Source organism: Algoriphagus aquaeductus, assembly GCF_003253485.1.
GTDB classification, from domain to species: domain Bacteria; phylum Bacteroidota; class Bacteroidia; order Cytophagales; family Cyclobacteriaceae; genus Algoriphagus; species Algoriphagus aquaeductus.
In genome coordinates, this window is record NZ_QKTX01000001.1 from 346,028 (window position 1) to 403,698 (window position 57,671).

Annotated in this window: 51 protein-coding genes (2 of these 51 running past the window's edge); 19 read left to right on the forward strand and 32 right to left on the reverse strand. The window is 44.6% G+C overall.

Going from position 1 to position 57,671, the window contains the following annotated elements:
- Positions 1–488, reverse strand: partial view of a PorV/PorQ family protein gene (locus CLV31_RS01455; RefSeq protein WP_111391092.1) — the 5' portion only. It extends 325 nt beyond the left edge of the window; 488 of the gene's 813 nt are visible here — the first part of the coding sequence; it begins with the start codon at positions 486–488; its stop codon lies off the left edge, out of view.
- Positions 489–550: 62 nt separating this feature from the next.
- Positions 551–1,945 (reverse strand): BamA/TamA family outer membrane protein, encoded by a 1,395-nt coding sequence (locus CLV31_RS01460; protein ID WP_245943298.1) that lies wholly within the window; start codon positions 1,943–1,945, stop codon positions 551–553.
- A gap of 112 nt (positions 1,946–2,057) precedes the next feature.
- Here CLV31_RS01460 and yidD point away from each other — a divergent pair, with 112 nt between their 5' ends.
- Positions 2,058–2,282 (forward strand): membrane protein insertion efficiency factor YidD, encoded by a 225-nt coding sequence (gene yidD / locus CLV31_RS01465; RefSeq protein WP_111391094.1) that lies wholly within the window; start codon positions 2,058–2,060, stop codon positions 2,280–2,282.
- Here yidD and CLV31_RS01470 read toward each other — a convergent pair.
- From CLV31_RS01470 to CLV31_RS01490, 5 genes are all read right to left on the reverse strand, one after another.
- Positions 2,279–3,382: a prolipoprotein diacylglyceryl transferase gene (locus tag CLV31_RS01470; RefSeq protein ID WP_111391095.1), complete on the reverse strand. Its 1,104-nt coding sequence runs from the start codon at positions 3,380–3,382 to the stop codon at positions 2,279–2,281. The genes yidD and CLV31_RS01470 overlap by 4 nt on opposite strands.
- 5 nt (positions 3,383–3,387) lie before the next feature.
- A complete protein-coding gene (nadE, locus tag CLV31_RS01475) occupies positions 3,388–5,226 on the reverse strand; it encodes an NAD(+) synthase (protein ID WP_111391096.1) in 1,839 nt (612 codons plus the stop codon).
- Positions 5,227–5,254: 28 nt separating this feature from the next.
- Positions 5,255–5,917 carry a ribonuclease III gene (gene rnc / locus CLV31_RS01480; protein ID WP_111391097.1) on the reverse strand — a complete coding sequence of 221 codons (663 nt, stop codon included), beginning with the start codon at positions 5,915–5,917 and terminating at the stop codon, positions 5,255–5,257.
- Between the two features lie 83 nt (positions 5,918–6,000).
- The gene (gene fabF, locus CLV31_RS01485; RefSeq protein WP_111391098.1) at positions 6,001–7,251 is read right to left on the reverse strand and encodes a beta-ketoacyl-ACP synthase II; all 1,251 of its coding nucleotides are present in this window, start codon (positions 7,249–7,251) and stop codon (positions 6,001–6,003) included.
- 19 nt (positions 7,252–7,270) lie between these two features.
- Positions 7,271–7,507 carry an acyl carrier protein gene (locus CLV31_RS01490; protein WP_026950184.1) on the reverse strand — a complete coding sequence of 79 codons (237 nt, stop codon included), beginning with the start codon at positions 7,505–7,507 and terminating at the stop codon, positions 7,271–7,273.
- Positions 7,508–7,659: 152 nt separating this feature from the next.
- Between CLV31_RS01490 and CLV31_RS01495 the strand changes: the two genes are divergently transcribed.
- The 6 genes from CLV31_RS01495 (at position 7,660) to CLV31_RS01520 (ending at position 13,748) form a co-directional block, all read left to right on the forward strand.
- Positions 7,660–8,088, forward strand: a complete 429-nt coding sequence (locus CLV31_RS01495) for an IPExxxVDY family protein (protein WP_111391099.1) — start codon at positions 7,660–7,662, stop codon at positions 8,086–8,088.
- A gap of 6 nt (positions 8,089–8,094) precedes the next feature.
- Positions 8,095–9,525 carry a pyruvate kinase gene (pyk, locus tag CLV31_RS01500; protein ID WP_111391100.1) on the forward strand — a complete coding sequence of 477 codons (1,431 nt, stop codon included), beginning with the start codon at positions 8,095–8,097 and terminating at the stop codon, positions 9,523–9,525.
- Positions 9,526–9,654: 129 nt separating this feature from the next.
- Entirely contained in the window at positions 9,655–11,517 is a 1,863-nt protein-coding gene (locus CLV31_RS01505; protein ID WP_181452544.1) for a fasciclin domain-containing protein, read from the forward strand.
- A gap of 102 nt (positions 11,518–11,619) precedes the next feature.
- A complete protein-coding gene (locus tag CLV31_RS01510; protein ID WP_111391101.1) occupies positions 11,620–12,642 on the forward strand; it encodes a sensor histidine kinase in 1,023 nt (340 codons plus the stop codon).
- Positions 12,617–13,393, forward strand: coding sequence for a LytR/AlgR family response regulator transcription factor (locus CLV31_RS01515; protein ID WP_111391102.1), 777 nt, complete (start codon positions 12,617–12,619; stop codon positions 13,391–13,393). The genes CLV31_RS01510 and CLV31_RS01515 overlap by 26 nt, the downstream gene beginning before the upstream one ends.
- A 7-nt stretch (positions 13,394–13,400) precedes the next feature.
- Complete coding sequence (locus CLV31_RS01520) at positions 13,401–13,748, forward strand: hypothetical protein (protein WP_111391103.1); 348 nt, start codon at positions 13,401–13,403, stop codon at positions 13,746–13,748.
- Here the strand turns inward: CLV31_RS01520 and CLV31_RS01525 are convergent.
- The 5 genes from CLV31_RS01525 to CLV31_RS01545 are packed head-to-tail and all read right to left on the reverse strand — an operon-like array spanning position 13,745 to position 17,501.
- Complete coding sequence (locus tag CLV31_RS01525) at positions 13,745–15,331, reverse strand: NFACT RNA binding domain-containing protein (RefSeq protein ID WP_111391104.1); 1,587 nt, start codon at positions 15,329–15,331, stop codon at positions 13,745–13,747. The genes CLV31_RS01520 and CLV31_RS01525 overlap by 4 nt on opposite strands.
- Positions 15,331–16,095 carry an MBL fold metallo-hydrolase gene (locus tag CLV31_RS01530; protein ID WP_111391105.1) on the reverse strand — a complete coding sequence of 255 codons (765 nt, stop codon included), beginning with the start codon at positions 16,093–16,095 and terminating at the stop codon, positions 15,331–15,333. Before CLV31_RS01530 ends, CLV31_RS01525 begins: the two co-directional genes overlap by 1 nt.
- The gene (locus tag CLV31_RS01535) at positions 16,092–16,370 is read right to left on the reverse strand and encodes a hypothetical protein (protein WP_111391106.1); all 279 of its coding nucleotides are present in this window, start codon (positions 16,368–16,370) and stop codon (positions 16,092–16,094) included. Before CLV31_RS01535 ends, CLV31_RS01530 begins: the two co-directional genes overlap by 4 nt.
- Positions 16,371–16,374: 4 nt before the next feature.
- On the reverse strand, positions 16,375–16,752 hold the full coding sequence (locus tag CLV31_RS01540) for a response regulator (RefSeq protein WP_111391107.1): 378 nt from the start codon (positions 16,750–16,752) through the stop codon (positions 16,375–16,377).
- Positions 16,749–17,501: an Hpt domain-containing response regulator gene (locus CLV31_RS01545; protein WP_111391108.1), complete on the reverse strand. Its 753-nt coding sequence runs from the start codon at positions 17,499–17,501 to the stop codon at positions 16,749–16,751. Before CLV31_RS01545 ends, CLV31_RS01540 begins: the two co-directional genes overlap by 4 nt.
- Before the next feature lie 43 nt (positions 17,502–17,544).
- Here CLV31_RS01545 and miaA point away from each other — a divergent pair, with 43 nt between their 5' ends.
- Positions 17,545–18,453 (forward strand): tRNA (adenosine(37)-N6)-dimethylallyltransferase MiaA, encoded by a 909-nt coding sequence (gene miaA, locus CLV31_RS01550; RefSeq protein ID WP_111391109.1) that lies wholly within the window; start codon positions 17,545–17,547, stop codon positions 18,451–18,453.
- Here miaA and CLV31_RS01555 read toward each other — a convergent pair.
- Both CLV31_RS01555 and pfkA read right to left on the reverse strand, forming a co-directional pair.
- Entirely contained in the window at positions 18,441–18,776 is a 336-nt protein-coding gene (locus CLV31_RS01555) for a hypothetical protein (RefSeq protein ID WP_111391110.1), read from the reverse strand. The two genes, miaA and CLV31_RS01555, sit on opposite strands and share 13 nt — an antisense overlap.
- Position 18,777: 1 nt before the next feature.
- Positions 18,778–19,752 (reverse strand): 6-phosphofructokinase, encoded by a 975-nt coding sequence (pfkA, locus tag CLV31_RS01560; protein ID WP_111391111.1) that lies wholly within the window; start codon positions 19,750–19,752, stop codon positions 18,778–18,780.
- A 140-nt stretch (positions 19,753–19,892) separates the two neighbouring features.
- Between pfkA and CLV31_RS01570 the strand changes: the two genes are divergently transcribed.
- Positions 19,893–20,852: an aldo/keto reductase gene (locus CLV31_RS01570; protein ID WP_245943299.1), complete on the forward strand. Its 960-nt coding sequence runs from the start codon at positions 19,893–19,895 to the stop codon at positions 20,850–20,852.
- 518 nt (positions 20,853–21,370) lie between these two features.
- Positions 21,371–23,536 (forward strand): acylase, encoded by a 2,166-nt coding sequence (locus tag CLV31_RS01575; protein WP_111391114.1) that lies wholly within the window; start codon positions 21,371–21,373, stop codon positions 23,534–23,536.
- A 297-nt stretch (positions 23,537–23,833) separates the two neighbouring features.
- Here the strand turns inward: CLV31_RS01575 and CLV31_RS01580 are convergent, their stop codons facing one another.
- Complete coding sequence (locus CLV31_RS01580; protein ID WP_111391115.1) at positions 23,834–24,220, reverse strand: single-stranded DNA-binding protein; 387 nt, start codon at positions 24,218–24,220, stop codon at positions 23,834–23,836.
- 631 nt (positions 24,221–24,851) lie between these two features.
- Here CLV31_RS01580 and CLV31_RS01590 point away from each other — a divergent pair.
- From CLV31_RS01590 to CLV31_RS01620, 7 genes are all read left to right on the forward strand, one after another.
- Positions 24,852–27,263: a DEAD/DEAH box helicase family protein gene (locus CLV31_RS01590; protein WP_220084308.1), complete on the forward strand. Its 2,412-nt coding sequence runs from the start codon at positions 24,852–24,854 to the stop codon at positions 27,261–27,263.
- Positions 27,260–28,429 carry a restriction endonuclease subunit S gene (locus CLV31_RS01595; protein ID WP_146250849.1) on the forward strand — a complete coding sequence of 390 codons (1,170 nt, stop codon included), beginning with the start codon at positions 27,260–27,262 and terminating at the stop codon, positions 28,427–28,429. Before CLV31_RS01590 ends, CLV31_RS01595 begins: the two co-directional genes overlap by 4 nt.
- Positions 28,422–30,362 (forward strand): class I SAM-dependent DNA methyltransferase, encoded by a 1,941-nt coding sequence (locus CLV31_RS01600; protein WP_111391118.1) that lies wholly within the window; start codon positions 28,422–28,424, stop codon positions 30,360–30,362. Before CLV31_RS01595 ends, CLV31_RS01600 begins: the two co-directional genes overlap by 8 nt.
- A 281-nt stretch (positions 30,363–30,643) precedes the next feature.
- Positions 30,644–31,531 carry a sugar phosphate isomerase/epimerase family protein gene (locus CLV31_RS01605; RefSeq protein ID WP_111391119.1) on the forward strand — a complete coding sequence of 296 codons (888 nt, stop codon included), beginning with the start codon at positions 30,644–30,646 and terminating at the stop codon, positions 31,529–31,531.
- 148 nt (positions 31,532–31,679) lie between these two features.
- A complete protein-coding gene (locus CLV31_RS01610) occupies positions 31,680–33,041 on the forward strand; it encodes a Gfo/Idh/MocA family oxidoreductase (protein WP_111391120.1) in 1,362 nt (453 codons plus the stop codon).
- A 33-nt stretch (positions 33,042–33,074) separates the two neighbouring features.
- Positions 33,075–34,103 (forward strand): DUF6807 domain-containing protein, encoded by a 1,029-nt coding sequence (locus tag CLV31_RS01615; protein WP_181452545.1) that lies wholly within the window; start codon positions 33,075–33,077, stop codon positions 34,101–34,103.
- Positions 34,104–34,854: 751 nt separating this feature from the next.
- Positions 34,855–36,495, forward strand: a complete 1,641-nt coding sequence (locus CLV31_RS01620) for an FAD-dependent oxidoreductase (protein WP_111391121.1) — start codon at positions 34,855–34,857, stop codon at positions 36,493–36,495.
- A 2-nt stretch (positions 36,496–36,497) separates the two neighbouring features.
- Here CLV31_RS01620 and CLV31_RS01625 read toward each other — a convergent pair whose 3' ends face one another.
- Positions 36,498–37,127: a hypothetical protein gene (locus CLV31_RS01625; RefSeq protein WP_111391122.1), complete on the reverse strand. Its 630-nt coding sequence runs from the start codon at positions 37,125–37,127 to the stop codon at positions 36,498–36,500.
- A 126-nt stretch (positions 37,128–37,253) separates the two neighbouring features.
- On the opposite strand from CLV31_RS01625, the gene CLV31_RS01630 reads away from it, so the two are divergent.
- Positions 37,254–38,960 (forward strand): DMP19 family protein, encoded by a 1,707-nt coding sequence (locus CLV31_RS01630; RefSeq protein WP_181452546.1) that lies wholly within the window; start codon positions 37,254–37,256, stop codon positions 38,958–38,960.
- Here CLV31_RS01630 and CLV31_RS01635 read toward each other — a convergent pair.
- The 16 genes from CLV31_RS01635 to CLV31_RS01715 all read right to left on the reverse strand — a co-directional run bounded on the left by CLV31_RS01635 (position 38,950) and on the right by CLV31_RS01715 (position 57,318).
- Entirely contained in the window at positions 38,950–39,654 is a 705-nt protein-coding gene (locus CLV31_RS01635; RefSeq protein ID WP_111391124.1) for an HAD family hydrolase, read from the reverse strand. The two genes, CLV31_RS01630 and CLV31_RS01635, sit on opposite strands and share 11 nt — an antisense overlap.
- A gap of 481 nt (positions 39,655–40,135) precedes the next feature.
- Positions 40,136–41,053, reverse strand: coding sequence for an alpha/beta hydrolase (locus CLV31_RS01645; protein ID WP_111391126.1), 918 nt, complete (start codon positions 41,051–41,053; stop codon positions 40,136–40,138).
- A gap of 13 nt (positions 41,054–41,066) precedes the next feature.
- Positions 41,067–41,771 carry a DUF3307 domain-containing protein gene (locus CLV31_RS01650; protein WP_111391127.1) on the reverse strand — a complete coding sequence of 235 codons (705 nt, stop codon included), beginning with the start codon at positions 41,769–41,771 and terminating at the stop codon, positions 41,067–41,069.
- Positions 41,768–42,412 (reverse strand): hypothetical protein, encoded by a 645-nt coding sequence (locus CLV31_RS01655; RefSeq protein ID WP_111391128.1) that lies wholly within the window; start codon positions 42,410–42,412, stop codon positions 41,768–41,770. Before CLV31_RS01655 ends, CLV31_RS01650 begins: the two co-directional genes overlap by 4 nt.
- A 185-nt stretch (positions 42,413–42,597) precedes the next feature.
- The gene (locus tag CLV31_RS01660; RefSeq protein ID WP_111391129.1) at positions 42,598–42,936 is read right to left on the reverse strand and encodes an L-rhamnose mutarotase; all 339 of its coding nucleotides are present in this window, start codon (positions 42,934–42,936) and stop codon (positions 42,598–42,600) included.
- A 160-nt stretch (positions 42,937–43,096) separates the two neighbouring features.
- On the reverse strand, positions 43,097–44,407 hold the full coding sequence (fucP, locus tag CLV31_RS01665; RefSeq protein WP_111391130.1) for an L-fucose:H+ symporter permease: 1,311 nt from the start codon (positions 44,405–44,407) through the stop codon (positions 43,097–43,099).
- Entirely contained in the window at positions 44,404–45,174 is a 771-nt protein-coding gene (locus tag CLV31_RS01670) for an L-fucose dehydrogenase (RefSeq protein WP_111391131.1), read from the reverse strand. Before CLV31_RS01670 ends, fucP begins: the two co-directional genes overlap by 4 nt.
- A gap of 113 nt (positions 45,175–45,287) precedes the next feature.
- Entirely contained in the window at positions 45,288–46,112 is an 825-nt protein-coding gene (locus tag CLV31_RS01675) for an amidohydrolase family protein (protein WP_111391132.1), read from the reverse strand.
- On the reverse strand, positions 46,109–46,972 hold the full coding sequence (locus CLV31_RS01680) for a fumarylacetoacetate hydrolase family protein (RefSeq protein ID WP_111391133.1): 864 nt from the start codon (positions 46,970–46,972) through the stop codon (positions 46,109–46,111). The genes CLV31_RS01675 and CLV31_RS01680 overlap by 4 nt, the downstream gene beginning before the upstream one ends.
- A gap of 165 nt (positions 46,973–47,137) precedes the next feature.
- Positions 47,138–47,896, reverse strand: coding sequence for an SDR family NAD(P)-dependent oxidoreductase (locus CLV31_RS01685; RefSeq protein WP_111391134.1), 759 nt, complete (start codon positions 47,894–47,896; stop codon positions 47,138–47,140).
- 111 nt (positions 47,897–48,007) lie between these two features.
- On the reverse strand, positions 48,008–49,018 hold the full coding sequence (locus tag CLV31_RS01690; protein WP_111391135.1) for a PAS domain S-box protein: 1,011 nt from the start codon (positions 49,016–49,018) through the stop codon (positions 48,008–48,010).
- Between the two features lie 200 nt (positions 49,019–49,218).
- Positions 49,219–49,653, reverse strand: a complete 435-nt coding sequence (locus CLV31_RS01695) for a response regulator (protein WP_111391136.1) — start codon at positions 49,651–49,653, stop codon at positions 49,219–49,221.
- Positions 49,650–51,647 (reverse strand): PAS domain-containing protein, encoded by a 1,998-nt coding sequence (locus tag CLV31_RS01700; RefSeq protein ID WP_181452547.1) that lies wholly within the window; start codon positions 51,645–51,647, stop codon positions 49,650–49,652. The genes CLV31_RS01695 and CLV31_RS01700 overlap by 4 nt, the downstream gene beginning before the upstream one ends.
- The gene (locus CLV31_RS01705; protein ID WP_111391138.1) at positions 51,644–55,600 is read right to left on the reverse strand and encodes a PAS domain-containing protein; all 3,957 of its coding nucleotides are present in this window, start codon (positions 55,598–55,600) and stop codon (positions 51,644–51,646) included. Before CLV31_RS01705 ends, CLV31_RS01700 begins: the two co-directional genes overlap by 4 nt.
- A gap of 78 nt (positions 55,601–55,678) precedes the next feature.
- Positions 55,679–56,749: a Gfo/Idh/MocA family protein gene (locus tag CLV31_RS01710; RefSeq protein WP_111391139.1), complete on the reverse strand. Its 1,071-nt coding sequence runs from the start codon at positions 56,747–56,749 to the stop codon at positions 55,679–55,681.
- Positions 56,746–57,318: a peptidylprolyl isomerase gene (locus CLV31_RS01715; protein ID WP_111391140.1), complete on the reverse strand. Its 573-nt coding sequence runs from the start codon at positions 57,316–57,318 to the stop codon at positions 56,746–56,748. Before CLV31_RS01715 ends, CLV31_RS01710 begins: the two co-directional genes overlap by 4 nt.
- A 136-nt stretch (positions 57,319–57,454) precedes the next feature.
- Here CLV31_RS01715 and CLV31_RS01720 point away from each other — a divergent pair, with 136 nt between their 5' ends.
- On the forward strand, positions 57,455–57,671 hold the 5' portion of the coding sequence (locus CLV31_RS01720) for a sensor histidine kinase (protein ID WP_111391141.1). 1,043 nt of this gene lie beyond the right edge of the window; the window shows 217 of its 1,260 coding nt (coding positions 1–217); it begins with the start codon at positions 57,455–57,457; its stop codon lies beyond the right edge, outside the window.

A 57,671-nucleotide genomic window follows, 5' to 3' on the forward strand; every position in this document is an offset into this window, starting at 1 on the left:
GAAAAGTGTGCACCCAGAAAAATTTTAGGGCCAAGTTCAGCAACGCCTCCCAAGCAAAAGACCAAACCATGGCCAGAGCCAAATCCCTCTATCTGCGTCTGAAACCATTCAAGTTTGGTACCCAGACTTACAATTCCCAGCGTGTTGGAAAAGCCCATTCCCACGATCTGCTGATTGAACAGATCTCCTCCAAATCGGCTAATCCCAAATCCGTAAGTTCCATATTCTTTTCGCAAAGCGCCGCTTATTCCGAGTGTACTTAACTCTTTGAGTCCAAAGCGTTGGTCTACGGCAACACTGATTTGGGTATCACTCCAGCGGTCCAGAGCACCGATATTGTTGAAATAGGCCCAAGAGTCATCCGAGAAGAGCTTCACATTGCCCATGCCTTGACTGCGGGCCCCATGGGCCTGAGATTGTGGGTCGGTCTGTGCAAAAACTGGAATAGTGACCAAAACCCAGAAGCATGAAAAAAGAGCTCGCTTCATTAGATTCAGAAAAAGTCTGATCTAATTTAACTAAAAATCAGATAGTTGCTCTGTAATTGGGATTAAAAAGGCGCGCGTAGGTTGAAAAAGAAATTACCGGCACCTTGATTATTTATCGAATATTCGAATCTCAAAACGGTATCGTAAGAGCTGACAATATCAATCCCGGGACCATACCCGAAAAGAAATTTATTGGTCAGTTTCGCATTTTCTGGAATGTTGTTCCGGTCTGTGACTCTTCCGTGATCGAAATTTCCACTGAGATAAATTTTTAGTGGTAGTTCATTGAATTGGTCGGCTTGAAGGAAGCTGGAAATATCAAAGGTGACATCTACCAACTTCATTCTAAGGCTGTTTTTTTGCACATACAAATGCTGACCTTCAATGACATTCAATTCATATCCACGGATAAAATTGGGGTTATAGCCGATTCCTCTCACCAGAGTGTAGGGTTGCCTTTGACTCAAAAACCAGCTTCCAGTCAATCCCGCCGCAAAATGAAACCGATCATTGATGGGAATGTACCGATTGGCGGTCAAACTCAATTCCACTTCATTCAGGTCCTCGTTGGAAAACAAGCCATACTTCGTGGCTGTCAGTTGGAGCAGTTCACCGCTGGTGGCATAGGCTACATTATCCCTTTTATCATGTCGAAAGGAATATTGGAAGTAGAGATAGCGTAGATTGTTTTCTTCGTGCTGAAAATAATTCGGGTTCACTTGAAGCACTTCAGGGTTGATCCAAGTTCGCTGAAATCCGAGTGTGGCAAAATGAAAATTATAAAATGTCCTGCGAAAAGTATATCGGATAGCGGAGACAAAATTCTTCCTCAATACATCTTCACGTTCATTGGTGAAGAAAACCTGACGGTTGAATTCAGACTTGATGGGGATGGTTTTTTGATCTGAATAGGTGAGCTGAAAGGATAATCCGTGCTTTTGCTTGCGGTCAATGTAGGGCTTGGAATATAGGATGTCAAAGCTTTTGGTAAAACCCAATTGACCTGAAAATCTGAATTTCTCATTACGGCCTCCCACATTACTATGGTTGAGCCTTAGTCCATAATTGACGCGAGACCAATCTCTGTTTTGATTGGTCCACCATTCGGCAAAATTTCGATCTGCCAATTGGAAAATGACGGCAGGAAGAATATAGAGGCGTTCTTTGACAGAAATAAGGATTTCGACCTCTTCTGGACCAGTAAAGAGCGGTGTAATTTCTACCTGATTAAAGAGCCTGAGGTTGTAGATTTTTTGTTCATCTGCTTTGAGAATTCCCAGAAATGTTTCCAAATCGTAATAGTAGTCAGTGGTGAAATCCAACTCTCTGAGAATGATGTTCTTTTGCGTTTTTTGATTTCCAATAATATAGATATTGTTGACTTTTACTCTTTCCGGAGATACCGGTGTAATTGGTGCATAGGATGTGTCTTGACCGTTTGCGGTGAATTGCAGCAAATAAAAAAGGCCAAAAAGAAAAATTCGGAGAGCCGGTAATATTGAATCCAAGGGAATTCTCTTTACATATATTTGGTTCAATCCAAGCATGCCTGACTAAAAGGTACTGAAAATGTTTAAGACCTATTTAAGAAAGATAGCCATATTTCCCGTGTTGGTCTATCAATACGTTATTTCCCCATTATTTCCTGCCAGTTGCCGATTTACTCCGACTTGTAGTCAGTATATGAAAGAGGCGATTATCAAACATGGCGTAATCAAGGGAGGTTTATTGGGTTTTAAAAGAATCGGTCGGTGCCACCCTTGGGGAGGCCACGGACACGATCCCGTTCCCTAGTTTTTTTCTTCCTTAAAACCCTTCGTCATGGCCTTGACCACCAAGACTATCCCAATAGCAACTAATGGGATACTCAAAAGTTGTCCCATGTTGAATTGCATGGTTTGCTCAAAGTCCACTTGAACTTCTTTGAAAAACTCCCACACAAAGCGCATCCCGAACACCGAGATTAAGAACATTCCCAGAAGCAAGCCGTCTGGCAGTCTGGATTTGAATTTCACCCAAAGTCCAAGAAGGATAAGGAAAATGACAAAGTAAGACGCAGCCTCATAGATTTGCGTCGGATACTTGGCTCTGCCGAATGTTTTAACGGTGACCAAATAATCCCCGGGTCTTTCCAGGATCTCGAAATTCAAGGGAGTTTCTACAGGTTCTGCGAGGTATTCTTTGGAAGAATTAAAGCGAGTAAAGGCGTACTTGATATCCTGGGCAAGGATACCCTCTAGATCTTCTTTGGAGAAATTTCCTTTTGAGATCACCAGTTCAAAATTGACCGGAACAATACCATTTCCCTGAAGTTCAGCATCCCTGTCACTTGGTTTGTAGGCTTCAATCGATGCTATGGGGACTTTGAGTGATTCTAAGATTTCCTCAGCATCTCGGGCATAGACAATGCCGGAATCTGTGCCGGTGTCTTTTCCTCCGATTTCAGAATTCATGAGATTTCCGACACGAATCAAAGCTCCGGTCATCGCGGTGACAATCACGATTCGGTCCACCACCCAGAGGTAACTTTGTCCGGGCGTACGTTTAGCATAGAGCCAAAGAGCAAATAAAATGGCAATGGCCGCTCCATGGGATGCCAGTCCGCCCTCCCAAACTTTCAGGATATCGATGGGATTGCTCAGGTATTTTTCAGGCTCATAAAAGAGCACATGTCCCAGCCTTGCTCCCAGAATGGTCGCCAGGACCATGTAAATGGTCAACTTATCCACCAAGCGCTCGTCTTGTCCTTCTTTTTTGAAAAAGTAAACCATCACCTGCTGGGAAATGATAAATCCCAAAGCAAAAAGAAGACTATACCATCTCAATCGGTCAAATCCGCTGAAAACAGCAGGATTGGGATCCCAGACGATGTAGGTAAGAAAGAATGAAAGCATAAGCGTTAGATTTGATCTAATTGTTCAAGTTCCTCCTGGTATCCCCCCGAAAGGATCGGGAATCGGTACCAGGTTTTTGGATCAATGTTGAATTCATCCAAATGGAAAGAAGGAGCAAAACGCTCTCTTTTCCATTGATTCCTCGACCAAAGTCGGAAGAATTTTTTGATATACCCCTTCAAAATTTCTTCATCAATGGGCAGCTCTTCTCTTAAGAGATAAAAAACATCCAATGGCGAGCGCCTGTCACGGATGGCAAGACGCTCTATTTCTACAATTACCGGATACGGCATAAGGTCTTTTTCATCGGTCTGGGTTCGCTCAATTGGTCTCAACTCAGCGGTTGGAGTGAGTGCATTGACCGCAGCGAGTCCAGGTCTATCCAGGTTTTTTTCCGCCCAAAGGAGCCAATTCAAAATGAAATGCTTATCTACTGCTGCAATGGGGGAGATGCTGCCACTGGTATCCCCATCCATGGTGGCATAGCCTACATCACCTTCACTTCGGTTGGAGGTGGATAGCAGCAAGGCATTATTCAGATTGGCCAGCATCCAGATGATAGGAGATCTTGATCGGGCCTGAATGTTCTGCAGGGTAAGGTCATCCTGTTCCCAAGTCAGTTTTCGTCCGATGGCTTTTTCAATTTTTTCCGTGTAGGAGTCTACTTCCTCATCGATGGACCATGAATAAAATTTGGCCCCTAGACTTTTTGCAAGCGTTTGTGCCGAATGCAGCGTATCAAAGGAAGAGTTGCGGGTGCCTTGGTAGGCGGTGACTAATAATTGACCGACCAATTCTTTCTCCGGTTGATTGGACTGGACAGTCAGTGGGATTCCGGATTTTGATATAAATCCATCCAATCCCAATTCATCGATTCCTCTTTTGACCATTTCTGCAACCAAGATGGCGATGGTGGAAGAATCCGCTCCACCTGAAAGTGAAAGGACAAATCCTCTGCTTTTGCTTTTTCTCAGGTAATCAAAGAGACCAAGAGCAGATGCCTGGGCAAATTCCCATTCCTTGGGTTGAATAGGAGCGATTTCTTGCTTTTTATTTTCCAGGTAGAAGGAGCGTACCTGAAAGTCCTCAAAGGAGAGCAATTGATTTCTTGCCAAAAGTTCCCCGTTTTTGGCAAGTAGAATTTCCCCGTCAAAAATCATTCTTCCCGCTTCATTTCCAAGCAAATTGACATAGCAATAAAAACAGTCGAACAGGAGGGAGCTTTGTTCGATCAAGTCTTTTCGCTCCAGTGTCTTTTTCATTGCGAAATGAGAAGCGCTGGGATTGAAAATCAAATCTACTTTTCGCTGGCAAAGGCGATAACCCGGTCTGGATTTACCTCTCCAGGCATCTTCGCAGATTTCAAATCCATAGTGGATTCCTTTGTGATGAAAAGTCAAATCGCCAAAGGGGACTTCCTGACCCATGAAAGCAAATGAAATGATTTCATGGGCTAGCCAGGGTGTAAACCACCGGAATTCATAATGAACCCCATCAATGGCCATAAACTGCTTGGCAACAATACCTTTGAGTTCGGCATTTTCGATCAATGCCATGGTGTTGTAGACTTTGTCCTCAATCCTTATCGGAAGTCCCACTGCCACCGTGATTCCAGTGCAAAAGGGAACGAGGTTTTCGAGTTGGGCCAGGGCTCTTTGCGGAAACCAGTAACTGAGAAAAAGATCTTCCGCACCATATCCCGTGATGGCAAGCTCAGGAAAACAGAGGAGTTCGACTTCATCTGCTTTTGATTGTTCAATGGCTTTTTTGATCCGATCCAGATTCCCAGTCCAGTCCAAGGGAGTCTGGTTAAGTGTTGCTCCGGCGATTTTGATGGAGGCCATGATGATAGGATTGCAGGAATATGAAGAATTAAATGGTGATATGGAGCGTTTCGCAGGCATTTTTGGATGCTTCCTGCTCGGCCTTTTTCTTGGTAGGACCTTTTCCTTGAGCTACCGAATCTCCATTGACCGTCAGTTCTACAACAAACTCTTTATACCTTTGGTTACCGTTGATCTGAAGGACTTTGTACTCAATTTGTTTACTTTCTTTTTGAGACCATTCGATGATTTTGCTTTTGTAATTGGAAACCGTCGAAATCATCTCTTCCAAATCCATGTGGATCAGGATGCGTTGGGAAATTAGTTTTTTGGTAAAATGATAGCCACGATCCAGATAGACAGCCCCCAAAAAAGCCTCCAGGATATCCCCATATAGGGATTTGTTTCCGATAAACTGTCGGCTATCGATGACTTGTTCAAGCGTTTTTTTGAGTCCGATTTTGATTCCCACTTCGTTGAGTGTCTCTCGATTCACCAGCTTGGAGCGTGTTTCTGTCAGAAAGCCTTCATCCCGATATGGGAATTTTTTGAAAAGATACTCTGCAATGACTGTCCCCAATACTGCATCTCCCAAAAACTCCAATCGCTCATTGGAAATTCTGAAACCCTTGTGGGTTTCTTCACCCAATCCTGCGGGAGTCAGCGCAAGTCGGTATAGGGATAAATTTAAAGGCTTGCGACCCGTGATCATTTTGATCGAGGTTGCAAGCCTTTTGTCCTTTGTATTAAAGAATAGAGTGTGGAGTCCTAGTCTCTGAAAGAGTTTCACTCTGATCAGTTGTATTTTTTGAAAATGACAGAACAGTTGTGTCCGCCAAATCCGAAGGTATTACTCAGCGCATAGTTGATTTCTCTGGCTTGCGCTTGATTGAATGTCAGATTGAGTCCGGGATCAAACGATTCATCATCTGTGAAATGGTTGATCGTGGGTGGCACCAAGCTGTTGTTCATTGCCAAAATACAGGCGATGGCTTCAATGGCTCCAGCTGCACCCAGGAGGTGACCAGTCATAGATTTGGTACTGCTGATGTTCAGTTTGTAGGCATGCTCTCCAAAAATCTTTTGGATAGCCTTGGTTTCACTGACGTCTCCAAGAGGAGTGGAGGTACCGTGTACGTTAATGTAATCGATGTCTTCCGGCTTGAGCCCGGCATCTTCCAATGCGATCTGCATCACACTACTTGCACCAAGACCTTCAGGGTGAGGTGCTGTGATGTGATTGGCATCAGCTGTCATTCCGCCACCTACCAATTCCGCGTAGATTTTGGCACCCCTTGCCTTCGCGTGTTCCAATTCTTCAAGTATCAAAGCTCCCGCGCCTTCGCCCAATACAAAACCGTCACGGTCCTTGTCAAATGGCCTAGAGGCAGTCTCAGGTGATTCATTACGCTGCGACAAGGCTTTCATCGCATTAAATCCCCCGATTCCAGCCTCAGTTACCGCTGCTTCTGATCCACCGCTGATAAACAAGTCAGCTTTACCCAGTCGGATATAGTTGAACGCGTCAATCAAGGCATTGGTGGCAGAGGCACAGGCAGAGACTGTGACGAAATTTGGACCGCGGAATCCGTACTTGATGGAAATAAATCCAGCAGAGATATCTGCGATCATTTTGGGGATGAAGAATGGGTTGAATCTCGGGGTTCCGTCACCTTTTGCAAATTCGGTCACCTCTTCTTGGAAGGTTCGGAGACCTCCAATTCCGGAGCCCCAAATCACGCCTGCGCGGGATTTGTCGATAGTTTCCAAATCTAACCCAGCATCCACAATCGCCTCATCTGCTGTGACCATTGCATACTGGGTGAATGCATCCATTTTCCTTGCTTCTTTCTTGTCGATGAATTGTTCAACGTCAAAATTTTTGACTTCGCAAGCGAATTGGGTTTTGAAAAGTGAAGCGTCAAAACGAGTAATAGGCGCAGCGCCACTCACACCAGCAGCTAATCCTTTCCAGAATTCATCTTTGGTGTTTCCTATTGGTGTGAGGGCACCTATACCCGTTACAACAACTCTTTTTAAATTCATATAATGAATTTAGATGGTTTTATTTTACGTTAGCCTCAAGGTAAGTGATGGCTTGACCTACTGTACCGATTTGCTCGGCTTGGTCGTCTGGGATAGAGATGTTGAATTCTTTTTCGAATTCCATGATCAATTCCACAGTATCAAGAGAGTCGGCACCAAGATCGTTGGTGAAGCTTGCTTCCATAGTCACTTCAGACTCTTCTACGCCAAGTTTGTCTACAATGATGGCCTTTACTTTTTGTGCAATTTCAGACATTTTGTGATCAGTTTAGTTAATAACACTCCGCAAAGAAATATATTTAATGCCTAATTGGCAAAGAAAAGACAGAAGTAAATTTTTGAGCAAATTGCCGATTCGTCCCACTCCATTTTAATTTCTAACTTTGTCTGGATCACTTTTCTTCCCCTATGAAGAAGGCTAAATTATTTGTAGAACCTACCTTCGATTTTGAGCTTTTAGGGCTAGTTTCCCCCGTGAAAGACTATAAAATGGCTTGGCTTATCAATCGTGACCTGGATTTGGACTTGGTCAAGGTGGATGATCTGGAGCTGGAGTTTGTGACCAACTCAAGGCTGGAAATTTCACAATATTTCCTTTCTTTACCCCACGGTTTTATTCAACTTTTAAAAAATAAAGCCCTTAATTCTTCTCAGCAATTGGCATATTTGATTCCCGAATTGAGGACAATGGATTATTTCCTTCTTGTCCAAGACCAAACAGAACAAGTAAGTATTCATACATTTGTAGATCACCTGTCCAAAAATCCACTTATTCAAAGTGTCGTTCGTATCGACGTTTCAAAATTAAAATCAAAAGAAAACCTATTAACTTATTAAAACCCGATGAGCCATTTACCCTTTAAGAAAACAAAGATTCTTGCAACCATAGGCCCAGCTTCCAATAACTACGAAATGATCAAAAGCCTGGCCCTGGCCGGAGCTAACGTTTTTCGATTGAATTTTTCTCATGGAAGTCATGAAGTACACCAATCTGTCATTGAAATCATCCGCCAAGTCAATAAAGACCTCAATTGCCATCTTGGTATTTTACAGGACTTGCAAGGCCCGAAAATCCGGGTTGGTGAGGTAGAAAATAACGGTGTAGAGATCAAACCGGGAGAGCCCATCACCATCACCAATGATCCGGTAGTGGGGACTTCCTCTTTGGTAAGTACAGTGTACCAGAATCTCCCTCAAGACGTCGTTCCCGGCGATCGTATTCTGATTGATGATGGTAATCTTGAGGTCGTCGTGAACAGCACAGATGGTAAAAATGTCAACTGTACGGTAATTCATGGCGGGATTTTGAAATCCAGAAAAGGGATTAATTTACCCAATACCAAGGTTTCCGCTCCTTCCCTGACCGAGAAAGACATCGAAGATCTTCATTTTGGATTGGGACAGGATGTAGACTGGATTGCCCTGTCGTTTGTACGGTCAGCAGAAGATATTTATGACTTGAGAAACAGAATCAAAGCAGCAGGAAAGCATTGTAAGATTGTAGCCAAAATCGAAAAACCTGAGGCCTTGGAGAATATAGACTCCATTATTGAAGCGACGGATGCCATCATGGTGGCGCGTGGTGATTTGGGAGTGGAGGTTCCCATGGAAATCGTTCCCCTTTGGCAAAAGAAAATGGTGGAAAAATGCAAACTGGCCTGTAAGCCCGTAATCATTGCCACCCAAATGATGGAAAGCATGATCCAAAATCCAAGACCAACCCGCGCTGAGACCAACGATGTGGCCAATGCAGTCTTAGACGGTGCCGATGCCGTGATGCTTTCTGCCGAAACTGCTTCCGGGAAATATCCTGTAAATGCGGTCAAAGCCATGACCAGCATTATTACCTACCTGGAGCAGAATGCCGAGATCTATCATAACCTCTACAAAATCCCGGAGGATGATGTGACATTTTTAAGCAACAATCTCATCCTGATGGCTTCCAGACTTTCCAGAAATGTAAAGGCCAAAGCCATTGTGGGAATTACTTCTTCAGGTTTTACGGGATTCAGATTGGCGTCTCACCGACCCTTGGCCAATATTTTTGTCTTTACCAGAAATCAAAAATTGCTTACTCAAATGTCTTTGGTATGGGGAGTGAGGGCGTATTATTACGAGAGCCATGTGTCAACTGACGGGACTTTTGAGGATATCGAGAATACGCTTAAAAATGATGGTCATGTGTCGGTAGGGGATGTCATTATCAATACCGCCAGTATGCCATTGAAGGAAAAAGGAAAAACCAACATGCTGAAAATTCATGTGGTGAGCTAATGTCTTGATCCAAAAGACAATTGAAGGGATGAATCTTGCGGTTCATCCTTTTTTTTTGACACTTGACGGCGGTGCCAAAATCCAGCAACAGCTCCTCTGGTTAATCCGGTATACTAATCCAATTTAACTATGACAAAACTGTTAAAATTCTTGCTCGCGGGATCGATGTTTTTTACGATCCTTTCCTGCAGTGATGATTATCAGGGACCAATTCCTTTTCCTACCCTGATAGAGGCCGCGAATGAAGCTGGCTTGACCACGCTAGTCTCTGCTGTTAGAGCGATTCCGGGACTTGAAGCTACTCTTCAGGACCAGCCTGCAATCACCGTTTTTGCCCCAACCAATGACGCATTTGCCAATGCGCTTACTGCATTCAGAGCGACCGACCTCAATGATTTGGTCACCAAAATCGGCGGTCCTCAAAATCTTCAGACGGTGCTGGGTTTCCATGTGGTTCCAGCAGTCGCTTTTTCAAGAAATCTAAATGAAACCAACATCTTTACTACGCTTTCCGGACAACAATTGAGAGTAAATTCCTCCCCCGGCGTGGTGACTGTGACTGATGCAGCAGGCAATGTGTCTCGGGTGCTTCAAGCTGATGTTCAAATCGAGAACGGAGTCGTCCACGTAATTGATCGTGTGCTGCTTCCTTCGATCGAACTGCCGAAACCTACCTTGGTGGAAGCTGCTACCGAGATCGGGTTAACGACTCTGCTCACCGCAGTGACAGCTGTTCCCGGTCTTCCTAATGCGCTGCTGTCCGCACCGGCTATTACCGTGTTTGCTCCTACCAATGAAGCCTTTGCGGCAGCCTTGCAGGTTTTTGGAGCCCGCGATCTTAATGAATTGGTGACCAAAATCGGTGGTCCTGCCAATTTGGAAAAAGTGCTGGGATTCCATGTTGTTCCGGCCAAGGCCCTTTCCACTGATTTGGCTGCGACCAATTCCTTCCAGACGCTATCGGGACAAACCATCACGGTAGAAAGATCAGGCTCTACCGTGACAGTGAGAGATCAATTGGGCAGAACCGCTCAGGTCGTAGCCGCTGACCGAGAAATTGCCAATGGCGTGGTCCATGTCATCAATGGAGTGATGCTTCCTAATCTTGGTCTGCCAACTGTTGTCGAGGCTGCTCAATCTGCTGGTTTGACTACCCTTCTTGATGCAGTGACTGCGGCAGGTTTGGGCAATGCCCTACTCAATACGCCACAAATGACCGTATTTGCTCCGACTAATGCGGCCTTTACTGCGGCCTTGCAGGCTTATGGTGCAGCCAACCTTAACCAACTTGTAGCCAAGATCGGTGGAATCAGCAATCTTCAAACTGTACTTGGGTTCCATGTGGTGCCTGCAGCTGCATTCTCTTTCGAACTTTCTCCGACCAATACCTTTACTACCTTGGCAGGACAGCAATTGACTGTAACCCGAACTGCCTCTGGTGTGACGGTCCGAGATGCTCTTGGAAACACGGCAAACGTGGTCACTCCTGATGTGGCCATTTCTAATGGTGTTGTCCATGTAATCGACAGGGTGTTGCTACCGACCATCGACCTTCCGAATGTAGTTGAAGCTGCTCAAGCCGCAAATCTTACAGTTCTTCTTCAGGCCGTAACCGCTGCCGGATTGGGGAATGCCCTCTTGAGCCAAGAATCAATGACGGTATTTGCACCGACCAATCAAGCATTTACCAATTTGTTGCAGGCTCTTAACCTTAATTCCCTTCAAGAGCTGATCAATGCCTTGGGAGTGGATGCCGTGACCAAAGTACTTGGTTTCCATGTCGTGCCAGCTACGGCATTCTCTTTCAATTTGGCGGCAGGTGCTCAGGAAGTGCCTACTTTGGCAGGTGAAATGTTGACTGTTACCAGAACAGGCAATAATGTGACTGTGACCGACAAAGCCGGAAACACATTTAATGTAGTAGCGGCAGATGTTGCGATCGAAAATGGCGTGGTCCATGTCATTGACGGCGTGTTGTTGCCTACCCTATAAGTAAATAAATAAGTACTACCACAATGATGCGAGGGACAGATTTTCTGTCCCTTGCTTTTCTCATAGGGATGTTAAAAGATTGACTAGCAGAGGAGGAGCGAGATGTTTGATCACAAATACAATGTGCTGTTTGCTTCAGGATTGGGCATTTATTCTTTCTTGAACATCTATTTTTTGGATGGTGACCGGTTGTTTGCCGTAAACTTGGCAGCCATTCCGCTTTTTATGCTGATTTTGATTTTGTGCTTATCAGTTTGGGCAATCAATCTTTTTATTCAAAAATTTATCCTGGAAAACGTTTCCAATTTTCACCCATTATTGGTTCAGTTTGGATTGGGAGCACTAGGAGTGCTGGTGCTGTCTTTTTTGTCCTCTGAGATTTCCGGAAGCTTACTGGGAGGTCCTTTTCGATTTTCTTTGCAAAATTTCCTGTTGACCGCCGCTTTTACCTCCCGAATCAATCTGTTTCTCAACTCGGTTAATGCAATTTATTTTTTCAGTGAAAAGCTAAAACAAAAGGCAGTGGAAGCCGAGAAACTGAAATCATTGACTTCTGAGGCCAAGCTTGTTTCGCTTAATTCACACCTCAATCCTCATTTTTTTTTCAATAATCTCAGTACGCTGTCTGTATTGATTCATGAAGATGTCCAGCTGGCTGATAAGTATCTTCAAAAGCTCAGCGAGATTTATCGGTATATTTTGAATAACAGAGGCAATGAACTGGTTCGATTAAATCAGGAACTTGATTTTTTGAATAACTACCTAGACTTGTTGTCTATCAGATTTGAGCAATCCTTAAAATTCAAAGTAAGTATTGAGTCGTATTCAAGCCACTTTTTGATTCCTCCGGCAGTGTTGCAGTTGTTGGTGGAGAATGTCGTCAAACACAATTATTTTACCCAAAAAGAGCCATTGGAAGTGAAGATCAGTTCCAAGGGCAAAAGGCTTTCGATCTGGAACAAAAAACAGCCCAAGGAGGTGGTGGATTATTCCTCGGGCATTGGGCTTCAAAACATATCTGACAGATATAGGTTTCTAAATCTGGCAATCACTATTGAAAATGCCAAAGATTATTTTCAGGTCGAACTTCCTTTGATTGATGACAAAGAACTTACTTTTAGTTGAAGATGAGCCTTTAGCTCAAGCCAGGATCAAATCTATAGTCCTCAAGCATTTTCCGGAATGGAATCTGGCTGAGCCCATTCAAAGTGTTAGGGAATTGAACGAGGCGCTGGAAAAGCAGGAGGAATTTGATCTGATTCTTTGTGATGTTCATCTGGCTGATGGACTTAGTTTTTCGGGATTTCAAGGCAAAGAAATTCATGTTCCGGTCATATTTATAACCGCCTACGACCAATATGCTTTACAGTCATTCGAACATAATTGCATCGATTACCTGCTCAAGCCCATTCAGGAAGACCGTTTGGTCAAGGCTTTTGAAAAGGTTGAGAAGTTTTCATCATCCAAGCGTTCGATTCCTTTTCCAAAAGAGTTTTTCAATGAATTTTTAAGTCGATACACGCAGAAAAATTATAAAAAACGATTCTTAAGCCGGTCGGGAAACCGTCTTTGTTTCATTCCATCAGAATCCGTCGCGTATTTCTATGCAGAAGAAGGGGTGACTTTTTTGATTGAGTCAGGTTCGTCTCACAAGCATATCGTAGATCATTCGCTCAACGAATTGGAGAAGGAGTTGTTGGATCCCAATAAATTTTACCGAATCAATCGGTCGGTGATCATCAATCTGGATAATCTGGTTGAAATGAGGCCTTACATCAATGGGAGATTGGTCGTTTCGCTCAATGTCAAATCTGAGGAGTCGCTGATTGTGGCCAGGGAAAAAGTAAGTGAGTTTAAGTCATGGATCAATCAATAATCGGGATATGAAAGTCATTTTCACGCTGGTTTTGTTGATCTTTTCTGCGGCCAATTTGTCGGCCCAGAGTACCTCCCTTGATTCGCTCAAACGCGCTGTGACCCAATTGGATCAAGACTTGTATCAGGTTCAGCTCCATTTGCATCAATCCCAGTCGCAATTGCGACAAGGAATCGTAGTGGCCACTTTGGGGTACACCGTGACGATCATTGGAGGCCAACTACTGGGGACGCGTCCCAAAGTGGGGGAAACATTGCTTTACGTAGGTGGTGCCACAGGACTGGTGGGCACGGTGATTCTGTTCAGAGGTTTTAAAAAAATCAGCCTTGGGCCACCACTTCCCAGGAGGAGTTAGCTGTCTTTTTTGGAGGAAGTTTCTTCATCTGGGCCCAATGGGCGCACCATGATGACTTTTTCCCTGTCGACCATCACTGATCCCGGTGCACTTCCTTTTACTTTTCTGACAAATTTCACCTCAGTCAGAATCACCGGAGCAAGTGAGTCCGTTTTCAATTTGGAATAAAATGCGGCCAAACCTGCCGCTCTTTCGATCACTTGTGGAGGTATCCCATTCATTCCTTTCGTGCGGATGACCACATGGGAACCAGGTACCTGCCGGGCGTGTAGCCAAAGGTCATTTTTATGAACAAATCCGCGGAGCATTTCATCATTGTCCTTGGCTGATTTGCCTACCCAAATGGTAAATCCTTCGAATTCAAATACCTTGAAAGGGAGACTTCCGGCCTCTTTTTGATTGATTTTATCCTCTGGATTTACTTTCAAAAAGGCTTTTAATCCGCGAAACTCTTTGATCGACTCCACTAGGACGATTTTTTTCTCCAGTTCCATCGCCAAGCTTCTTTTGGCAGCCAGGGTCTTCTCGATCTGATTCAGTTCAAGTTGTCTGTTTTTGGATTTTCGATACAAGGAAGCGGCCAAATCCTGAGGCTTCTGATTGGGTTTTAATTTGACCAAAATCATCTCCCCCGTGTAAAATTGATGAATCTCCGCTTCTTGGACGCCTTCGGAGAAGACATGCAAATTGGCCATGATTACATCGGCAAATTGGGCAGGCGGAGGTGAGGATTTGAGTTCGTCTAATTTTTCGGATGACTTTTTCAGATAGGAAAGTGTCTTTTTGAGTTGTTCTTGATAGGATTTAAGGAGTTTGGTTTTTTCTTTTTCAAAATTTCCGATGACCAGTGCCCGATAAAACAATTCATTGCAGGCTTGGACAGGGTCTGAGAAACTCCCAAAGGAATCGGATTCAGGCAGCAGACTGAGGGTGATTTCCCCTTCTTTTTCCACCATTGAAAAAAGCGGAGCATCCAGCAGGTCCAGCAAGTCCTGCATCAGATTCCATTTGGTGCTCAAATCAGCATCCGGGTATCCTCTCTCCTTGAGCCAGTTTCTGGGGATTTGTCCTAAGGTGGGAAGAAACTGTGCCGCATTTCCTTGGAGTTCTTCAAATCTTTCCCAAGTCAAATCAAGAGGTCTTTCCAGCGATTTCCAATCGAGTGTCTTGTCTTCTTTGATTTCGTTTCGAAAGAGGGCGGTTGGAGAAGTCTCGTCGGCGTGGTAGAGCAGGATATTGCTACGGTTACCATGGAGTTTAAAAATCAGTTTTTTGCCGGATGCAAGCTCAAATCTCATGGCTCTTTCAAAAGAAAAGACATGACAGGAAAGAATCTGATCTCCTACGAGTTCTGCAAAAAGGTCGATGCTGTTTCTTTTGGCCCGGTGAAAATGATCAGGAAAGCTCAGGTACACTTGAGGGGGTAGCAAATGCGCCCGGATATATCGTGTGCCTTGGTTTCCCTGCGTTTCAATAATCAGTTCGTCTTTACTCTGGGAAAAACAGCTCAGGATCGAACAGCCGGCAAATTCTTCTGAAAGGGCAGGGGCTAAATATCGTAGAAAATGATAATTGAGATGCATCAGGGCAAAATTAGCTCTAAGCCATCGTATGCCAGAAAAATTCCTTCGGGAAGTTCCTGTTCGATATCCTGATGTTTTCCCAGTCGATGGGAGATGTGTGTGAAAAAGGTCTTTTTCGCACCTATTTTGATGGCCTGATCGATGGCTTGATCCAAGGTGAAATGAGAAATATGGGACTCCTTCTGCAGGGCATTGATTACCAAGATCTCTGTTCCCTCCAAAAGTTTGTAAGAATCCTCGGGGATAAAGTTGGCATCCGTGATGTAGCTGAAGTCGCCTATTCTGAATCCCAAAACAGGAAGTTTGTAATGAAGAACAGGAATGGGGGTGATGCCGATTCCATTGATATGAAAGGCATGTTCATCAATTTCAATACAATTGACCTGAGGTACCCCCGGGTATTTTTTGTCGTTGAAAATGTAAGCGTATTCACGTTGCAGTTGCTCCAAAACCGGCTTTCTTCCAAATACCGGCATGTCCATTTGCTGGGAAAAATTAAACGGACGGATATCATCCAAACCGGCCGTGTGATCCTTGTGCTCGTGGGTAAACAAGACTGCATCCAGTTTTTTGATCCCCGCTCTGAGCATTTGCATCCTGAAATCAGGTCCGGTGTCAATCACCAGAGAAGTTTGATCCGTTTCGACAAAGACCGAGGTCCGAAAACGTTTGTCACGAAAATCCAGGGATTGGCAAACCTGACATTCACAACCGATGACGGGAACGCCTTGAGAAGTGCCTGTACCTAGAAAATTAACTTTCAAAACTTGAGGGTGGTTTGTCTTAACTCGTTGAGGAAGTCTTGATTGGTTTTCTCTTTAAACTCGGACGGTTCAAGATTCAGTTCAGAAAGGATGTCAATCAAGGCGTTGATCTTTCCTTCCAAAGGAAAGTATTTGTTGACGATGACGATCTTGGTGTCTTTGAGTACACAGTAGCCGGATTTGAAATTCCCTTTTTCGTAGCGAAGAATGTAGCTCGAAGCTGAAAAAAGGTTTTCCAGTTTATCCAAAAAATGCTTGGTGTACTTGACTGCCATCGGGTTAGCTGAGGAATTTTTTGACTGTGGCCAGCACTACGTCGTAGTCCAAGGGTTTTTGGATAAAGTCATTGAACCCGAATTTTCGAAATTCTTCGGGAGTATAATTTGGGGCATTTCCGGAAATGGCAATGATGGGAAGTTTGCTCTTTTTTGGGTCGGCAAGGCTTCTTATTTCTTTGGTACATTGCACCCCGTCCATGACAGGCATGGTAATATCCATCAGGATCAGATCAAAATCTTCATTGGCCAGAAGGTCCAGCACCTGCTTGCCATTTCTTGCGGCCTTCATTTGATAATTTTCAAATGCGAGGACGTTTTTGGTCAGATTGATGATAATGGAGCTGTCTTCTCCAACAAGGATTTTTTTTGGTTCACTCATGGTTCAAAAATAGTTTCTCGGTTGAAAAAACCGCTGAATTCAAGAATATCATTTTTCAAATTTTTCAAATTTTCCGCAAAATCAGCAATCCTGCCCTGTCTTCCAATGGATTCACAGGCATGGGAGGATTGGTAGATTTTTTCCGCGCCCAGGGTACCCGCATTGCCTTTTAAGGTATGGAGTTTCTCCAATAGTTCAGGGAATTTTTCTTTTAAAGGGTCGGCTTCCATCATTTCTAGAAGCTCTTCACATTCCAAAATCAGATCTTGGTATACTTTCTTAATCCCTTCTTTGGAGTTGTATTTCAAAAGCTGTGCAAGTGTTGTCTTATTCAGAATTACCGGCTCCGAGGGAGTGGATACCACCAAAGTGTCCGCTTGGGAACCTTTTTTGAAATGAGATTGAATCGTCACAATGAAGTCTCGGGGCCTGATGGGCTTGGTGATAAAATCATCAAACCCCTGGTCCAAGAAGGTCTGCCGATCTCCTTCATCCGCAAAGGCAGTGACCGCCAAAATGGGACATGAGCCATGCGAACTTTGTCTTATTTTTTTCATGGCGGTGATTCCGTCCATTTGTGGCATTTGAATATCCATCAAGATCAAGTCAAACGGGAATTGGGAAGCTTTCTCTACTGCCTCCAATCCATTTTGAGCAGACTGAAATTCATAAAGCTGCCCCACCAGATTTTCAAAAAGTTTTCTGTTGAGGTCGTTGTCGTCCACGATCAAGACATTTTTGCTTTTCATCGCAATCCTATTGATTTTTGACTATCCTTAAACATTTCCAAATTTGACTGATCAAAAATTTTTAATCCTGGTCGTAGGTCCGACGGCAGTCGGCAAAACAGATCTATGCTTAAAACTAGCCAAAAAATTTAAAACCGAGATCATCTCTTGTGACAGTCGACAATTTTATAAGGAATTGAACCTGGGTACTGCCAAACCCAGCCCAGAGGAACTTGCCCAAGTTCCGCATCACCTGATTGATTCCTTGTCGATTGAGGAGGAGTACGATGTGAGAAAATTTGAGCAGGATGCGCTCAGGATTTTAGCAAAGCTGTTCAGGACGCGAAATGTGGTCATCATGACAGGAGGAAGCGGGCTGTTTGCAGATGCCGTGGTCAAAGGATTGGATGAAATCCCGGATGTAAATCCTGAGGTGAGGGAGGAGATTATTCGGGAGTTTGAATCCCGGGGATTGGAATGGCTTCAAGCTGAAGTGGAAAAATCAGATCCGGAATTCTATAGTCAGGCCGATCGGTTCAATCCGCAACGCTTGATGAGGGCATTGGAAGTCTATCGAGGAACAGGACTAAAGTTCAGTAGCTTTCGGGTCAGGAAAAAAGTGGAACGATCCTTCAAAACCATCAAAGTAGGCCTGAATCGTGATCGGGAGGAATTGTATCGCCGAATCGACCTGAGGATGGATGAAATGATCGGAAGAGGGCTTTTTGATGAGGCGGATGCACTTTTTGGCAAACGATCCCTGAATGCCCTTCAAACCGTCGGTTATACTGAGATTTTTGGCTACAGGGAAGGGAAGTACGATCGGGAGGAAGCTATTCGATTGCTCAAGCGAAACTCAAGACGGTATGCCAAGCGGCAACTGACCTGGTTTAGAAGAGATCCTGAGATTCAATGGTTTCATCCTGATCAGGAAAATGAAATCTTTGCCTGGATTTCTTCTCAAATGGCATGAAACCCGCCGATCGCTGCCACCCAATTGTAAGGTGCTTTTTTGATGAGGGCGTTGTATTGATGGCGATTGACTTTTAGCTCACGGATCAAATCCAGGCTTTTCTGAGGGACAGATTTTTTTTCAGGCGCAGTTTTCCAGGAATCCATGATTTTGTCAGGATCGGCCAGTTCACCTGATTTTAGTCCTAGTGCGGGGTGGGCATTTCCAAGCTGTGCAAATAACTCCCGCTGAAGAATCAGTTTCTTTTGGAGTGTGTTTTTTACGGTCAGGAAAAAGAGCAGGCAAGCACCTCCCATGGTCAGAAATAATGGTATGTATCCCATATCAAATACTTAAGATATCTATCAGTTTGAGGTGATCTGGGATGAGCGGTTTGGGTTGTCCTATACAGTCACCAAATGGTGTATAGACCACTTCCATTTTCATGACTCCAGCCATACAGTTGGTTTTTCCTTGAATCAGACCTTCTACCGCAGCCATTCCGCAGCGGCTCGCCAATACCCGATCTCTTGCTGTTGGTTTTCCTCCCCGTTGGATATGTCCCAGAGTCGTTACTTTAAACTCTTTATTGGGGTCTTTGATTTTTTCTTTGACCATTTTCATGATCTCTTCAGCGCTACCCAGGTCATCACCTTCAGCCACCACGATGATACTGGAGGTTTTGGTTTTTCTTAGATTTTTTAGGGACTTGACTACTTGATCCAGGTCAGTTTTGGTTTCAGGCACCATCACAAACTCGGCACCGCCACCGATCCCTGATTCTACGGCGATAAATCCGGCATCTCTTCCCATCACCTCTACAAAAAAGATTCGGTCATGGGCAGCTGCGGTGTCGCGGATTTTGTCAATTGCTTCCAATGCGGTATTTACGGCTGTGTCAAACCCGATCGTATAGTCCGTTCCGTAAATATCATTGTCAATTGTTCCTGGACAGCCGACGGTCGGAATGCCGTATTCTTCGTAGAAAACTTTGGCGCCGGTGAAGGTTCCGTCTCCGCCAATGGCAACCAATCCCTCTATTCCGAGAGCTTTTAGGTTTTCATAGGCTTTTTTCCTTCCTTCCGGAGTCCGAAATTCTGCCGATCTGGCGGATTTGAGAATAGTCCCTCCCCGCTGTACGATATTGGATACCGAGTGGGAGTACATTCTTTTGATATCTCCTTCGATCATCCCTTCATATCCGTGGTATATTCCATAAACCTCCAATCCATGGAAAATTCCGGTACGAACTACTGCCCGGATGCAGGCATTCATCCCGGGTGAATCTCCTCCAGAGGTAAAAACAGCGATTTTCTTCATGCGATATTTTTCGGGTTACAATCAGGTCTTGAGACCTTCCATGGTGGGGGATCATCCTTCCCATGAACTGATCTTTGAGCATAGGTTTAAGCGCCCAAAAATAGACATTCTAACAGGAATAAATGTAGATACAATAAAAAATGAGCAAGGAATTTTGGAGTTCAAAAGAGGAGTATTTTTTACATTGGAATGTTTTGAAACGGGAGAGCTGGAATATGGATGACATAAAGAAAGAGGAAGGGAAACTTCCACAAATTGGCCTGGGATGTATGTCTTTGCCGGATGATTTTAAGAGTTCACAATTTCTGATCGAAAAAGCTCTGGATCTTGGTATTACTTTTTTTGACACGGCGGATTTGTATCAGCGGGGAGAAAATGAGTGTAATCTCGGAAAGGCACTGCTTGGCAAACGTGACCGGGTAATACTCGCTTCTAAAGTTGGAAATCAATGGAATGCGGAGGGAACCTCTTGGTCTTGGAATCCGACCAAAGCCTACATTCTTCAGGCCGTGGAGGCGAGCCTGAAACGTCTTCAAACCGACTATCTTGACCTTTACCAACTCCACGGAGGTACTCTAGAAGATCCTTGGGAAGAGACGTTGGAAGCATTTGAAATGCTCCGGCAGCAGGGTAAAATCAAGTTCTTCGGTATTTCTTCCATCCGTCCCAACGTGATCCGAAAAGTGATGGCCATGAATCCGCCAAAAACCATCATGATGCAATACAGTCCTCTGGATCGAAGGCCTGAGGAAGAAGTTTTTCCTTTTCTCGAAAAGTCAGAAACCAAAGTCCTGGTTCGTGGATCATTTGCCAAGGGATTATTGATCAATAAGCCTGAGACTGATTTTCTGGACCTAAAAAAAGACCAGGTAAGGGAAATAAGGCAGACAATTGTCGATTCAGGCTTCATGCCGGAAGCAGTACTGATCCGATTTGGCTTGGAGCAAAAGTCAGTGGGAAGCCTGATTATCGGGGCCAGTTCGGTGCCTCAGATCGAAAAAATCATGGAAGGATATAGGCAAAGCGCACAGGTCCCTACGGAATTAATCCACCGATTGAAAGCGGATTTTCCCGCTAATCGATATGAAGAGCATCGCTGAGGCAGGAAAATCGCTTTTAAAATTGGGTTATTCAACACCTGGAACTGAGGCTTCGTGAAACTTTCTTTTGAAATCAAATGGATTTAAACCAATGAGGCCATTTAGCAAATTAAAAACTTCAGCAAAGCGCTGTAGGGGAAGATTACCTATTGATTAGCTTTGAATGCAGCTCTTGATTTCCTTAACTCTCTTCATGGTTAAATTTTTTGAGCCTGCATTCTATTCTTCATAGTAAGATTTAATTGTAATCTATTTATCCGCTTTCATACCAGGAGGCTTAGCTAGCTTATGAAATTTCTCAAAAAGGCAGAAATCGAGGATCCTTCGGTCACTTGTACTGAGCTTGTCGAAGTATCGGTCTTTCGACCCATTAAACAAAGTGAATTTGGCTGGTGGTGCAATAGCGGAAAATCATAAATAGTAATTTTCAAAAGCGATTTCCCTATCGTTGAGGATTCTTGTTGGTTGGACTTTTAAAAAAATGGTACTTTCGGATTTCACACCCTAGCCCAAATCTTATGCTGAAGAGATTCTTACCAGTAATTACCATCGGCCTTTTATTGGCCTGCCAAATTCCCAATCCAAACGATGAACTTAGCCGCTGGGAAGCCCAAGCGGAACGGGTGGAGATCATTCGGGATGATTTCGGAGTGCCTCATATCTATGGGAAGAGCGATGCAGATGCGGTTTTTGGTTTGCTGTATGCCCAGTGTGAGGATGATTTCCGAAGAGTAGAGCGGAATTACCTATGGGCTACCGGAAGATTGGCCGAATTGGAAGGGGAGAAAGAGTTGTATTCCGATCTTAGAGCCAACCTTTACATGACGGAGGAGGAAGCTAGGCAAACGTATGAGAAAGCTCCGGTTTGGCTGAAAGAGCTTTGCGTAGCATTTGCAGATGGAGTCAATTACTATTTGCATACCCACCCGGAAGTCAAGCCTCAGGTGATCACCAAGTATGAACCTTGGATGCCCATGTTTTTCTTCGAAGGCTCAATCGGTGGAGATATTGAGCGGATTTCTACTTCCGCCTTGCAGGCTTTTTATGAGCAAGATTCGGCCTTGGCATTGGTTGATTCCAAAGCCATTGAGCAGCAGCTTCTGGACGAGCCCCAAGGCTCCAATGGGATTGCCATCGCACCAAGTCTCTCTGAGTCGGGCAATGCCATGCTCCTGATCAATCCGCATACTTCCTTTTACTTCAGACCCGAAGTGCATGTGATCAGTGAGGAAGGACTGAATGCTTACGGTGCGGTGACTTGGGGGCAGTTTTTTGTCTATCAGGGTTTCAATGAAAAGACAGGGTGGATTCATACGTCCACTTTTGTGGACTTTATCGATGAGTTTGTGGAGGAAGTGGGGGAGGAAAATGGAAATTATTTCTATCGATTCGGTGAAGAAAAGCGTCCGGTGGAAACCCGAGAAGTCACTCTGAAATACAAAGAAGGGGGTCAGCTGAAAGAGAAAACCTTTACCATCTATCGTACCCATCATGGTCCGATTACCCATCAGCAAGACGGAAAGTGGGTGGCAACCCGAATCAATTGGGATCCGGTCCATGCGTTGGAGCAAAGCTATACCCGAACCAAGCTCCATAATTTTGCGGAGTTTAAGGACATGATGAATATCCGGACCAATAGCTCCAACAATACGGTTTTTGCCGATGCTGAAGGAAATATTGGGTATTTCCATGGCAACTTTATCCCGAAGCGAAATCCAGCGTTCGACTTTTCCAAACCGGTGGATGGAACCAATCCCGCCACGGATTGGCAAGGGCTGCATACCGTGGACGAAAGCATCGTGATCCTCAATCCGGGTACGGGTTGGATCCAAAACTGTAACTCCACGCCGTTTACTGCCGCAGCTGAATTTAGCCCCAAAAAAGAAGACTATCCTGCCTACATGGCTCCCGATTCGGAAAATTTCCGTGGGCTGCATGCAGTCAAAGTCTTGCAGGATCTTCAGGGCAAGCTCAACTTGGACAGTTTCCTGAGTTTGGCCTATGATCCTTACCTGCCGGCGTTTGAATTTCTGATCCCGGAGTTGCTCAAGGCAGTGGGCAGTGGTGCAAATCCGGAGCATAAACAAGTGATTGACTTGCTCAAAACCTGGGATTTCCGAACTTCCAAGGAGTCTGTGGCGATGTCGGTCGCTCATTTTTATGGAGAGAATTACCAACGTGCCTTCCGCAGCCTGAACCGTTTTGCCCAGCCAAATCCTAATGCGAAAATTCCTACTTCGGCAGAGATCAAGGAGGTATTTGCTCAGACCTTGGAGCAGATGAAGGCTGACTTTGGCACCTGGAATACCCCTTGGGGTGAGATCAACCGATTCCAGAGATTGAATGGAGATATCAATGCCGCTTTTGATGACAGCAAACCCTACATTCCGGTGGGATTGGCTTCCGGAAATTGGGGAGCCTTGGCAGCATATGGGGCGAGATCAACAGAGAATACCAAGAGGCTGTATGGATATCGAGGGAATAGTTTTGTCGCTGTGGTGGAGTTTGGCGAAAAGGTGAAAGCCAAAACCATTCTTGCCGGCGGCCAAAGTGCTGATCCTAATTCTCCTCATTTCTTTGATCAGGCGCAGCGCTATGCAGACGTGGATTTCAAGGAGGTGGCATTTTACAGAGAGGACGTGGAGCAGCGCGCTACTTCCAAATATCATCCGGGTAAACCTTAAAATGAAAATTTTTCGGCTTGGATTTCAGGATTTTAGGATAGTTAAAAATATCTTTTAGTGTATCTATGAATCCTCTTTAAATAAATGACCGTTTGTTAAGCCAATTAAGAACTTCAAAGTTCTTGGTTAAATTTTGGTTTAATAAAGAACAAAACCCCTGCTTACTGAGCGGGGGTTTTGTTTTAGGGACTTTTTGGTTACGGAATTATCCTGAGGTAGCAAACGGCCCGAAAGTAGAAGTTTTCTTGTCTCTAGACCTGCATACCACCGATTTCCAGGGGCAATGGGGATTTGGCGTTAGAACGGAAGGTCGGAGGTGGCGGCTTCCATTTGTGCTTTTTCAACTTTAGACCCGCCACCCAACAACAAAATTTCGTTGACCACTACTTCCGTGATGTATTTTTTCTCCCCGTTTTTGTCGGTATAGGACCGATTGGAGAGCTTGCCTTCGACCGCGATTTCCGAACCCTTGTCAGTGTACTTATCCAGGATTTCCGCATTTTTCCCCCAGATGACCAGGTTGGTCCAGGTGGTTTCAGTAACTTTTTCACCTTTGGCATTGCGATACACCTCGTTGGTAGCAATGTTTACCCGTCCGACCACTTTGCCTGATTCGAGGGTTTTGATTTCGATTTTGTCGCCAAGGCGACCGATCAGCTGAACTTTGTTTCTTAGCGCATTCATGGTTTTAAAATTTAGATGTGAAAGATTTGTTTTACGTTTTCGCCAGAGGAAAACTGATGATCCAAAGTTGGGGGATGAGGATCAGAGGAGTCGGTAAAGAAACATTTGTATCCGATTGTAGTCGGTTGCAGTCGGGAAAAAGGCCAAATTTTAAAATTGAAGGCCTGTTTAGTAGCTGGGATAGGAATGAGGAAATTTTTTGATTTCCATTTTCTCAAGTTTTCCCCTTCAGAGTGATCTATTGGAAGGGCATTTTTGTGGAAGAAAAAGCAAGCATTTCGACCCGAATTCCAAATTCCCAACTTCAAAAATCCCCAAATACAAAATAAAATGTGAAAAACTGATATCAAGTGTTGCGTTCTTGTTTTTAACTGAATAGTTTAAGGTTTTTAAAACTTACTTTTCACAGCCATGAAACACAACAGTCAAGTAGGCGCTTACCTCGCAAGAGGGCAGGAATGCCAGGATTTTTGGTGGGAGAGAGTAAATCGGAAATACCCGCAACTATTGCGTAAGGCGTACAAATGGGCTTGCCTTACGCAGTAATTGCGTAAGCACAAACGTTATAGCCAATGCTAAAAAGACACCGTACCATGACAATAGACAAAGTAATAAAGACTGAAATATGCCAATGAACGAACAGGAGACCCGTTATCACTTAATAGACCCAGTATTAAGAGCTAAAGGGTATGACGATATAACAAAACTTAAATGCGAGACACCTGCTCCTGTTGAGCCGACTGGCCCGAAAGGACGCAGAAAGAAAGGTTCAGGGCGGACAGACTATTTGCTTTGTGTGAAGGCCGGAACAATGCCTAAACCTTTGCCTGTGGCTGTATTGGAAGCAAAGAAAGAGGACGAAGACCCGTTGAAGGGTATGCAACAAGCAAAGAAATATTCCGAATGTGAAAGGTTTGAAGTAAAATATGTTTTTGCCAGCAATGGACATCTTTATGGCGAGTACGACCACTTTACCAAAATGCAAGCGGGTACGTTTCCGCTGAAAGACTTTATAACTCATGACGACCTGACAGCCCGTTATGCAAAAGACACAGGCATTGACCTTGGTACACCCGAAGCACAGATTTTATTCATGCCCGACAGTCCGCCATGGAACAGATACCGCTATTATCAGGATGCTGCCATTCGTGCAGCTTTTGAAAAAATAATTCTTCAAATACAAAAAGGCGAAGACCCAAGAGTGTTGCTTTCATTGGCAACGGGTGCAGGTAAAACCATCATTGCAACAAACCTGCTTTGGCGACTGAACGAAGCAGGACAACTTCCAAAACCTGCCTTGTTCCTTTGCGACAGAGACGAATTGAGAACACAGGCCTATGAAAAACTAAGTGCTGCCTTTGGCGACAATGTTCGCATAGTAAAAACCGAGAAAGGCGAAAACGCTGCAAAGAATGCCCGCATTCACATTGCCACGTACCAAACATTGGGTTTGGATGATGAAACACCCGATGATAAAATAGCCAGTTTCTTATCCGAACATTATCCTGAAAATTCTTTTAGCATTATCATCATTGACGAGTGCCACCGTTCTGCATGGGGCAAGTGGAGTGAAGTATTGAAACGCAATCCCAAAGCCATTCATTTAGGATTGACTGCCACACCACGCAAGCTGGTAACAAGAAAAGAACTGCCACCGGAAGAAATGGAAATTTCCGCCAACAACTTCAACTACTTTGGCGAGCCTGTTTACGAATACACGTTGGCACAGGCACAAGAAGATGGCTATTTAGCTGCCTGCGAAATTGTAAAACGCAAACCTGACATAGACAAGCGTGTTTTCACCAAACAGGAAATACTGGCGGCAAAAGTCACCAACATCAAAACAGGGCAGCCGCTAACAGAAGCCGACCTGACCAAAGACACTTACACAGGAAAGGATTTTGATGATGAAGTTTTCATTGAAATGCGAACCCCTGCCATGTGTGCCGACTTGTTTCAGCAGTTGATTGAAAACGGTGGACCCGAGCAGAAAGTCATCATCTTTTGTAACCGTGAAATTCATGCCGACCGTGTGGTGATGTACATGAATAACCTGTATTCAAAATGGTGCAAGGAAAACAATCAGGTTATTAAAGACGATTACGCCTTTAAGTGCATGGGCGGCACAAACAACGGTGCTGACAAAATAGAACCAATGCGGGGTTCAGGACAAAGAGCTTTTATTGCTTGCACAGTTGATTTGCTGGAAGCAGGTGTGGACATTGAACGACTGAATGCCGTTGTGTTTTTCCGTTATCTGAAATCTGCCATCAAGTTTTACCAAATGGTGGGGCGTGGCACACGCATACACGAAGAAACCGAAAAATATAAATTTTGGCTGTACGATTACACTGGCGTTACCGACCTGTTTGGAACGGAGTTCATTTCCAAACCACGCAAACCGAAGGATGGTGGCGGCAATGGCGGAGGCGGTGATGATGGAGGTGATACAGGCGGAGGCGGTGGCGAGGCACCTGCCATTGGCGAAGTGCGTGGACATGCCGTAAAAATTACCCCGCAAGGGCGGTTTATTTTGGGCAGCCGTGACGGAAAAGAAATTGCCATACCTGTTGATGAATACAGAAAGGAAATAATACAGCGGGTATTAAGCGAAGCACACAACCTGGACGAGTTCCGACAGCTTTGGATTGAAACACAAAAACGGAAATCTCTCATCAATCATATTCTGGAAGCCAACTTCTCACCCGAAGTGATTAAGGAAATAGACAAGATGAACGAGTACGATATGTTTGACTTCTTCGGGCACTTAGGCTATAAAGCAAAAGCACTTAAACGAACAGAAAGAGGTTCGCATTACATAGCCGAAAACCAAACTTGGTTTGATGGCATTGATAAAAATGCAGCCACCGTACTGAAAGCCTTTGGCTACCAATTTTCGTTAGACGGCACTGATGCTTTGGAAACACCTGCCCTGTGGCAAGTGCCTGAAATAAAAGCTGCTGGCGGTATCAATGCACTAAGAATTTTGGGAACACCAAATGATGTAATTATGGACGCAAAAGGAAGATTATTTAGAGCATGAGTGCAATAACTAAGAAATTGATTGAAGTTTGTGAGGATATTGTAATGGGTCAATCTCCTGAAAGCAGTTCCTATAATTCTTTTGGAATAGGGTTGCCATTTTTTCAAGGAAAAACAGAGTTTGGAAAGCATTATCCTGTTCCTGTAAAATGGTGCAGTTCACCGAAGAAAATTGCGAAGGATGGGGATATTTTAATGTCAGTACGAGCACCAGTTGGTGCAACAAATATTGCAAATCAGGAATGTTGTATTGGCAGAGGATTGGCAGCAATAAGAGTAAATCCCGAAAAAATGGATAGGGATTTTTTGTTGCTTCAATTAAAGCATCTTGAAAAGGCGTTAATAAAAAAAGGTACGGGTTCAACATTTGAGGCAATAGGTTCTGATGTTTTATATGACTTAGAAGTTTTTGCTCCTGATTTAGAAATACAACAGAGCATTGGGAAAGAGCTTGTCAATCAACTTTCTGAAATTGAAAAAGCCAGAGAAGCGACAGAAATAATCAATCAGGATATAAAACGGCTTAAACATTTAGCACTACATGATTTTCTTTCCGAATTTAATAAAGCAGAAAAATTCAAATTGGGTGCAAAAGCTGTAACCACAAGTGGCAGTACACCATCAAGAGGACAAAAAGACTATTGGCAACCCGCAGAAATTCCTTGGATAAAAACAGGTGAAATTGCATTTGCCCCAATCACCAAATCAGAGGAATATGTTTCAGCAAAAGCATTGAAAGAATGTTCACTGAAATTGCTTCCAGTAAACACGGTTTTAATTGCCATGTATGGACAAGGCAAAACAAGAGGGCAATCCGCAATACTGAAAGTTCCTGCAACTATCAATCAGGCTTGTTTTGCCATTCTTCCGAACGAAACTTGGGATGCTGAATTTTTACAATTATGGCTCATGTATTCTTATCAGGATATGAGAAACATGTCCGAAAATCGAGGCGGTAATCAAGCCAATCTGAATGGTGATTTACTCAACTCATTTGAAGTACCAGCACCACCCATTGAAGTTCAGCGTGAAGTGGTTAAAAATATCAACGCTGCACTTACAGAATTGGAAACAATGAAAGCAAGCTGGCAGAACACAGCCGAAGAAATCAAAACCTTGCCTAATCGCTTGCTGGCTCAAGCATTTAACGAAATTAAAAATGACTAAGACAAAAGAGAAAATAAAGAAAACCCCGAAAGCGAAAAAACAGCAGAAAGCCATCGGCTCTACACAGTCATTGTCATCGTATGTAAAGGCAATCTGTGATGTAATGCGTAGGAGCAACTGTGCCAGTGCCTTGCAATATGTACCCGAACTCACCTGGATTTTGTTTTTACGCATATTGGATGCACAAGAACAAAAAGAAAGAGAAGAAGCCGAGGCATTGGGCAATAGTTATACACCTGCATTGGTAAGTCCGTTCCGTTGGCAGGATTGGGCAGCACCTTATAGCGACAAACCCGACCACCCTAAAACATCAGATGGCAAACCGCAAGGATGGAAACGGCAGGAACTTTTCGCCAAAGGCGACAAGAAATTGTTTGATTTCATCAACAATGAATTATTGCCCCACCTGCACGGCTTGGATATTGACAAAACAACGGAGCAACCCAACCCACACGCCACACCCAAACAACGCATTATCGGTCGCATCATGACAGCTGTAGAAAGGGTTCGTGTGGATAGCGAAACCAACCTACGGGATATTTTGGATAAGGTGCATCAACTACATACAGACAATGTGGACGACACGCACTTTTTCACCCTATCGCAAGTGTATGAAGATTTGCTCCTGAAAATGGGCGAAAAGAACAGCGATGGCGGACAGTTTTTTACACCCCGTGAAGTTATCCGAGCAATGGTGCTCACAGTAAACCCCGAAGCGGGCAAAACCATTTTTGACCCCTGTTGCGGAACTGGCGGATTTTTGGCAGTGGCTTATGAATTTCTCAATCAGAAATTCGGAAAGCAGATTTCAAGTACCGACATAGACACGCTTAAACACGATACATTTTTTGGCAAAGAAAAAGAGAATTTGGTATTCCCTATTGCCTTGGCAAACCTTGTGCTGCATGGCATTGACCAACCTAACATTTGGCACGGCAACACTTTAACCAATCGGGCTACTTACGGGGCATTGTTTGAAAATGCACCATCAACGTTTGACTACATTTTTACAAATCCACCATTTGGCGGCAAAGAAGGCAAAGACGCACAAAAAAGATATGCGTTTGAGACAAGCTCAACGCAAGTGCTTTTCATGCAAGATATCATTGCTCAATTATCAAAAGACGGTACTTGTGCAATCGTATTGGATGAAGGTTTGTTATTCCGCACTAATGAAAGTTCATTCGTTGAAACTAAACGCAAACTGGTTGACGAGTGCAATGTTTGGGCAATCATCAGTATGCCCGGTGGCGTGTTCTCCACAGCAGGTGCAGGCGTAAAAACCAATTTGGTGTTTTTCACCAAAGGCAAAAAGACAGAAAAGATTTGGTACTACGACCTTACACAAGTAAAAGTCGGCAAGAAAACGCCAATGACACTTGCCCATTTCGGCTATGACAAAGACGGAAACATTATTAACGACAGCAAACTCCCTGCAACACTTACAAGCGAATGGTTAGAAGATGAAAATGTAAAAGACGAGCCATTCCCGACTTATGCAAAAATGTTGGCTACCAAAGGTGAAAGCCGCTACTCATGGACAGTGGACTTTGCAGCCCGCAGAGCCGAAGCATGGGAAAAGATGCAGCCTTTCAAAGAACGAGTAGCAGAACTACGAGAAGAAAACATTCCGCTAAAGGAACAATTAAAAGTTTTCAAAAAGGATAAAAAAGACAAAGAAGAAATTGAAGCACTGGTAGAAAAAATCAGTGCCATTGAAAAAGAAATCAAAGAACAGGAAGCCATCATTGCCGACATTGATGCTAAAGTGTTTGACTTGAAAGCCGTAAATCCCAATGCAGTTGTAAAGGTAGACACACGGACAACCATAGAAGTAATTGAAAACATTGAAACACAAAGCAAAATAGTAAAAGACGCTATGAGCAAATTGAAAATGCTACTTAACCAGACAGTAAAAACCGAGACAACATGACAAGAAGCACTGGCTATAACAGCGGTTTGGCGTAATGGCGGGTTCAGTGCTTCGTATGACAGTTTTGTGGTAGGTTCAAGTGCAGTTCTTCGATTAAATTTTTGTGCTGAAAATCCGCCACTACGCCAAGCCACAAAACGTTAAATCCAGATTCTTTAAATTCATCCAACCCTTCCAATCCACTTTTGAAAGGGCTTTTTTCTTTCTCCTTTCCTCAATCGTTTCCGCAATTTCCAGTCCACTCAGGAAGGTCAGACGGGTAAGATTTCTTACTTTAAAGAATGAACCCAAAAGACCTTTCCCGAAGGGGCTTCTTGCAGCAGTCGGCTATCGCCGGACTCGGTGCTGCGCTGCTTCCTCACCTCGCTTGGAGTGCGGCTCCTGCCGCTGACCTCCGCTTTGGCCTCGTTACCTACGAGTGGGCCAAGGATTGGGACCTGCCTACCCTGATCGCCAACTGTGAGAAGACGGGCGTCCTCGGCGTAGAGCTCCGCACCCAGCATGCCCATGCCGTGGAAGTGGGCCTCAGCAAGGCCCAGCGACTCGATGTCAAGAAACGATTTGCCGACAGTCCCGTCACCTGTCTCGGCTACGGCAGCAATTACGAGTATCACAGTCCCGATCCCGCCAAGCTGAAGGAAAATATCGAAGGCACCAAGGCCTATATTCAGCTCTGCCATGACATCGGGGCTACCGGCATCAAGGTCAAGCCCAATGCCATGCCCAAGGAAGTGGCCCCTGAAAAGACCATCGCACAGATCGCCCGCTCCTTCAATGAGGTGGGGAAGTTTGCCCAAGACTACGGGCAGCTGATCCGGGTGGAAGTGCATGGGACTACGACTCAGGAGCTTCCCGTAATGAAGCAGATCTTTGATCAGGTCACCGAACCGAATGTGAAAGTCTGCTGGAACTGCAATGCAGAGGACCTGCTGCCTCCGGGCCTGGAACACAACTTCGACTTGGTGAAAAAATGGTTTGGGGATACAGTGCACGTCCGCGAGTTTAATGTGGGCGATTATCCCTATCCCGAGCTGTTTCGCCTCTTTGCCAAGATGAACTACCAAGGCTGGATCCTGATGGAAGCCCGCACCCAGCCCACTGACCGCGTCGCCGCACTGAAGGAGCAGTTGGAGTTGTTTAAGGGGTTAGTGAAGGGGAATGAGCAATGACCAATGACCAATGAGCAATGACCAATGAGCAATGACCAATTAACAATGATCAATGATCAATGAGCAATTTCGGACCCTTCGACGACACTCAGCCTGACAAATCCGAAATCCGAAATCAAAATTCCGAAATCAATAAATCCATAACCCTATGACCAACGATCAATCCAGAAGAGATTTTCTGAAAAAATCAGCCCTCACCACTGCCGGAATTGGCTTCGGTGCGATGGCTTTTTCCCCAAAAAGTTACGGCCGCATCCTTGGTGCCAACGACCGGGTGAATGTGGGCATTGTCGGTTTCTCCGACCGATGCCGGGGCGCCCTGGTTCCTGCCATGCAGATTCACGCCAAGGAGATGAATTTCCAGTTTACTGCCGTTTCGGACATCTGGAGCCGCAGACGGGACGAGGCACAGGCTTTTGTCAAGGAACGCGCCGGAGTAGACATCGCTGCCTGCCGCAACAATGACGAACTCTATGACCGAAAGGATGTAGATGTGGTGATCATCAGCACCGCTGACTTCCAGCATGCGCTGCACTGCAAGGAAGCCGTAGAAGCAGGAAGAGATGCCTACGTGGAAAAGCCCTTTGCCGAAACCATGGCCGACAACCGTGCTGCCAAAGAAGCCGTACTCCGTACCGGAAAAATCGTGCAGGTGGGTTCGCAGCGTCGCAGTGGACTCAACTATCATCAAGCGCATGACTTTATCAAAGCCGGAAAATTCGGAGATATCGTCGCGGTGGAGATGACCTGGAATGTCAATCAGCCGGGCCGATGGAGACGTGCCGATCTCGTCAACCAAATCCGAAAAGAAGACACCGACTGGGACCGCTACCAAATGAACCGTCCCAAGACGGAATGGGACCCACGGAAATACCTGGAATTCCGACTGTTTTGGCCATACTCCTCCGGGATTCCGGGACAGTGGATGGCGCATCAGATTGACACCGTGCATTGGTTTACCGACTTGCCCCACCCAAGAAGTGTTGCCGCCAATGGAGGGATTTACCTATGGAAAGACGGTCGCCAAAATTTTGATACCATGACGGCAGTCTTTGACTATGGGCCACTCAACGATCCGAGCAAAGGATTCCAAGTGATTTACTCCTCCCGATTTACCAATTCGGCGGGTGGTACCAAGGAGATTTATTTTTCCAACGCAGGGGAACTGAATCTGGATACTAACCGGATTTCCCCGAATGGTGGACTTCGAGAAAATCAAGCAAGGGGCATGGGTTTGAAGGAAAATCTACTTCCCGACATGGCACTTGGCGAGGCGGTGCAAGTAGAAACTGGCGCGAATACCGGTGCTGATCCGATGACTTCGTCTCACATGCGCAACTGGATGGAGTGTGTGCGCTCTCGCAAAAAGCCCAATGCTGACGTGATGGCGGGATATAATCATTCTATCGCTAATATCATGACCACAGCGGCGCTTCGCACCGGTCAGTTTGTGACCTTTGATGAGGAAAAGCAAGAAGTATTGGCAGGTGGAAAAGTGTTTCAATACTGAGCGATGGTTTCTTTCCAAAAAATCAAATGGGGGATGGCAGCAGTGCTGCTGTCCCTTTTTTCAGCGATCAATGCGCAGACTTCTTCCACGGATCAGGTCAGGCTTATCCGAAAAGATGCTGAGCAAAAAGTGGAGATTCGGGTAAATGGGGAGCTGTTTACGGCCTATTACTTTCCCGGCGATTTAGCCAAACCCGTGCTTTATCCTATCAAATCTGTGGCAGGAAATGATCTTACCCGCGGCTTTCCACTCGATCCGCGTCCGGGTGAGCGCATTGATCATCCACACCATGTGGGACATTGGTTCAACTATGGCGATGTGAATGGGCTGGACTTTTGGAATAATTCGGATGCGATACCTGCTGAGAAAAAAAGCGGGTATGGTACCATTCGGCATAGGGGGGTGAAGTCGATGATCGAAAAAGGCAATCGGGCCGAACTTGAAGTGGAAACGGATTGGCTGGCTCCCAACGGGGAAATTTTGCTGAAAGAAACCACCCGGTTTGTATTTATTTCCGAGGGTAAAAAGCGAAGTATCGAACGTATGACCACTCTTTCCGCGCAAAACCAACCGGTTTCCCTGAAAGACAATAAAGAAGGCATGTTTGCCATTCGGGTGGCAAGAGAGCTTGAGCATCCATCCGACAAGCCCGAACTCTTTACCGATGCCAACGGGATCGCCACTTTGGTTCCATCCCTGAATAATGAAGGCGTGACAGGAAAGTACCTAAGCAGCGCTGGAAAAATAGGGGACGACGTCTGGGGAACCCGAGGCACTTGGGTCAATCTATCCGGGGAAATCAAAGGAGAAAAAGTAGCTATCGCCATCCTTGACCACCCTTCCAATCCCGGCTATCCGACCTATTGGCATGCGAGAGGCTACGGTTTGTTTGCGGCAAATTCGTTAGGCCAAAAGGCTTTGAGCGGGGGAAAGGATGAGTTGAATTTTGGGCTGAAAGCAGGGGAGTCGGTGACGTTTCGGTATAAGATTTTGATCCATTCGGGGACGAGTTTTACCGATGAGTTGCTGCATATGGAGTTTGGGGCATTTTCGAAGAAGTGAGTTTTGATTTCGCTGAGTTTTGATTTCCCGCAGACCTGACTGCCGTCAGGCAAGTTTGCGCAGAAAAAAGCGCAGATTTTCGCGGATTAGAAAAAGGATATATGATTATATGTGTATCCACATGCTTGCACGTTACCGATTTAAATTAGGTTTTGTGGTTCCAAATAGGCGGATTCCCCCTTTCTAAGGGGGCTAGGGGGATTTTTCATAAAGGAAAATTCGCTATTCGAGACTTACGTGCATTGTTCCGGATACACATATACGATTATTCGCTTTCCCGCCTGTCCTAAGTTGAAAGCAGTATAAAATTTGTATTTCCCGGGAAATGGCTCTGAAGGAGCCAAACAATTCATGACCTTGTACGAAGTGCAGGGAAAATAAGGCCTTGATTGTCCTTGAGCCCTGAAAGGGTGAAACATCAAAGGTCCACCCCTTCAGGGCTTTCCTTTACAGTTTTTTACTTCAACCCCCGGCTACACCGGGGGTCATTAATTGTTTCAATCCTTCGGATCTTGATCAAACTAAAATATATTTCCTTTCCAAGTGCAAGGTTTAAATTCTGCGAATGGTGTGATTGCGGATATACATTAAAGATAATTAGAAGAGATTTGGCTGGTTTCGGACCTGTTAGGTTTTCAATACCAGCCAGGTCTTTTTCATTTTCTTACACTCAACTATTACGAAGAGGATTTTAGAAGTTTGGAAATCAATTCCTATTTTATCTCAAATCTTCCCCACAACCCAAAAGATCATGCCCACTTTCCACCGAGTTCTCTTCGCGTTTCTCCTTTTTCTGACCTCCACATGCCTTTTTGCTCAGACATTTCAAGCCGATCTGATTGTCTATGGTGGAACCTCCGCTGCCATTACGGCTGCGGTTCAGGCCAAAAAGATGGGCAAATCGGTTCTTGTTGTTTCTCCGGACATTCATTTGGGAGGACTCTCTTCAGGAGGATTGGGTTTTACAGATACAGGAAACAAAGCGGTGATCGGAGGTTTGGCGAGGGAATTTTACCATCGCATTTATCTCCACTACCAACAGGACTCGGCTTGGAAATGGCAAAAAAGGGAAGCGTACGGCAATAAAGGTCAGGGAACACCAGCGATCGACGGGGAAAACCGCACGATGTGGATTTTTGAGCCTCATGCTGCGGAACGGGTTTTTGAGGACTTGGTAAAAGAGAATCAACTGGAAGTTCATCGGAACGAATGGCTCGACCGGGAGTCGGGAGTTACAAAAGAGCGGGGAAAAATCACTGAAATCCGAGTTCTTTCCGGTAAAATCTATAGAGGAAAGGTTTTTATCGATGCGACTTACGAGGGAGATTTAATGGCCGCTGCTGGCGTGAGTTACCACGTAGGGCGTGAGGCCAATTCGGTTTATGGGGAAAAATGGAACGGGGTGCAAGTCGGTGTATTTCAGCATAATCATTATTTCTATGATTCCATTTCAGCTTTTCGGGTTCCCGGCGATCCGAGCAGTGGGCTTTTGCCTGAGATTTCATCCGAGCCACCTGGTCGCAACGGAGAAGGAGATCAGCGGCTGCAGGCTTACAATTTCAGAATGGCCTTGAGTCGGAATCCGGAAAACAGCGTTCCCTTTCCCAAGCCGGACAACTACGATTCTTCCCGATATGAGCTTTTGGCGCGGGTCTATGCGGCGGGATGGGATGAGACTTTTTGGAAATATGATCCGATTCCCAACTTGAAGACGGATACCAACAACCATGGGCCCTTCAGCACGGATTACATCGGGAAAAATTATGATTATCCGGAGGCCACTTATGAGCGAAGAAAGGAAATCATCCAAGAACACGAGGACTACCAAAAAGGCCTGATGTACTTTCTGGCAAATGATCCGAGAGTGCCTGAAAAAGTCAGGAAAGAACTTTCCCATTACGGTCTGGCAAAGGATGAGTTTACCGATAACGGTAATTGGCCGCATCAGATTTACGTGCGTGAGGCCAGGCGGATGATTGGCGATTATGTGATGACAGAGCACGATGTGCTTGGATCCAAAGAAGTTCCTCAGTCGGTGGGGATGGGTTCTTATTCATTAGACTCGCACAACACTCAGCGATTTGTTACTCCCGGTGGATTTGTGCAAAATGAGGGGGATATCGGTGTACACCCCAAGCGGCCTTATTCCATCACTTATGGTACTCTGACTCCTAAAAAAGAAGAATGCAACAATCTTTTGGTGCCTGTTTGCGTGTCGAGTTCTCATACCGCTTTTGGCTCGATACGGATGGAACCGGTATTTATGATTTTGGGTCAAAGTGCGGCGGCGGCTGCAGCTTTGGCAATTGATGAAGGTATCGCTGTTCAGGATTTATCCTACAAAAAGCTGAGAAAGGTGCTTTTGGAGGAGAAGCAGGTTTTGGAGAATTGAGGTTACCTTCCGATCCATGAGGTTTTTCTTCTCATCCAAACGATTTTAAAAACCAAAGCTCCCAAACCAATCAACAAACATACCCCAAACCAAAAAATCGGATCATAACCATCCCGAAGGATCCGGTATCCTGCAGTGAAAGCAAAAAGGACCAATCCGGTGATTTCCCAGATTCTTTGATTTTCCTCCCGATTAGGCAGATCAGGAATCAAGGGTAAGTTGACCAAGGTGCGCAACTCACCCCAATGCCAAGCCAATAAACCCAAATTGGCAAGCAACATCATCCCAGTAATCACAGGTGTCAGGTTGAAATCCATGGAGATCGTGATGATAAACACATTGAGAATAATGGGAAAATTGACCAAGGCACCCAGTTTAGCGTAGCGCTGAGTCATCAGCAAAAAGCCAGCGATCAACTGACCCCAACCCAGAAACTGCCAATACAGGCCTGTCTGGTACATGGTCTCAAAAAAATGCATGGCCGTTCCGAAATTTGCATCTTCCTGAGGAAGCGTAGTAAACCGCCTTCCTTTGATCTTAATCATACTGGCGAAGACAAAACCTCCGCCCAGCATAAAGCGCGTGTAAATGACAAAGACCTGAGCCCAAAAGTGATTTTTAATTGCGTTCATAAGAAGGTGATGCAGAGATCGGGGAAATGTTACAATTAATTTCTCCCTTCATTTTGAGACTTTAAATTGTTTGTAATAAGTGGTTTTAGTTAATTTCGGTTCAAGTAATTTCGAATGAGCCAATCCTTGAGAATTATATTTCAGGTGACCAGTTTTCTGGGAATTTTTCTTTTTACCCAACCACTTGCTGCCCAGCAGGTCAAGCTGGAAAAGCCCTTACTCAAAGATTTTGAAGATTTAGATTTTCCCAGAATTCAAAAAGCAGATTATTACTCATTGCAGAAAGTCTATTTAATCTCTAAGATCGAAGATGGACTTCCTCAATGGTATAATGAAAGTCAGCGTGCTCAATTGATCCAAAAGCTCAGGCCTGAAATCAAGGAACTGTATTTCTGGCTTTACTTGGATGGCCAAGTTTCGAACGGTGGTTTTGAGCAGTTTTACAGCAATGGCTTTGCCTACATGATTCCGGAAATCAAGAAGTTTTACCAGCGAGTAGGAGACGAGAAAGGGTTGGAAATCTTGGGAAAGTCGGAAACATGGTATCAGAATCGTCCCAAGGAAGAAGTTTGGATGGATTTCACTTTACAGCACCTTGACCAGGAATTTTTTGCAAATGACGATTATTCTGAAAGAAAAATAGAGGCCTATGTCAGAGCCAATTCTCATTTGTATGTGCGGGATGAAAATGGAGATCTTTTTCCTCAAAACTACTCCGGTAAATTGGTTTCAATTGATCCTGTTCGCAAGGAAAAAAAGGAGGTTGAAGTAAAAGACAACCTTGTAGTTGGTCCGGTAAAACTTTTCACGCTAGATGGAACACCGATAGAAGAATTAAATTTTGAGTATGGACGGCAATTGGGTTCCCAGAAATATTTTGATGAGTCAGGTCGATTGGAAAGGGAAGAAATCCTTTATCCAAGTGCTGACTACAAGGATATCCGCTATTTCTATCCAAACGGGCAAGTTAAGATCAGTCTTAGGCAGAATTTAGACGGCACAATGATCGGTGATTATTCACGGTACCATGAAAATGGATCACTCGCTTTTACCTACCATTTGGATGAATATGGAAATCATACCGCTCCTTACTTTCAATTCTATCCCGACGGCTCAAAAAAGCTTGAAGTAGATCGTCGGGGAGAGGAACCTAAGTACATCAATTACTGGGATGAAAATGGGATTCAGCTACTCAAGAACGGAACAGGTGAATACAGCTATATATATGCCTATGGCGGTGATTCAATTCTTTACGAATATCAGTTTGTGGACTACAAGAAACACGGAATCCAAAGAGAGACCCGAAATGGAGTTTTAGTCAAATACACCGAAATGAATTACGGCCAATATGATGGCTACCATCGGGAATATTATCCTAATGGGAGATTAAAAGAGGAGTATTTGATGAAAGCAAATAAAGTGGTCTCTCATCGGAGTCAAAAACGATTTGAAAATCCAGTTCTCCGAATAAATATTCGAACTTATGAATCCGGGTCATGGATAAAATCACTCGAATTAGAGGAGCCGGAGGTTTATCCTGTCTTGGTAAATTGGAATGAAGTGAAGGATCAAATCGTCGTCCCCCTTGAAGTCTTTGAGGAGTATCCAGACGAGACTGTAATAACAGCAAATTATTTGCTACATATCGACTCCAAGGGTGCAATTTCAGGTTACGATTTATCATACTCGGACAATGAGTCTGTGACTAATGCCTCGGAAAAAATATTTCCCTCTTTAAACTTCATTCCGGGTACTCGGGCAGGAGAGAATGTGGATTCCTATTTGGGATTTCGGATTTGGCTGTGGTTGGAAGAGGGAAATCCTACGAATTAGTCCCAATCCTCCTGATCAATTCTCCCGCCTCCCCAATATGCTCCACTTTAAAAAACCGCTCATGTTCCACCTCATGCTCCACTTGTTCATGAACCCAAGTGATATGAAAAGGGATGTGGATGCCAAAGCCACCCAGTTCGAGGACAGGTAAAATATCAGATTTCAGGCTATTACCCAGCATCAGAAATTCGGATGGTTGGATATCCAAGTGGCGGATGAGTTTTTCGTAGTCGCTGACCCGCTTTTCGCTCATGATCTCGATGTGGTGGAAGTGCTTTTCCAAGCCTGACTTTTTGAGTTTGCGCTCCTGATCGACCAAGTCTCCTTTGGTGGCCATCACGATGCGATAGTCTCCGTTCAAATCTTTCAGTACCTCTTCGACACCAGGCAGGAGTTCAACCGGTTTTTCCAGCATTTCCTGACCGATTCGGATGATCTTGTCAATGACGGTGATGGGCATTTTGTGATCCGAGATGCGCAGGGCTGTCTCTATCATAGAAAGCATAAATCCTTTGATCCCGTAACCATAAAGCTTGAGATTTTCGATCTCCGTGCGATAAAGCTCTTTCATGATGGCATGCTGAGGCATAAAATCCTCCAGCAAACTGGCGAATTTTTCTTCCGCTTCGCGAAAAAACGGCTCATTCACCCAAAGGGTGTCATCTGCGTCGAAGGCGATTACTTTGATAGGCATTTTATTAGTGTTTTGTAACATTCATTTTGGTCAGGAGGAGCACCTGACCGACGGGAGTCGGAAAGTTCGAAGCCACCATCAAGTTCGAGACTCTCGTCTCTCAGGTACAACCAATGACAGATTGTATATTGTTTCGAAAACACTTGACTTTCGAAATATAATTCTGAACTGTAGCCATATTATTTTTTGACTTTACCCGATTATTCTCAGCTCCTAAATTCGTTGGGTCAACACCTCTATTTTGTTCTTTTGGCTTAGCCCAAAAGAACCAAAAGGCCAAGATTTGCCAAAGCTCCCACCGCACAAGGCCGAACGCTGGCCCGCTGGCAAATCCTCCCATCGCGCCTATCCGAAGGATGTTTCGTGCTAGGCAGGAAAATTTCAAACATTGTTTTACACTTTGACAGTTGGGGGTTGGCAATAACCTGTCATCTCCATTTTGTATGTTCATGCAATATTTAAGACTAGGGGTGACAAAATACTACTTCACCGTCTCCTTTATCCAAGCCAACAGTACCTCTCTCCAGCCTTCCACCGCTCCTTTGCCCAATCCAAATGCGAATCCATGTCCTCCTGTCGGATAGATATGCAGGGATGCTTTCACGCCATGTTTATGTAGCGCTTGGTAATACAACAGGGAGTTTTCGATTGGCACTCCTTTGTCATCTTGGGCATGAACCAGGAAGGTGGGCGGCGTTTCAGCATTCACATTCAATTCTCCCGAAAAACGATCAATTAATTCCTGAGAAGTATTTTCTCCGATCAGGTTTTTTCTCGAACCCGAATGAACTGCCGCATCCCGGAAGGAAATCACCGGATAAACCAAAACGGAGAAATCCGGTCGGGCAGAAAGCGCATCGATTGTGTCTTTGGGACGGTTCACTTCATGATTGTATTGCGTGCTGAGCGTGGAGGCCAAGTGTCCGCCTGCAGAGAATCCCATTACGCCTACTTTGGCGGGGTTGATGATCCAGGCTTCTGCATGTTGTCTGACCAATCGGATGGCACGCTGTGCATCCATTAGGGGAACTTCCTTCGGGTCGGTCAGGGATTTGGAAATGGGCAATCGGTATTTGACTACGATGCCTGCGATGCCCTGTGCATTGAGCCACTTGGCAAAGTCGGTTCCTTCCCAGTCGTAAGCTAAAATTCCATAGCCTCCTCCCGGAAAAATCACCACTGCTTCTCCGGTCGCAATCTGCTTGGTAGGCAAATACACCTCGATGGTCGGGTTTTGCACATTGGCAATTCTCAGGATGCCTTGCTGCGTGGCCTCTTCTTGGAGATCAGAAGGATTCTGTAGGGGAGGAGTGCGTTCCCAAAGTGGAATGACGTGATTTTGTGCAAAAACCATAGTGGTAAAAAGGCCAATTAGAAGGGTTAGAATGGGTTTTTTCATAGAAGAAGCTAGGTTATAGTAAAGTGAGGAGCCAGCGTGTAAGTATTCCGATCCCAATAGAAATTCCAAAACTGAGCAAGGTTCCAATTAAAATATATTCGGTCAGCTTTCTGTCCTTTGCTTTCCTGAGGTCTCCAAATCGGAAAACAGACTTGGCAGCCAAAAGAAATCCAATTGCTTCCCATTTTCCCAGTATCACAAAGGCAAACACAAACAAGCGCTCCAATATTCCTATGTATTTTCCTGCATTTTTTAGGGAAGATTCTTGAGAAAGATCCAAGTCCTTTGACCAGTTGCTTAACCCAACTTGAATCGCAATACCGGCCACTTGCGTAATCAAGAGCAATGCAGTGGCATAAATCCAACTGGACGGACTCCACTCCAAGGATATTTCAGGTCTGAAAAACAACCACCAAATACCCAGAATACTGATAAAATGAGCCAATTGGTCTATAAAAAACCAAGCGGTCTTGGTTGCTGATTTTTGGAAGTAAAGTTTAGTGAGATCGACTAACCCATGAAGGATAGTCAGTACGATGGCCAGTATCCAAAACCCAAATCCCAAGAGTATAAGAATCAAAACTCCATGAACCAGCAAGTGGAGATAAAGGGCAGGCGATTTGGCTTTCTTCTTCTCCTTATGCATTACCCAAGCGGTGGGCTGAAGTAAAAAATCACCAAGCAGGTGTGCTAAAATCAGTTGAAAAAGAGGAATCATTTAGTCAGATTTAGAATTTTTTGTCGAAACAGTGCCTCCATCTCCAATAATTTAGCTCCGTGTGTTCGATTCCAACGGCCACTGACCGAGTTTTGCTTAATTCCCAGTTTCTCACCGATTTCGGTTTGAGTGATAGATGGTTGATTCAGGACGATGTCCATCAATTCGGCGGAGGAAATCGACCAATGATCCATGATGATTCCCGCAAAATCAAAAAACAGGTTCATTTCTAGGTCAAATTCCTTCCAAGGACTTTGAATAGCTAGATTGAGTCGGTCCTTTTTCAATCGGTCAAACCGTTCGGAAGCAAATACAAATGCCGAACCGCTACTTTCTGAAATTTTAGCCCCAGTATACGTTTTCTCTCCAATCCCAATGGCCATCCGGACATCTACCGGACTGGAGGTTTTTTCAGAATTTTCGCTTTGGATTTTTTTGATGAGTGTTTTGATTTGAAGGGCCCTTTTAAGTGCATCTTCAGGCTGGTTTATCTCGATTTGAAAAAAGTCTCCCCAAACCAATTCCCAAGTTTTAGGGGTATTTCCCCATTGTCCAAAAAGCCCCTGAAGTGGAATAAGCCAAGGTTCCGGATTGGAAAGTTTGCGGGAATGGATGATGTCTCCTTTGATTACAGCGATCATTGTCTTGAATATCGTGTGTTTTGATGATATTTCAAAATATCGTTTAAATATACGATTTTTTATATTATCGTTTAAATGTACGATAATTTGTTTTATCGTCTGAATCAAGGATATTCACCTCGACTGTTTCAGGTAGTCAAACCTAATCGATAGGGAGAAATAGCTTAATCTCTCCAAATCAATTTCTACTCTGCCTTAAACTCAAAAATCTTCTCACAGATCGCCCATCTCCAATTGGGAGGAGTACCCGGAAGGTTGGTTTGATATTGTCCGAGAAAGGCTTCCCATTCCTGCACTTTTGGGTTTGCACTGTCCAGCGCGGCTTTTTTCTCAAAGCTAAAGTCATCATCCGCCATAAGGATCATGCTCAGTCGGTTTTGCCAGCGGTAAATACTCATCTGTACTATCCCTGCCACTCGGATACTTTCCAATATTTCCGGGGCAACGGCTTGGTGACAATCCACATAAGCTTGGATGGCCTCCGGTTCGTCTTTCAGGTCGCAGATGAGAAGGAAGGTTTGCATTGAATTACGATTTTTGATTTACGACGCATTTTGGAGCCTAAAAGCTCATCTCAGAAGTAGGAAACTTGAGATTATAATCAATCTGAAATAAGAAAGGTTAAATCTGTTCCTTTAGACTTTCAGACCTTTTTACTTCCTGACCTCCCAACCTCCAGGCTCCCTAACTTCCCACTTTCCTCACCCTCGCCGCAAACAACCACACCAGAAAGAAGCAAATCAGCGGTAGCACAAAGGAGAAATTGACCTCGGGTACGCCGAGGATTTTCACATCCGTGTAGCCTGTACCTCCGATATCCAAAATCATCCCCTGAAGTGTAGGCATAATCGCCCCTCCGACGATCGCCATGACCAGATAGGCTGCGGCAAACTTGCTGTCTTCACCCAATCCTTCCAAGGCAATCCCGTAAATCGTCGGAAACATCAGTGACATGGCAAAGCTGATCCCCACCAGACTATACAGTCCGATCATTCCTTCCAGAAAAATAGCTCCCAGGGTAAAACCCATCGCCAGAACTGCAAATCCTGCCAATAGATTGGCAGCGGGCATAATCCGAAGCAAAGCCGTACATACCCATCTGCCTACCAGAAAGACTCCTAGCGAGGCGTAAGCATAGTTTACTGCATCGTAATTGGAAATCCCGATCGACTCGGCATATTGGTAGATATAGGTCCAAACCATAATCTGAGCGCCGACATAAAACATCTGTGCCAGGGTGCCTTCCACAAAATTCCGATTGGCCAAAAGTCGCTTCATCGTGCCTCCAAAATCGATTTTCCCATCGGAATCCTTACTTTCCGGCATTTTGACCAAAGCGATGAGAACCAAAATAGCCAAGACTACCAAACCCAAAATCACATAGGGATTTCGGATGACCATCAGGTCATTGCTCTTGACTGCAGCTTTCGCAGCGGCATCAAGGGTGTCGTAGATCAGTTTGCCGTTTTCGTCTGTATTGTTGCTTTGGAGGGAATTCAGAATAAAGGTTTTTGCCACGAAAAGCCCCGCTAAAGCTCCCATGGGATTGAAGGCCTGTGCCAAATTGAGACGCTGGGTAGCTGTGGCCTCAGGGCCCATAGAGAGGATATAGGGATTGGCGGTGGTTTCCAAAAAGGCCAAACCGAAAGTCAGGATATACAAGGCCGCAAGGAAGAACCCATAGCTTTCCCAGGCCGCGGCAGGATAAAATAAGACCGCACCAAAGGCATAGAGCCCCAAGCCGAGTAAGACTCCGGTTTTGTAGGAGTACTTTTTGATGAAAAACGCAGCGGGCAGGGCCATGGTGAAATAGCCTCCATAAAAGGCCAATTGGACCCAAGAAGCCTGCGTATTGTTCAGTTCCAGCACCCGCTTGAAAGCCGCCACCATGGGATTGGTGATGTCATTGGCAAATCCCCAAAGTGCAAACAGGGAAGTGATCAGGATAAAAGGGACCAATAGGTTTTTGGGAACGAGTGCGGGTTTTTGGGTCATAAGGCTCGGTCAAGATGGGTGTAGCCACCGTCTACATAGAGATGCTGTCCGGTGATATGTGAGGCTCGGTTTGAGAGTAAAAAAATAGCCATCGATGCGATTTCCTCGGGCGTGGTCATTCGTTTTCCCAATGGGATTTGATGGTTGATTTCTGCCAGTTTTTCTTCGGGATTGGGAAAGGTTTGAATCCAACTTTCATACATCGGGGTGTACACCTCGGCCGGGAGAATGGCGTTGACGCGAATGTGATAGGGGAGAAGCTCCACCGACCATTCCCGGGTGAGGGCGAGTTGGGCACCTTTGGCGGCGACATAGCCTGAAGTGCCTCCTTGGCCGGTGACGGCAGTTTTGGAGGAAATATTGACAATCGCCCCTTGGCTTTTCTTTAATTCCGGCAGGGCAAAATGAACGAGGGAATAATAGTGGTGGAGATTATTGGCAATGGATTGGGCAAAAGCCTCCGGGCTGCCTTTTTCCAAACCTACTCCGTCGTTTGCTCCGGCATTGTTGACGACTCCATCGATTCGACCAAAAGCCCTAACTGCTTCCAGAACCGCTTTTTCACAATCTTCGGCTGAAAAAAGCCTCCAAGGCAGATGAAGTGCTTTTCCCACGGCAAGTTCGACCAACTCTTTTCCTTCCTTTTCCGAAGGATCAATGATCACCGGAATCGCTCCTTCCTCAATCAAACCTTTGGAAATGGCTCCTCCGATGCCTTTGGCACCGCCGGAGATCAGAATGACTTTGTCTTGTAGGTGGAGGTTCATTTCAGTGGTCAGTGTCAGTTTAAAGGATTTCGATTTTAGTTTATAGTTGACGATCAGATGATTAACCCTCCAAGGGTTTCAAACCCTTGGAGGGATTGCTGATTTCTCATCCCTTACATCTTATAAAACTCGGCTGCGGTTTCGCCCATGATTCGGTCTTTTTCGGAGGAGGAAAGTTGACTGGTGAAATCATCCACCACTCGGTACACCTGTTCGAATTCCGCTGCCACCAGGCAAACCGGCCAGTCGCTTCCGTACATCAACCGATCAGGATCGAATAGTTCCAGGGCGATTTCCAGATAGGGAAATAAATCTTCCGGTGTCCATTTCTTCCAATCTGCCTCGGTGACCATCCCAGAGACTTTGCAATAAATCAGTTCTCGTTCAGCCAACAGGGCCATTTTCTTTTTCCAATCCTTCCATTCTCCATCTTTGATCAGGGGCTTGGCAAGGTGGTCGATGACCATGCGTTGCTCGGGACATTTTTTGACTAATTCCAAAGCGGCATCCAGGTGCTGCGGAAAAAGGAGCAAATCATAGGCATAGCCCCGCTCTTTGAGTTTGTGGATTCCCCGGACAAACTCTTCCCGAAGCATGTATCGGGGATCTTTGGACTGCAGGACTTCTCGGAATCCTACCAACTTTTCCTGACTGGAATATTGATCCAAAATCTCATCCAGATCATCTTTTCCCAAGTCTGCCCAACCCACGACGCCCAAAATCCACTCATGCTGGGCCGCCAAATCCAGAAGAAAATCAGTTTCTCTCAGACTTTCATCTGCCTGCACGGCGATGCATCCGTCGATTTTGGCATCTTGGAGGAGAGGATAAAGATCACCGGGCAGAAAATTTCTCCGAATCCGGCTCATATCGGGAGTGATCCAATCCTGCCGCTTGGGATTATATTCCCAGAAGTGCTGATGGGAGTCGATTCTCATGCCTCAGGATCGTTCATAGCTACCTGACGGGAAATTCCAAGTCCTTCAATGCCGAGTTCGACAATATCTCCCTGTTCCAAAAATCTGGGTTCGGGCTTCAATCCCATGCCAACCCCCGCGGGAGTCCCTGTAGAGATGACATCTCCCGGCAGCAAGGTCATGTATTGGCTGAGGTGCTCAATGATGGTGGGGATGTCAAAAATCAGGTCGGATGTGCTGCTGTCTTGCAGCATTTTTCCATTCAACTTCAGCCAAAGTCGAAGGTTGTGCGGATCGGGAATTTCTTCTTTGGTGACCAAAGTTGGTCCCAATGGAGCAAAATGATCGGCACTTTTTCCTTTGACCCATTGGCCTCCGTGACGAAGCTGGAAATCACGCTCGCTGACGTCATTGTGAAGGCAGTAGCCGGCGATGTATTCGTAGGCTTTTTCTTTTTTCACATACTTCGCTCGCTTTCCAATCACCACCGCAAGCTCTACTTCCCAGTCGGTTTGTTTGGAATTTCGAGGAATATAGATCGGGTCATAAGGGCCAGATAGTGAAGAAGTTGCCTTCATGAAGATAATTGGGACTTCAGGTACTGCCATGCCGGCTTCTTCTGCGTGTTTTCGGTAGTTTAGCCCGATGCAGATGATTTTGGAAGGGCGAGCAATGGGTGATCCAATCCGGGCAGTAGCGGGGATTTCATGAAGGTTTTCTTGGTTGGCATGAAGCCATTCTTCCAGTCTGGCCAGGCCGTTTTGGCTGAAAAATTCTTCATTCCAATCTTCTCCAAAACCGGAGCAATCCAGGTTTCGTCCCAGATTGTCCTGGATTCCCGGCTTTTCTTTTCCGGCTTCACCGAATCGTATAAGTTTCATAGGGTTAGGTCTTTAGGTTTAAAATGTTTTTGAGATAAAAAGATAAGAGATAAGAGATAAGAGATAAGAGATAAGAGATAAGAGATAAGAGATAAGAGATAAGAGATTTAGTTTCTGATTGTAACTCGCATTGAATCTTTCAATTTTCCAATCTTACAATTCATATCACATCTTCAATCCCATAAATCCCCCGTCAATATTGAAGTTGGCACCGGTGATAAAGCTTCCTGCGTCGGAACTGATGAAGTAAGCCAATTCGGCGATTTCTTCAGGCGTGCCCATTCGCCCGATGGGTTGGGTGGCGGCAAGCTTGTCGTACATTTCTTTCTCTTTCCCGGGATAATTTTTCGCCAAAAAACCGTCCACGAATGGGGTATGAACTCTTCCCGGGGAAAGGCAATTGCAACGAATACCATCAGCCACGTAATCCCGTGCCACACTCAGCGTCATAGAAAGTGCTGCCCCCTTGGTCATGGAATAGGCGAAGCGATCCGGCAAGCCAATCGTCGCAGCTACCGAACACATGTTGAGAATGGAACCGCCGCCGTGCTCTTTCAGCCTGGGCAAGGCTGCTTTGATGCAGAGAAACATTCCTTTGACATTGACCGAATAAACCCGGTCAAAATCCTCTTCCGAAGTACTTTCCGCAGTGCCAATATGAGAAATTCCAGCGTTGTTGATCAGGGTATTCAATTTGCCCGGAATGGAATGGATGACTCTTTCGACCTGAGCCAAATCAGTGATGTCTGCTTCGAAAAATTTGACTTGAAACCCTTTCTCATGCTCTTCAAGCTGAAGTTTGGTTCCCTCAATTGCATTTCGATCTATGAAAAAGACCCGACTGCCTGCTGAGGCAAATTTTCGGACCATGGCGAGTCCAATGCCGCTAGCGCCTCCGGTGATGAGGACGTTATTTTCATTCATAGGTAGGTTATTAGGGGTTTGAGTACTTGGATTTCAAAATACAAAATCCCTTAATGCCATCGCAATATTTTGTTGGATTGGCTTAAAATTCTTTCCCCCTTCCTCTTGAACTTAATCGCTGGGACGGGTGATCTCTTCAGATTTTTTACTGATGTCCCGGATGATTTGGTCCAACTCCTCGGCCGATGTCTTGATATATTGGAGAATGGTTTGGGCATCTTCATCCTCCGTTTTAGCATCATTCCCCAACAAGTTGACCAGACCCATAAGTCTGGCTAATGGTGCACGAACCACATGAGATTGAATCCAAGCGATTTCTCTGAACGCGGCGTTTTGTTTTTCAATCGTAGCCAAATGCAGGTTTTTTTCAGTGACGTCATTGATCAAAATCAAACTGGCATCGATCTCATTGAAAACAATCTGCGAGGATTCCATTTCGACTTCAATCAATTCTCCATTTTTCTTGGTATGTGAGCCTTTGGTTGGTTTTTGGTGAAGATTTGAATTATGAAACAGTTGCTGATTTTCTGAATAGGAAAAATCACTGAAAAGATCTTTGAAGTTTTTGTTCAAAAACTCTTCTTCGGTGAAGCCATAGTGCTTTACTGCCGAATCATTGACGTCTAGAATCTGGAGCGATTCGCTATCGCAGACGCACATGGGAAGCGGGCTTAAATGAAAGAGGTTGCTGTATTTTCGTTCAGATTTTTGGAGCTCATCTACAAATTTCTTCCGCTCAATGGAATAGATGATGGTCTTATACAACATGGCCGGTGTCAGGTCATCTTTCAGCAGATAATCCGAAACTCCCAAAGCCAAAGATTTGATACTAAAATCCAAGTCTGTGAAACCTGTAAGCGCAATCACCGGAATTCGCTTGGCTAATTTGATGATGTCGATGATCAGTTTTTCTCCAGAATGATCCGGAAGAGAAAGGTCCAAAAGAATGACATCAAAATTGCCCTCTTCCGTAGAAAGAAACTCCTTTGCCGCTAAAAAAGTAGAGGCATGCACCAAATCAGGAGATTGAATGTGCTCGCTGAGGTATTCCTCGATCAAGAAGTAATCTCCAAAATTGTCTTCAATGACAAGTGCCTTGTATGGAAATGAATCTTTTTTCATTTGTTATAATTTGATTTTCATTTGCCACATAGCTTGTCCCGATCTTTCATCGGGAGAATGCCCAAGCCAATCATTCCCCTGTGTGAGAAGCATTTACTCATGGGCATTTCATTTGATTATTCTTGATTTATAGTCCATTTTCTGGATACTTTGTCTTCATTCTATGGTGAGGATTTTTTTTAGCTTGTATTCAATTGCTGTTAAATTTTGGAAGGAAGCTTAACCGTGTTGATCCAAAATTCTTCCAATGCAGCGGCAACTTTAAAAAAATCATTGACATCTACAGGTTTGATGATATAGCTGTTGCAATGCTCTTGATAGGCAGAGAAAATATCTTTGTCGGAAGAGGAAGTGGTCAGTATGATAATGGGGATGTGCTTGAGGTCGGGATGGTTTTTTACACTCTGCAGCACCTCATGCCCATTTTTTTTGGGAAGGTTGATATCCAATAAAATAAGATCCGGGAGGCTGGAGTCCTTTTTGCTTAGATTCATCAAATACAAAATGGCCTCGTTACCGTCCTTTTTCACCGTGAGATTTATCGGGAATCTGAAATCCTGCAAGGCTTCCTTGGTCAGCAAGATATCTCCCTCGTTGTCTTCAACCAATAAAATGTTGATTTCCTTGTGACTCATAGTTTTTTGATGGTGAAGATCAACTGTGTTCCTATTCCTAATTCAGATTCTGCCCAGATTTCGCCTCCAAATTGGGTGACAATTTTGCGACAGGTAGCCAGGCCCATTCCTGTACCCGGATATTTTTCTTTGGGGTGAAGTCTTTTTAAAATTCCGAATATCTCCTCAAGATAATCGGCTTCAATTCCTATCCCATTATCCTGTACTGTAAATTTCCAAAATTCCCCGAATTCTTCACCATATACTTTTATCTCAGGAGGAAGGTTGGGGTGGACATACTTCAAGGAATTGCCGATGAGGTTTTGAAAAAGGATTTTCAGTGGGATTCTCAGGGCTTTGATCTTGGGAAGGCCCTGAAAGGTAAGTTGGGCACCGGTGTTTCTGACGATGTCTGATTTTAATTCCAAGACCTCTTGGATAATTTCTCCCACTTCGATCTCCTCCAGCTTTTCCAAGTCAAAACCTGCCTTAGAATATTCCAAAAGGTCATTGATCATCTGAGTGAGCCTTTTGGCTCCGTCTGTTGCAAAATGAATATACTGTAGGGCTTTTTCATCCAACTTATCCCCATATCTTTTCTGGAGAAGGTCCATAAAAGAACTGATCATTCTCAAAGGTTCGCGCATATCATGAGAGGCCAAAGCGGCAAACGCTTTCAGTTCTTGATTGGCAGAGGAGAGTTTTGCATTGGTTTGAATGATTTCCAATTCCGACATTTTTCGTGCCGTGACGTCCTGGGAGGCTCCGATCATCCGGATGGCTTTCCCATTTGAATTTCGAATGATAAATCCCTTGTCCTGAATGAAGTTATAGGTTCCATTTTTTTTCCGTACCCGGAATTCTTTTTCCCAGTAACTGTCCATTCCTGAAAGTGCCTGGTTGAGATTCGCTCTCACCTCTGCCAGATCTTCGGGGTGGATGATGCTTTCCCAGAAATCGTTGTTGTCTTGGGAATCGTGTGTACCGTAACCAAAATTTTCATAGAAAGAGGGTGATCGGAACGTTTTGTTTTTTTCCATATCCCAATCCCAAATAAAGTCTGAAGTGGCTTTTGAAGCCAATTCAAATCGTTCATTAATGAGTTTTAGATCCCTGGATTGTTCTTCTACTTTCTTTTTGAGCAGGTTGGGGATTCTGGAGAAGTTCCAGGTGATCAAACCGAATATAACCGCGGTAAGATACCTTAGCAAAAGAGAGGGCACCAATCCTGAAAGGGCGCGACTTTCTTTGAGTTGTACGGTCAATTGCCAATTTCCCTCAGGGATCATGACAAAATCACTGAACCCGGTGTAGGGTTTGTCTCCAGGCTCTTCCGGAAGAAAATTGATCCATTGGCCGGTAGCTTTATCCTGTTTGGAAAACCGAATGGCCATCAAGCCATTGTCCTGACCGGCTAATCCGGTGTTTTTGATCAAGGTTTGGAGGTAAATGATGACTGCGGAAAATCCTTTTAGTTCACCTGATTTTTCGAAAATGGGATACCTCCCTACGATACCGACTCCACCCTGTCTCAGGGTGAATGGTCCCGAGAAATAGATGTCTCTTCGAAGAAACGCCTCCAAGACTTCTTCTTTTCTTGTAGGATCTTCGGCCACTTTATAGCCAATGACCGATTCATTTCCCTTCAGCGGATAGACGGACACAATCGTCCCGGAGTCTAAATACTGGATGACATCCACGTTGGGGTTACTTTCAAGAATTTGTCTTCCTATCGAATCAAAATTTTGAGTGACATCAAAATTCTGTGCAAAAAAGGCCAGAGTTTTAGCAGCGGAAATGCCATTTCTGATGGAGAATAAAACGGAATTTTCCAGCTCATAAAGTTTGGCTTTGACCGCTTCACGCTCGTTGGAGAGACGGATTTGATATTCTGTGTAGGAGAGATAGGAAGTTAGGAAGAATATGCCCAAAAAGACACTCCATCCGGTAATCCTGGGATGGGTAGATAAAAAATTTAAGGTTGCGGTTTTGACTCTTTCTAAATATTGAATCATTGTTTTTTCAGTGTAAAAAAGAAGGTGGTACCATGCTCTCCATCTGATTCTGCCCATATAGTGCCTCCATGAAATTCTACGATCTTTTTGCAGATCGAAAGTCCTATTCCTGACCCGGAATATTGCTCTTTTTGGTGAAGTCTCTGGAAAATCATAAAGATTTTGTCTAAGTATTCTTTGCCAATACCAATCCCATTGTCTTTGATGCTCAATTGCCAGAATTCACCTTTGTCCATAAAATCAATCGATATCTCCGGACGATTGCCTGGTATTTGATATTTGATCGCATTGGAGATCAGGTTGTGAAAAACCTGAATTAAGGAATTGGGATGGCATGGGGCCTCAGGAAGAGGGGATAGGTGAATTTGGGCTTGTCGCTCTTGAATAGATTTCTTGTTTAAAGTGATCGCCTCTTGAGCCAACTCTGTCAAGTTGACCAATTTTTTCGATTCATTGATATTTCCCACTCTGGAGAATTCCAACAGATCCAAGATGATTTCTCTCATCCGTTTGGCGCCATCTACTGCAAACCGGATGTATTGCTTTCCCTTTTCATCCAAGGTTTCCCGATATTTTTTCTCGATCAGCGTCAGAAAACTCGAGATCATCCTCAAGGGTTCTTGAAGGTCATGGGAAGCCACGTAGGCGAACTGCTCCAGTTCTTTATTGGAAATTTCAAGTTCCCGGTTCGATTTTGCCAGCTCAGAGTTGAGGATTTTCAAAGATTCTTCGTAAGCTTTTCTCCTGGAAATATCCTGAATGGCCCCGACTAGGCGAGTTGGTTTCCCCTCTTGGTCTCGGATTATCGTGCCTTTATCCAATAAATAAAGAAGTCCCTTATTTTTTCTGTAAAACCTGTATTCAGATTCAAAGGAGGTTTTGGAAGGATCATTGAGAAGTTCGATCAAATTTTTGATGACCTGATCTTTATCCTCAGGATGGATGCTTTTTTCCCACCGTTCATTATTATGATGAATTCCCGCTACTTCTTCATCAAAAAGTAGGTTAAAGCCTTCTCCCCAATAGTGCTCTCCGGTGACAATATTCCAATCCCAAATCGCATCATGGGAAGCCTTGGAAATCAGGGAAAGTCTTTCGTTGAACTCTTGAATCTGCTTCTCTGATTCTTTTCGGGTAGAAATATTCCGAAGAATGACCGAAAGCCCTTCTTTGGTTGGATAGATGGTGACTTCCTGCCAAGTTTGGGTCCATTGATCAAAGGTCTCGAAGTTGACCCGTTTATTTTCTTCAAAGGCCCTTTTATATCCGTGTTTGAAGTCTTCGTTTTGAATCAGGATAAAATCCCAAAGATTTTTCCCAAGGATGGCTTCTTTTTTTACCCCGGTTAGCTGTTCTACCGTATTGTTCCAATAAGTAACCGTGTAATTCTTGTCAAATGCATAGAAGGAATCTCCGATACTCTCCAAAAGGGTATCATGGGTTTCAAAAGCTTCCTGTAACTGATCTAAATACTGCTTTCTTCCTATCGCAAATGAAAGGTTGGTAGCAATCGACTGCATGAAGTTTTTTTCATCTTCCGTCCAAATGTGCTCCTCATGGCAGTCATCAAAACCCAGGTATCCCAACATTTCATTTTCCAAAAAAACCGGAATGTGGAGAATGGATTTGATTTCCTGTTCTTCCAGGATTTTTCGGGTTTCTTTATCCGTTTCTCTGGTCAGTACTGCGTAGGGTTTTCGCTGAAAGGCTTTTTGCCAAAATTCAGGATAGTTTTCTACCGGTATAGCCCGGTATTCCGGGTTGTCTATGTAGGAAATGATGTTTTGGTTGGCCCATTCATGGCTTAAATTGCCATACGTGGCGCCGTCACGGCGGTAGATCTGGATGAAATAGGAGCGATCTGCCTCTGCCGCTTCTCCCATCACCTGCAGCATAGGAGAAATCTGACTTTCCCAATCTTCATTTTCCAAAAACAGCTCAATGACTTGGGCAGTAGCCTCAATAAATTTGGTCTTTTTCGCCAGTAGGAGTTGGTTCTTTTTCTCTTCCGTAATGTCCTGAAGTGCGCCTACCATCCGCACAGGTTGGCCGGAAGAATCCCTGATAATCACCGTGTTTTCCTTGACGAAAGCGTAGGAACCATCAAATTTTTGGAAACGGTATTCTCCAGTCCATCGAATTTGGGCAGTGTTTTTTCTTGCTGAAAAAATGGAATCCAATATGCGCTGCAAATCTTCCGGATGGACTTTGGAATTCCAAAAATCAGGGGAGACATATTCCACATGAGCTGGATAGCCAAATAGTCTATGGTATCCTTTACCCCAGAAAATCTGGTCAGATTTCATGTCCCAATCCCAAATGGCATCAGACACCGCCTGAGTTGCTAAATGGAACCGTTCGTTGCTTTTTCGGATGGATTGCTCGGCCCGAAATCGGTCTGTTTCGTCCAAAACAGTAGAAATCATCAAATTTTGCTCAGGGAGTGGGATGTTTTTGGCGGTCACAAAACGGGTTTCTCCATTCTGATTGGTAATGGGGATTTCACTCCAAGTCATTCGTTCAGGATTCCCGGATTGGATATCCGACATGATTTTTTCAGTGATCTGAGCCCTGAATTCCGGATCAGGGTAGACTTTCTCAAAAAAAGTAGAAACGTCTTTCAATACCTCCTCCGGCCAGCCATATACCTTTGAAAAGGCCGGATTGATATAGGTGGTTTCTCCGGTTTCCATATTGTTGACGGCTATCCCCATCGGAAGATTCTTCAGGGTAGCTTCGATGAATGAATTGCGTTCGCGAAGTTTATTTTCGATCTCCCGCTGATAGGTGATGTCCTGAACGGTTCCTTTAAACTTGGTTTGGCCGGTCTCCGGATCCACTTCAAGCTGTCCTTTTTCATGGACATATTTGATGGTGTGGTTCGAACATCTGATCCGGTGAACGGCATCGAGTGGTCTGTATCCCTGGACAGCCGCAAAGTGCTCGATTAAAAATCCCTCAAGATCTTCTTCCACGAAAGATTTGGTAAACAAATCAAAATCCGGGAGAACCTTTTCTTTATCCAGACCCCAGATATGGAAGACTTCATCTGACCAGAAGATTTTCTCCGACTCCAGATCAAACTCCCAATACCCAAGTTTTCCGATTCTTTGAGATTGGTTAAGTTTTTCAAGGAGCTCTTTGTTTTTGTTTTCTTCCTCGACCCGCTGGGTTACATTTTCGGAATAACAGGCAATGGCATGGACTTTTCCACCTTCCCAAATTGGAACAATCTGCACCTGATGGTAAAAGTTTTTCTGTTCTATTTTTCTTTTTTGGATGAAAGTGGTCTTTTCCCCTTTCAAACCAAGATCATAGTGTGTTTTCCAAAATTCAAAATCTTCCAAATGAGCGAATTTTTCATCGAGAAGATGTTCTCCGATTTGGATGGACTTCCCCTGAAGCCGATGAATACTTTCGAAAAACTTATCATTTCCGAAAATTAACCGGTATTGAGGATCGAGACACCAGATCGTCTCCGGTGCCGTATTTAGGACCAAGGAAAGTTTTCTCCAGTCCTGATAGACCAATTGCTTGTCCTGGGTAATATCCTTCCAAAGTCCATAAAAAAACTGTGGCTCCGTCGCATTTGCCTTTTCGATCCAACATTCGGCTAATATGTGTCGGACAGTGCCATCTGCCAGCAGCAATCTAAACTCGGATTTGAAAGGAGAAAAATTCTCAAAAAGTGACTCATGGAGCTGTTGGATTTTAGAATAATCTTCCGGGTGAACTGCCTCGATCAGCCCTGCTACACTTGGCTGGGTATCTTTTTTTTGGCTCAGGAGACCAACTAGTTGGTCTGACCAATACATGGGCTTATCTCCAGATTCTTGCGACCAATACCCCAAATTACCCATAGCCTCCAGTTTCCCAAGAAGGGATTGAACGGCCGTAATTGGCAAATTCACAGAGGCCTGGGTAGGAAGGGATTCTTGCGGGAAGTCAGACATTTATAGCAAAACTCAATGGAGTCATAAAAGATATTGGAAGTAGGCAGGAATACCAACCAAGTGTCACATTCTGTAAACCTACAACCGGATTACTTCTCCAGATTTGACAGATTCGTCGCATGCAAAAGCAATTTTCAGACTATTAAGTGCATCTGCAAGATGATCAGTCAGGTCATGATCTTCTTGAATAGCCTTTAAAAAATACCGTTGCTCTCGATTGCAAAGTTCCAGATGATCAGGTTCGTCAGTCATATCAATCCACTCGTCTTTTTTCAGAAAATTATTTTTGCTGTCAATCGCGGCATGATGAACCCGAATCGATTCTGTTTTGGTATGGCTATCCACATGATCTGATTTTCCCACTGCCCCTGCATCTTTGGCGACAATCGATACAGCACCTTTGGGGCCGAATACATCTTTCACAAAAAAGGCAGTCTCTGACACCATCGGTCCCCAGCCAGCTTCATACCATCCCACCGAACCGTCCTCAAACCGGATTTGAAGCTGTCCATAATTGTAGTTGTCTTTTGCGATGTCATCGGTGAGCCTTGCCCCAATGGCTGATACCCAAACCGGTTTGGACCGTGTCATCTGACACATGACATCGATGTAATGGACGCCACAGTCTACGATTGGACTGAGGGATTTCATCAGGTTGCGGTGCACATCCCACATATAGCCGTGACTTTGTTGGTTGAGATTCATTCGCATGACCAGGGGTTTTCCCATTTTCTGAGCTTCTTCAATGAATCTCATCCAAGAGGGATGATGTCTCAGGATATAGCCTACTACAACTTTTTTTTGAACTTCTTTAGCTTTTGAAATGATTCGCTCACATCCTAAAATGGAATCTGCCAGGGGCTTTTCAATAAAAATATGACATCCGGCTTCCAGGGCTTTTAAGGCAAAAGTTTCATGCGTGTCAGGGTAGGTGGAGATACAAACAGCATCAGGCCGAGTCTGCTCCAGGGCTTCCTCGAAATTTTCGAATAGAGGATAGGCTGCTCCCAGTTGCTGATTCAATTTTGTTTTGCTGTCTCCTCTGGCGACAAGACCGCATATTTCAAATTCCGGCATGTGGTGATAGGCAGTGGCATGGGAAGCTCCCATATTGCCACAGCCGACTACAAGGATTTTAATCAAATTCATTGGGTCGGGGAATTGAGAAGGTGAGTGTATTCTGATGAACTAAGATAAACAATTTCTATTTGGAGACTAATCGGGGAAAGAGGTTCGTCAAGTTGATTTCTTTCCACCTGAACTATCCGATCAATAATTTCCATGCCTTTCAGGACTTTGCCAAAAACCGTGTAGTTGCCATCCAGGCGATGCAAGCCGTCCCGATTTTGGACAATATAAAATTGGCAACGGGCAGAAAGTTTGTCTGGATTATCATCTCTTCCTGCTCCGACCGCTCCATAAACATGCGTCAGTTCTGGATGAAACTCGGGTTTTAGCAAATAATCTGGGTCATTGAACCCTTCAGGGGTATCCGGACAACCTCCCTGAGCAACAAAATTGGGGATGACCCGGTTGAAAGAAAGCGAGTCCCAATATCCTGATTCTGCAAGCTGGATAAAGCTTTGTTTGTGGTTGGGAGTTCTGTCGTCCAAGCTGATCCAAATTTCTCCCAATGGGGTGGTAATTTTCCCGACTGGAAGGGTTGGGTCCGTGATGAATAGATGAGTAAGGGCGACTAGGAGAAAGAAGAGCTTCATAGGACGAAAATTCAGAAACTGGGTTGGAGGTTGTTAATTTACATAAAACCGAGACTTATTTAGATTTCATGCTATTTCAAAAGTTTGGATAGGCTAGCTATTCATTTTTGCCGTTGATTTGATAAAAATTAAACACATGACTCAAGAATCCTTGCTGAATAACCCAGGTTTAGATCAGGTTTCTCCACTTCCCCAAAATGAAATGGAGCGCATTATGGCTTTGAGCGAACTTGATTTGGATTATTTAGATCTCGAGAAATCATTTTCAGATTTGACCAAATTGGCCGCCAAAGTAGCAGGGACTCCGATATCCCTGATCAACCTGATTGACTCTTTTACCCAATGGAGCGTGT

Coding starts and splice junctions, on each gene's coding strand:
- yidD (WP_111391094.1), top strand. CDS start 2,058: ATGTTTAAGACCTATTTAAGAAAGATAGCCATATTTCCCGTGTTGGTC.
- CLV31_RS01470 (WP_111391095.1), bottom strand. CDS start 3,382: ATGCTTTCATTCTTTCTTACCTACATCGTCTGGGATCCCAATCCTGCT.
- nadE (WP_111391096.1), bottom strand. CDS start 5,226: ATGGCCTCCATCAAAATCGCCGGAGCAACACTTAACCAGACTCCCTTG.
- rnc (WP_111391097.1), bottom strand. CDS start 5,917: ATGATCACGGGTCGCAAGCCTTTAAATTTATCCCTATACCGACTTGCG.
- fabF (WP_111391098.1), bottom strand. CDS start 7,251: ATGAATTTAAAAAGAGTTGTTGTAACGGGTATAGGTGCCCTCACACCA.
- CLV31_RS01490 (WP_026950184.1), bottom strand. CDS start 7,507: ATGTCTGAAATTGCACAAAAAGTAAAGGCCATCATTGTAGACAAACTT.
- CLV31_RS01495 (WP_111391099.1), top strand. CDS start 7,660: ATGAAGAAGGCTAAATTATTTGTAGAACCTACCTTCGATTTTGAGCTT.
- pyk (WP_111391100.1), top strand. CDS start 8,095: ATGAGCCATTTACCCTTTAAGAAAACAAAGATTCTTGCAACCATAGGC.
- CLV31_RS01505 (WP_181452544.1), top strand. CDS start 9,655: ATGACAAAACTGTTAAAATTCTTGCTCGCGGGATCGATGTTTTTTACG.
- CLV31_RS01510 (WP_111391101.1), top strand. CDS start 11,620: ATGTTTGATCACAAATACAATGTGCTGTTTGCTTCAGGATTGGGCATT.
- CLV31_RS01515 (WP_111391102.1), top strand. CDS start 12,617: ATGACAAAGAACTTACTTTTAGTTGAAGATGAGCCTTTAGCTCAAGCC.
- CLV31_RS01520 (WP_111391103.1), top strand. CDS start 13,401: ATGAAAGTCATTTTCACGCTGGTTTTGTTGATCTTTTCTGCGGCCAAT.
- CLV31_RS01525 (WP_111391104.1), bottom strand. CDS start 15,331: ATGCATCTCAATTATCATTTTCTACGATATTTAGCCCCTGCCCTTTCA.
- CLV31_RS01535 (WP_111391106.1), bottom strand. CDS start 16,370: ATGGCAGTCAAGTACACCAAGCATTTTTTGGATAAACTGGAAAACCTT.
- CLV31_RS01540 (WP_111391107.1), bottom strand. CDS start 16,752: ATGAGTGAACCAAAAAAAATCCTTGTTGGAGAAGACAGCTCCATTATC.
- CLV31_RS01545 (WP_111391108.1), bottom strand. CDS start 17,501: ATGAAAAGCAAAAATGTCTTGATCGTGGACGACAACGACCTCAACAGA.
- CLV31_RS01555 (WP_111391110.1), bottom strand. CDS start 18,776: ATGGGATACATACCATTATTTCTGACCATGGGAGGTGCTTGCCTGCTC.
- pfkA (WP_111391111.1), bottom strand. CDS start 19,752: ATGAAGAAAATCGCTGTTTTTACCTCTGGAGGAGATTCACCCGGGATG.
- CLV31_RS01570 (WP_245943299.1), top strand. CDS start 19,893: ATGAGCAAGGAATTTTGGAGTTCAAAAGAGGAGTATTTTTTACATTGG.
- CLV31_RS01575 (WP_111391114.1), top strand. CDS start 21,371: ATGCTGAAGAGATTCTTACCAGTAATTACCATCGGCCTTTTATTGGCC.
- CLV31_RS01580 (WP_111391115.1), bottom strand. CDS start 24,220: ATGAATGCGCTAAGAAACAAAGTTCAGCTGATCGGTCGCCTTGGCGAC.
- CLV31_RS01590 (WP_220084308.1), top strand. CDS start 24,852: ATGAACGAACAGGAGACCCGTTATCACTTAATAGACCCAGTATTAAGA.
- CLV31_RS01595 (WP_146250849.1), top strand. CDS start 27,260: ATGAGTGCAATAACTAAGAAATTGATTGAAGTTTGTGAGGATATTGTA.
- CLV31_RS01600 (WP_111391118.1), top strand. CDS start 28,422: ATGACTAAGACAAAAGAGAAAATAAAGAAAACCCCGAAAGCGAAAAAA.
- CLV31_RS01605 (WP_111391119.1), top strand. CDS start 30,644: ATGAACCCAAAAGACCTTTCCCGAAGGGGCTTCTTGCAGCAGTCGGCT.
- CLV31_RS01610 (WP_111391120.1), top strand. CDS start 31,680: ATGACCAACGATCAATCCAGAAGAGATTTTCTGAAAAAATCAGCCCTC.
- CLV31_RS01615 (WP_181452545.1), top strand. CDS start 33,075: ATGGCAGCAGTGCTGCTGTCCCTTTTTTCAGCGATCAATGCGCAGACT.
- CLV31_RS01620 (WP_111391121.1), top strand. CDS start 34,855: ATGCCCACTTTCCACCGAGTTCTCTTCGCGTTTCTCCTTTTTCTGACC.
- CLV31_RS01625 (WP_111391122.1), bottom strand. CDS start 37,127: ATGAACGCAATTAAAAATCACTTTTGGGCTCAGGTCTTTGTCATTTAC.
- CLV31_RS01635 (WP_111391124.1), bottom strand. CDS start 39,654: ATGCCTATCAAAGTAATCGCCTTCGACGCAGATGACACCCTTTGGGTG.
- CLV31_RS01645 (WP_111391126.1), bottom strand. CDS start 41,053: ATGAAAAAACCCATTCTAACCCTTCTAATTGGCCTTTTTACCACTATG.
- CLV31_RS01650 (WP_111391127.1), bottom strand. CDS start 41,771: ATGATTCCTCTTTTTCAACTGATTTTAGCACACCTGCTTGGTGATTTT.
- CLV31_RS01655 (WP_111391128.1), bottom strand. CDS start 42,412: ATGATCGCTGTAATCAAAGGAGACATCATCCATTCCCGCAAACTTTCC.
- CLV31_RS01660 (WP_111391129.1), bottom strand. CDS start 42,936: ATGCAAACCTTCCTTCTCATCTGCGACCTGAAAGACGAACCGGAGGCC.
- fucP (WP_111391130.1), bottom strand. CDS start 44,407: ATGACCCAAAAACCCGCACTCGTTCCCAAAAACCTATTGGTCCCTTTT.
- CLV31_RS01670 (WP_111391131.1), bottom strand. CDS start 45,174: ATGAACCTCCACCTACAAGACAAAGTCATTCTGATCTCCGGCGGTGCC.
- CLV31_RS01675 (WP_111391132.1), bottom strand. CDS start 46,112: ATGAGAATCGACTCCCATCAGCACTTCTGGGAATATAATCCCAAGCGG.
- CLV31_RS01680 (WP_111391133.1), bottom strand. CDS start 46,972: ATGAAACTTATACGATTCGGTGAAGCCGGAAAAGAAAAGCCGGGAATC.
- CLV31_RS01685 (WP_111391134.1), bottom strand. CDS start 47,896: ATGAATGAAAATAACGTCCTCATCACCGGAGGCGCTAGCGGCATTGGA.
- CLV31_RS01690 (WP_111391135.1), bottom strand. CDS start 49,018: ATGAAAAAAGATTCATTTCCATACAAGGCACTTGTCATTGAAGACAAT.
- CLV31_RS01695 (WP_111391136.1), bottom strand. CDS start 49,653: ATGAGTCACAAGGAAATCAACATTTTATTGGTTGAAGACAACGAGGGA.
- CLV31_RS01700 (WP_181452547.1), bottom strand. CDS start 51,647: ATGATTCAATATTTAGAAAGAGTCAAAACCGCAACCTTAAATTTTTTA.
- CLV31_RS01705 (WP_111391138.1), bottom strand. CDS start 55,600: ATGTCTGACTTCCCGCAAGAATCCCTTCCTACCCAGGCCTCTGTGAAT.
- CLV31_RS01710 (WP_111391139.1), bottom strand. CDS start 56,749: ATGAATTTGATTAAAATCCTTGTAGTCGGCTGTGGCAATATGGGAGCT.
- CLV31_RS01715 (WP_111391140.1), bottom strand. CDS start 57,318: ATGAAGCTCTTCTTTCTCCTAGTCGCCCTTACTCATCTATTCATCACG.